At 43.6% G+C, this 57,671-nt stretch carries 53 protein-coding genes and 1 pseudogene (2 of these 54 cut by a window edge); 22 read left to right on the top strand and 32 right to left on the bottom strand.

The window, feature by feature from the left end; translation table 11 throughout:
* Positions 1–74: the beginning of a hypothetical protein gene (locus AC1DXF_RS15130; RefSeq protein WP_477449556.1), read on the bottom strand. It extends 346 nt beyond the left edge of the window; 74 of the gene's 420 nt are visible here — the first part of the coding sequence; the start codon lies at positions 72–74; its stop codon lies beyond the left edge, outside the window.
* A gap of 215 nt (positions 75–289) precedes the next feature.
* Here AC1DXF_RS15130 and AC1DXF_RS15125 point away from each other — a divergent pair, with 215 nt between their 5' ends.
* Positions 290–790, top strand: coding sequence for an endonuclease V (locus AC1DXF_RS15125; RefSeq protein WP_477449555.1), 501 nt, complete (start codon positions 290–292; stop codon positions 788–790).
* Between the two features lie 175 nt (positions 791–965).
* Here the strand turns inward: AC1DXF_RS15125 and AC1DXF_RS15120 are convergent, their stop codons facing one another.
* Positions 966–2,438 carry an esterase/lipase family protein gene (locus AC1DXF_RS15120; RefSeq protein WP_477449554.1) on the bottom strand — a complete coding sequence of 491 codons (1,473 nt, stop codon included), beginning with the start codon at positions 2,436–2,438 and terminating at the stop codon, positions 966–968.
* Between the two features lie 10 nt (positions 2,439–2,448).
* Positions 2,449–2,943 (bottom strand): hypothetical protein, encoded by a 495-nt coding sequence (locus tag AC1DXF_RS15115; protein WP_477449553.1) that lies wholly within the window; start codon positions 2,941–2,943, stop codon positions 2,449–2,451.
* Positions 2,944–3,218: 275 nt separating this feature from the next.
* Here AC1DXF_RS15115 and AC1DXF_RS15110 point away from each other — a divergent pair, with 275 nt between their 5' ends.
* Positions 3,219–3,992, top strand: coding sequence for a hypothetical protein (locus tag AC1DXF_RS15110; RefSeq protein WP_477449552.1), 774 nt, complete (start codon positions 3,219–3,221; stop codon positions 3,990–3,992).
* Between the two features lie 636 nt (positions 3,993–4,628).
* Here AC1DXF_RS15110 and odhB read toward each other — a convergent pair.
* Together odhB and AC1DXF_RS15100 are read right to left on the bottom strand one after the other, a co-directional pair.
* Positions 4,629–6,221: a 2-oxoglutarate dehydrogenase complex dihydrolipoyllysine-residue succinyltransferase gene (gene odhB / locus AC1DXF_RS15105; protein WP_477449551.1), complete on the bottom strand. Its 1,593-nt coding sequence runs from the start codon at positions 6,219–6,221 to the stop codon at positions 4,629–4,631.
* A gap of 173 nt (positions 6,222–6,394) precedes the next feature.
* Positions 6,395–9,223: a 2-oxoglutarate dehydrogenase E1 component gene (locus AC1DXF_RS15100; RefSeq protein ID WP_477449550.1), complete on the bottom strand. Its 2,829-nt coding sequence runs from the start codon at positions 9,221–9,223 to the stop codon at positions 6,395–6,397.
* A 297-nt stretch (positions 9,224–9,520) separates the two neighbouring features.
* Between AC1DXF_RS15100 and AC1DXF_RS15095 the strand changes: the two genes are divergently transcribed.
* Both AC1DXF_RS15095 and AC1DXF_RS15090 read left to right on the top strand, forming a co-directional pair.
* Entirely contained in the window at positions 9,521–9,736 is a 216-nt protein-coding gene (locus AC1DXF_RS15095; RefSeq protein ID WP_147053055.1) for a hypothetical protein, read from the top strand.
* Positions 9,730–10,167 carry a type II toxin-antitoxin system VapC family toxin gene (locus tag AC1DXF_RS15090; RefSeq protein ID WP_477449549.1) on the top strand — a complete coding sequence of 146 codons (438 nt, stop codon included), beginning with the start codon at positions 9,730–9,732 and terminating at the stop codon, positions 10,165–10,167. Before AC1DXF_RS15095 ends, AC1DXF_RS15090 begins: the two co-directional genes overlap by 7 nt.
* Before the next feature lie 15 nt (positions 10,168–10,182).
* Here AC1DXF_RS15090 and AC1DXF_RS15085 read toward each other — a convergent pair whose 3' ends face one another.
* The 4 genes and pseudogenes from AC1DXF_RS15085 to msrA form a co-directional block, all read right to left on the bottom strand.
* Complete coding sequence (locus tag AC1DXF_RS15085) at positions 10,183–11,478, bottom strand: DASH family cryptochrome (protein WP_477449569.1); 1,296 nt, start codon at positions 11,476–11,478, stop codon at positions 10,183–10,185.
* Positions 11,479–11,544: 66 nt separating this feature from the next.
* Positions 11,545–11,640: pseudogene (locus AC1DXF_RS15080) on the bottom strand (DUF2256 domain-containing protein); the annotation flags it as partial.
* 92 nt (positions 11,641–11,732) lie between these two features.
* The gene (locus AC1DXF_RS15075) at positions 11,733–12,536 is read right to left on the bottom strand and encodes a 5'-nucleotidase, lipoprotein e(P4) family (RefSeq protein WP_477449548.1); all 804 of its coding nucleotides are present in this window, start codon (positions 12,534–12,536) and stop codon (positions 11,733–11,735) included.
* A gap of 335 nt (positions 12,537–12,871) precedes the next feature.
* Complete coding sequence (msrA, locus tag AC1DXF_RS15070; RefSeq protein ID WP_477449547.1) at positions 12,872–13,417, bottom strand: peptide-methionine (S)-S-oxide reductase MsrA; 546 nt, start codon at positions 13,415–13,417, stop codon at positions 12,872–12,874.
* A 113-nt stretch (positions 13,418–13,530) separates the two neighbouring features.
* Between msrA and AC1DXF_RS15065 the strand changes: the two genes are divergently transcribed.
* The 7 genes from AC1DXF_RS15065 (at position 13,531) to AC1DXF_RS15035 (ending at position 21,198) form a co-directional block, all read left to right on the top strand.
* Positions 13,531–13,923 carry a DoxX family membrane protein gene (locus tag AC1DXF_RS15065; protein WP_477449546.1) on the top strand — a complete coding sequence of 131 codons (393 nt, stop codon included), beginning with the start codon at positions 13,531–13,533 and terminating at the stop codon, positions 13,921–13,923.
* 591 nt (positions 13,924–14,514) lie between these two features.
* Positions 14,515–16,707 carry a peptidase domain-containing ABC transporter gene (locus tag AC1DXF_RS15060; protein WP_477449545.1) on the top strand — a complete coding sequence of 731 codons (2,193 nt, stop codon included), beginning with the start codon at positions 14,515–14,517 and terminating at the stop codon, positions 16,705–16,707.
* A 3-nt stretch (positions 16,708–16,710) separates the two neighbouring features.
* A complete protein-coding gene (locus tag AC1DXF_RS15055; RefSeq protein WP_477449544.1) occupies positions 16,711–17,433 on the top strand; it encodes a hypothetical protein in 723 nt (240 codons plus the stop codon).
* Positions 17,434–17,543: 110 nt separating this feature from the next.
* The gene (locus AC1DXF_RS15050) at positions 17,544–19,139 is read left to right on the top strand and encodes a vitamin K epoxide reductase family protein (RefSeq protein WP_477449543.1); all 1,596 of its coding nucleotides are present in this window, start codon (positions 17,544–17,546) and stop codon (positions 19,137–19,139) included.
* A gap of 197 nt (positions 19,140–19,336) precedes the next feature.
* Positions 19,337–19,543, top strand: a complete 207-nt coding sequence (locus AC1DXF_RS15045; RefSeq protein WP_477449542.1) for a hypothetical protein — start codon at positions 19,337–19,339, stop codon at positions 19,541–19,543.
* 545 nt (positions 19,544–20,088) lie between these two features.
* Positions 20,089–20,628 (top strand): hypothetical protein, encoded by a 540-nt coding sequence (locus tag AC1DXF_RS15040; protein ID WP_477449541.1) that lies wholly within the window; start codon positions 20,089–20,091, stop codon positions 20,626–20,628.
* Positions 20,629–20,691: 63 nt separating this feature from the next.
* The gene (locus tag AC1DXF_RS15035) at positions 20,692–21,198 is read left to right on the top strand and encodes a hypothetical protein (protein WP_477449540.1); all 507 of its coding nucleotides are present in this window, start codon (positions 20,692–20,694) and stop codon (positions 21,196–21,198) included.
* A gap of 172 nt (positions 21,199–21,370) precedes the next feature.
* Here the strand turns inward: AC1DXF_RS15035 and AC1DXF_RS15030 are convergent, their stop codons facing one another.
* From AC1DXF_RS15030 to AC1DXF_RS15015, 4 genes are all read right to left on the bottom strand, one after another.
* Positions 21,371–21,856 (bottom strand): YybH family protein, encoded by a 486-nt coding sequence (locus tag AC1DXF_RS15030; RefSeq protein WP_477449539.1) that lies wholly within the window; start codon positions 21,854–21,856, stop codon positions 21,371–21,373.
* A 285-nt stretch (positions 21,857–22,141) separates the two neighbouring features.
* Entirely contained in the window at positions 22,142–22,636 is a 495-nt protein-coding gene (locus AC1DXF_RS15025) for a hypothetical protein (protein WP_477449538.1), read from the bottom strand.
* 2,012 nt (positions 22,637–24,648) lie between these two features.
* Positions 24,649–25,089 (bottom strand): nuclear transport factor 2 family protein, encoded by a 441-nt coding sequence (locus AC1DXF_RS15020; RefSeq protein ID WP_477449537.1) that lies wholly within the window; start codon positions 25,087–25,089, stop codon positions 24,649–24,651.
* Positions 25,090–25,192: 103 nt separating this feature from the next.
* On the bottom strand, positions 25,193–26,224 hold the full coding sequence (locus AC1DXF_RS15015) for an NADP-dependent oxidoreductase (RefSeq protein ID WP_477449536.1): 1,032 nt from the start codon (positions 26,222–26,224) through the stop codon (positions 25,193–25,195).
* 125 nt (positions 26,225–26,349) lie between these two features.
* On the opposite strand from AC1DXF_RS15015, the gene AC1DXF_RS15010 reads away from it, so the two are divergent.
* Positions 26,350–26,703 (top strand): winged helix-turn-helix transcriptional regulator, encoded by a 354-nt coding sequence (locus AC1DXF_RS15010; RefSeq protein ID WP_477449535.1) that lies wholly within the window; start codon positions 26,350–26,352, stop codon positions 26,701–26,703.
* Between the two features lie 653 nt (positions 26,704–27,356).
* On the opposite strand, the gene AC1DXF_RS15005 is transcribed toward AC1DXF_RS15010, so the two are convergent.
* Positions 27,357–28,142 (bottom strand): hypothetical protein, encoded by a 786-nt coding sequence (locus tag AC1DXF_RS15005; RefSeq protein WP_477449534.1) that lies wholly within the window; start codon positions 28,140–28,142, stop codon positions 27,357–27,359.
* Positions 28,143–28,391: 249 nt separating this feature from the next.
* On the opposite strand from AC1DXF_RS15005, the gene AC1DXF_RS15000 reads away from it, so the two are divergent.
* Together AC1DXF_RS15000 and AC1DXF_RS14995 are read left to right on the top strand one after the other, a co-directional pair.
* Positions 28,392–28,919, top strand: a complete 528-nt coding sequence (locus tag AC1DXF_RS15000; protein ID WP_477449533.1) for a hypothetical protein — start codon at positions 28,392–28,394, stop codon at positions 28,917–28,919.
* An 8-nt stretch (positions 28,920–28,927) separates the two neighbouring features.
* Positions 28,928–29,128 carry a helix-turn-helix transcriptional regulator gene (locus AC1DXF_RS14995; protein ID WP_477449532.1) on the top strand — a complete coding sequence of 67 codons (201 nt, stop codon included), beginning with the start codon at positions 28,928–28,930 and terminating at the stop codon, positions 29,126–29,128.
* A gap of 736 nt (positions 29,129–29,864) precedes the next feature.
* Here AC1DXF_RS14995 and ilvA read toward each other — a convergent pair.
* From ilvA to AC1DXF_RS14915, 16 genes are all read right to left on the bottom strand, one after another.
* Positions 29,865–31,115: a threonine ammonia-lyase IlvA gene (gene ilvA, locus AC1DXF_RS14990; protein ID WP_477449531.1), complete on the bottom strand. Its 1,251-nt coding sequence runs from the start codon at positions 31,113–31,115 to the stop codon at positions 29,865–29,867.
* A gap of 2 nt (positions 31,116–31,117) precedes the next feature.
* Positions 31,118–32,284 carry a 2-isopropylmalate synthase gene (locus AC1DXF_RS14985; RefSeq protein WP_274211852.1) on the bottom strand — a complete coding sequence of 389 codons (1,167 nt, stop codon included), beginning with the start codon at positions 32,282–32,284 and terminating at the stop codon, positions 31,118–31,120.
* Positions 32,285–32,451: 167 nt separating this feature from the next.
* The gene (locus AC1DXF_RS14980; RefSeq protein WP_477449530.1) at positions 32,452–33,207 is read right to left on the bottom strand and encodes a class I SAM-dependent methyltransferase; all 756 of its coding nucleotides are present in this window, start codon (positions 33,205–33,207) and stop codon (positions 32,452–32,454) included.
* Between the two features lie 247 nt (positions 33,208–33,454).
* Positions 33,455–34,528 (bottom strand): 3-isopropylmalate dehydrogenase, encoded by a 1,074-nt coding sequence (gene leuB / locus AC1DXF_RS14975; RefSeq protein WP_477449568.1) that lies wholly within the window; start codon positions 34,526–34,528, stop codon positions 33,455–33,457.
* A 51-nt stretch (positions 34,529–34,579) separates the two neighbouring features.
* Entirely contained in the window at positions 34,580–35,377 is a 798-nt protein-coding gene (locus AC1DXF_RS14970) for a class I SAM-dependent methyltransferase (RefSeq protein WP_477449529.1), read from the bottom strand.
* A gap of 110 nt (positions 35,378–35,487) precedes the next feature.
* Positions 35,488–36,078, bottom strand: coding sequence for a 3-isopropylmalate dehydratase small subunit (gene leuD / locus AC1DXF_RS14965; RefSeq protein WP_477449528.1), 591 nt, complete (start codon positions 36,076–36,078; stop codon positions 35,488–35,490).
* 103 nt (positions 36,079–36,181) lie between these two features.
* Complete coding sequence (locus AC1DXF_RS14960) at positions 36,182–36,475, bottom strand: antibiotic biosynthesis monooxygenase family protein (RefSeq protein ID WP_477449527.1); 294 nt, start codon at positions 36,473–36,475, stop codon at positions 36,182–36,184.
* A 99-nt stretch (positions 36,476–36,574) separates the two neighbouring features.
* Positions 36,575–37,993: a 3-isopropylmalate dehydratase large subunit gene (gene leuC / locus AC1DXF_RS14955; RefSeq protein WP_477449526.1), complete on the bottom strand. Its 1,419-nt coding sequence runs from the start codon at positions 37,991–37,993 to the stop codon at positions 36,575–36,577.
* A 163-nt stretch (positions 37,994–38,156) separates the two neighbouring features.
* Positions 38,157–39,215: a ketol-acid reductoisomerase gene (gene ilvC / locus AC1DXF_RS14950; RefSeq protein ID WP_477449525.1), complete on the bottom strand. Its 1,059-nt coding sequence runs from the start codon at positions 39,213–39,215 to the stop codon at positions 38,157–38,159.
* Positions 39,216–39,292: 77 nt separating this feature from the next.
* On the bottom strand, positions 39,293–40,093 hold the full coding sequence (locus tag AC1DXF_RS14945; RefSeq protein ID WP_477449524.1) for a DUF3592 domain-containing protein: 801 nt from the start codon (positions 40,091–40,093) through the stop codon (positions 39,293–39,295).
* Between the two features lie 133 nt (positions 40,094–40,226).
* Complete coding sequence (gene ilvN / locus AC1DXF_RS14940) at positions 40,227–40,829, bottom strand: acetolactate synthase small subunit (RefSeq protein WP_477449523.1); 603 nt, start codon at positions 40,827–40,829, stop codon at positions 40,227–40,229.
* A gap of 54 nt (positions 40,830–40,883) precedes the next feature.
* Positions 40,884–42,638 (bottom strand): biosynthetic-type acetolactate synthase large subunit, encoded by a 1,755-nt coding sequence (gene ilvB / locus AC1DXF_RS14935; protein WP_477449522.1) that lies wholly within the window; start codon positions 42,636–42,638, stop codon positions 40,884–40,886.
* Between the two features lie 81 nt (positions 42,639–42,719).
* Positions 42,720–44,432: a dihydroxy-acid dehydratase gene (gene ilvD, locus AC1DXF_RS14930; RefSeq protein WP_477449521.1), complete on the bottom strand. Its 1,713-nt coding sequence runs from the start codon at positions 44,430–44,432 to the stop codon at positions 42,720–42,722.
* Positions 44,433–44,947: 515 nt separating this feature from the next.
* A complete protein-coding gene (gene atpC / locus AC1DXF_RS14925) occupies positions 44,948–45,202 on the bottom strand; it encodes an ATP synthase F1 subunit epsilon (RefSeq protein ID WP_477359000.1) in 255 nt (84 codons plus the stop codon).
* Between the two features lie 94 nt (positions 45,203–45,296).
* Positions 45,297–46,802, bottom strand: a complete 1,506-nt coding sequence (gene atpD, locus AC1DXF_RS14920) for a F0F1 ATP synthase subunit beta (RefSeq protein WP_477358997.1) — start codon at positions 46,800–46,802, stop codon at positions 45,297–45,299.
* 157 nt (positions 46,803–46,959) lie between these two features.
* Positions 46,960–47,949 carry an NAD(P)H-quinone oxidoreductase gene (locus AC1DXF_RS14915; RefSeq protein ID WP_477449520.1) on the bottom strand — a complete coding sequence of 330 codons (990 nt, stop codon included), beginning with the start codon at positions 47,947–47,949 and terminating at the stop codon, positions 46,960–46,962.
* 442 nt (positions 47,950–48,391) lie between these two features.
* Here AC1DXF_RS14915 and hemC point away from each other — a divergent pair, with 442 nt between their 5' ends.
* The 8 genes from hemC (at position 48,392) to AC1DXF_RS14875 (ending at position 56,830) form a co-directional block, all read left to right on the top strand.
* Positions 48,392–49,966 carry a hydroxymethylbilane synthase gene (hemC, locus tag AC1DXF_RS14910; protein ID WP_477449567.1) on the top strand — a complete coding sequence of 525 codons (1,575 nt, stop codon included), beginning with the start codon at positions 48,392–48,394 and terminating at the stop codon, positions 49,964–49,966.
* Positions 49,967–50,162: 196 nt separating this feature from the next.
* A complete protein-coding gene (hemB, locus tag AC1DXF_RS14905) occupies positions 50,163–51,134 on the top strand; it encodes a porphobilinogen synthase (RefSeq protein WP_477449519.1) in 972 nt (323 codons plus the stop codon).
* A 123-nt stretch (positions 51,135–51,257) separates the two neighbouring features.
* Positions 51,258–52,628, top strand: a complete 1,371-nt coding sequence (gene hemL / locus AC1DXF_RS14900) for a glutamate-1-semialdehyde 2,1-aminomutase (protein ID WP_477449518.1) — start codon at positions 51,258–51,260, stop codon at positions 52,626–52,628.
* Positions 52,629–52,730: 102 nt separating this feature from the next.
* Entirely contained in the window at positions 52,731–53,600 is an 870-nt protein-coding gene (locus tag AC1DXF_RS14895) for a sensor histidine kinase (RefSeq protein ID WP_477449517.1), read from the top strand.
* A gap of 160 nt (positions 53,601–53,760) precedes the next feature.
* A complete protein-coding gene (locus tag AC1DXF_RS14890; RefSeq protein WP_477449516.1) occupies positions 53,761–54,468 on the top strand; it encodes a response regulator transcription factor in 708 nt (235 codons plus the stop codon).
* Between the two features lie 3 nt (positions 54,469–54,471).
* Complete coding sequence (locus AC1DXF_RS14885; RefSeq protein WP_477449515.1) at positions 54,472–54,996, top strand: tetratricopeptide repeat protein; 525 nt, start codon at positions 54,472–54,474, stop codon at positions 54,994–54,996.
* Between the two features lie 162 nt (positions 54,997–55,158).
* A complete protein-coding gene (gene hemE, locus AC1DXF_RS14880; RefSeq protein WP_477449514.1) occupies positions 55,159–56,184 on the top strand; it encodes a uroporphyrinogen decarboxylase in 1,026 nt (341 codons plus the stop codon).
* A 112-nt stretch (positions 56,185–56,296) separates the two neighbouring features.
* A complete protein-coding gene (locus AC1DXF_RS14875) occupies positions 56,297–56,830 on the top strand; it encodes a CopD family protein (RefSeq protein ID WP_477449513.1) in 534 nt (177 codons plus the stop codon).
* A gap of 10 nt (positions 56,831–56,840) precedes the next feature.
* Here AC1DXF_RS14875 and AC1DXF_RS14870 read toward each other — a convergent pair whose 3' ends face one another.
* On the bottom strand, positions 56,841–57,014 hold the full coding sequence (locus tag AC1DXF_RS14870; RefSeq protein ID WP_477449512.1) for a hypothetical protein: 174 nt from the start codon (positions 57,012–57,014) through the stop codon (positions 56,841–56,843).
* 39 nt (positions 57,015–57,053) lie between these two features.
* On the bottom strand, positions 57,054–57,671 hold the 3' portion of the coding sequence (locus tag AC1DXF_RS14865; protein WP_477449511.1) for a hypothetical protein. Its footprint extends 156 nt past the window's final position; 618 of the gene's 774 nt are visible here — the last part of the coding sequence; the start codon falls outside the window, past its right edge; its stop codon occupies positions 57,054–57,056.

Below are 57,671 nucleotides of genomic sequence, written 5' to 3'. Positions count from 1 at the left end.
TCCGAAGATCGTTCCTGCGCAAGCGCTGTTATGCAAAACAGCATGATTACAATTGTGGCTATCAGATATTCCATTTTTTTAGTTTTAGGTTAAAGGGTTTAAAAAGGGGTGTAGGGAGTGGTTGTGTGTGCAATTCACCTGCGCGGTTAAGGGCTAAATAAGTATATTTTTTTCATGATTGTTTTGGTTGTTTGTTGATACAATTTTACGGCGCGGCGGTAAGGTGCACAATACAAAGTAGTTTGTATTTTTGGGGGAGATTGGGGGCTGGAACCTAAGGGATGAAACAATGATTTTAGCGATAGATGTACATTATAAAGCAGCAGGGGCCAAAGCTGTTGGCATTTTGTTTAATTGGGAAGATGCTTTTCCTGAAGAGGTAATTATCGAGTATATAACCGAGGTAGCCGACTATGTACCCGGCGAGTTTTATAAAAGGGAACTTCCCTGCCTCCTGAAAATTATTGAACAAATAAGTTTAGACAATATAGATGCTATTATAATTGACGGCTACGTTTATATTGATAATGACATGAATTTTGGCCTGGGCGGCCGGCTTTGGGAAGCTTTAGAAAAACGCGTCCCGGTTATCGGTGTTGCAAAAACATCTTTCTTTAAAAATAAAGATACCGTGAGGGAATTGAAACGGGGAATTAGCAATAGTCCCTTGTACATATCATCAATTGGGATGGAATTAGATGCCAGCGTGAGTTTTATCAAAAATATGAAAGGCGATTATAGGATGCCCGATATTTTAACGTTGTTGGATAAGAGGACAAAGGAGGATTGATGTGTCCTTTTCCTCTTCACGAAAAAAAACAATATGGGCATGTCCCCCGCCGGTAGAAGCGGCGGCCGGGCTTTTCGTTCATACTGCGCAAGGCATTAGCCACAGGCCGGTATCCACTTCAATCCCTCATGCAAAAGCCGAAGAATCTTTCGGCTTTTGCAACTCAATTCGAATATTAACGGGTCTGCGGAACGGTGCCGACTATGACATAGCCGTTCACCCGGTCAACCTGTATTTCCATCAGCGTAGTGGTATTTGGAAAAAAGAACGATGGTGTATCGGAACTGGTATTCGTTGAGTCATAGATCAGAATGTTCTGCAGATTTTTGGTGTAGTATCCGATTTCTTTGTCAACTGCCGGGACATATACCTTCATAAAGATGCCAAAGCCTGCTTTCATCTCAGGATCTTGACTTATCTCTGCAGTCAGACTTTCCAACTCTGTGGTATTAACTAGTAACCGGCGATAACTGGAGTCTTTCGAAAAGGTGTGAGCTTCCCCATTTACAATTTCGTTGATCCGCCTGCTGTAATCGTATTCTGCCGCGCTCTGATCAATAGCTTGCTTGTTATCTGTCTGTGGGAGTTCATTAACGACAATGCCATCAGCCCTGCTTTTCAGGTAGACTGAAAAATCTAATGTAAAATCCATAGCTGAACGATCTTGATAATCTACCGCATGCACCAGAAACTGCTGGAATTTTGGATTAGCAGATTGGTTATAGGCATCTGCAGTAAAGGTTGTAAGGTCATTCTGCAAAGCTCTAAAATCAACCTCATTTTCCATTTGCAGTGCTCTTACCAGCAGGTTGTTGATGGCCGACGGATCGATCGACTCAACCGATGATTCGGTAATAATCGAACCGTGATCAAGTCCCGTGAGTACACCGAAGGCAATATCGCTGACAGGTTTTGTTGTTACCCACTGATGCCCCGGTGTACTGTCTGAAAGATTGTCTGGCTGGGTAAACTGTAGGCAAAGCTTCGCCGAGTTCAGATTAGTACCTGCTATAACAACAGTACCATCTGTTCCGGGCTTATTCAACCAGCCTCGGATGCCCTTATAATCTGTATCGCCAACCATCACAACTGTACGAATATGATCTGGCATAAAATACTTGCTCTCCCCGAGCAGGTCACTATGAGCAAGAGTCCATTGATAGGAACTGCCGAGTTCCAGGCCGTCCAGCATTATCTTCCCGGTTTCCAGCATATCACCCACCTTCCAGCGTCCCTTGACCAGTCCGCCTAAAAAAGACTTTCCCATCTGGGCCAGCGGCGAGCCGAAGTTTGCCGGAGCCAGCATGACCAGGTTAGTCACAGGGCAATCGGCAATTTTTCCGGTTTTACCATAGTATCGCCACAGCCAGTGGCGCACCACCAGCCCGCCGGTGGAATGCACTACGATTTTCAGATCATAATCCGATTTACCGTTATTATAGATCAAATTTTTCAGGATCAATTCATTATTAAACCCCTCAATTACATCTTCGTAAGTAATATTGTCTTCCCGGGATTCATAATCTGCATAATAGATGGTATCTACCTGTCCTATATCTCTGCTGATCAGAAAGGTTTTCATATCCTGAAACGAGGCCGAGCAGTCGCTCCAGCCGTGAATAATCAGTACTCTGGATGGTTTGTTCATTACGCAACTCTTATTTAAAGGGTGAACCGTATTTAATGATTAATAATATACTTAGGAATACTGCCACAGCAGCCCAGATTTTTGCTGCCAAGTCCTGGCAGTATTTGATGTCGTCCCGCTGCGCACTGTTCATGCGGTTCTTTCCATCAGCCCCGAAAATGTAGGTGTATTCAATTAAAAAAAAGCAGGGCGGACCAATAATCCATGTTCCATATATAAGCATATCCCACATGCTGTAAGTAGTTGGTATATTTTTCTTGGGAGGCGTTGAAAAGTCAACACCTTGATAAATGAAAATGACGGAGGCAATCAGCACACAGATGACAACCCAAAAAAATGTTTTTTGATAAAGTGAGGAACGCCAAAGCTTGGCTTCCGGCTGCGGGAAACCAAGAAGTTGCTGACAATCATCAATCGCTTTAAGAATCGCTGCGTCGCTGGTGAGGGGTCTGACACTTTCCAGCGTGTCATTCACCTTCTGAATATCAGGCAGTATTGTTTCCATAGTACGTGATAGGTTATTGATTGAACACCCAATTTACTATTAAAATTTCGACAAACCCCAATAAAAAATACTATTTAATATTTCATCCGCCCACTGGCGACCACTCAAAACTTGCTCTAACGGGGGCCTCATTTTACAAACAGGCTGCGGCTTTTACAAAAATGTATTTTCCCAATTCAAAAAAATATTATATTTGAAATGACCTGAATATTTTATGATACGTTTGCCCCCTTACGTCTGTCATTTATTTCTAAAACCTAACCAAAATAATTCGCATGAACGAAACAGAGCTTACCGTCGAAATCAATACCTTAAAAAAGGAAATTGCAAATTTGAAAAATGATGCTGAATCTGACAAAAAGAAAGATTTTTGGATCAAATTAGTTTCATCTATTCTGTTGCCCTTAGCAATAGCCGCCTCTGGTTATTGGTTTTCAATGGCAATAAAAACCCAGGAGTTGAAGTTTACGGCAAAGCAAACGCAGGAGCGCGATTCTGTGGCCAATGCGCAATATCAACAACAATTGCAACTTTCGCTGAAAACACAACGCCTGGAAAGCTATAAACTTATCACTCCCCTTTTGGATATCATGACTGGCCCGGATGATAAGAGAAAAGCACTTGCAACCAACCTGATCATGCATATTATACCTGACGAAGGCCCTCAAATCTTAAATATAGCTATTAGCGCAGATCCCGCTAATAAAAAAGTATATCAAGCCAAATTGGACGATCAACAAGCCAATCTCATAGCTGGCTTATTTGCATCTAACAGTACAGACAGGATCAGTGCGGCAAACGAGATTATGGTAGGTTGGTATAAAAATGCGGACATGATTCAGGGAATGGTTGATTATGCCAGCCAACACATGGATAATTCAAATGGCATTTACAATACGGTAATAGTTTTAGGAAATATGCATGGGCGGGTATTAACAATTAAAAAGAACGCCGTTCAATCTTTTTTAGAAAAAGTAATGGCGATGAAAGGCATGAGCAAAACTGTTTCGCTTGCATCTGACTTACATGCTGAAATGTCGAAGTTGTGATAATTAATATAGCAGGCTTTTGAGCCTCAGCCGCCACCCAGTGGTTAACGGGTTAGCACTCATCCTAAGTAATTAATATGTAGATCCCTGTTGTTAATCTATATCCGGGATTTTGTATTTTTAATGGAGGCCCAATTTACAAAACGGAGGCGTTTAGGTTGACGATAGATAATAATTAATCGCCCTAAACACACGGCGCATACTTAGCACGCGGCTGATATCTCACCCTTTCGGGGCTATTATAGAGGCACTTTTAATCGATGGGCGACGCCCATCGCAATCGTATGTCACCCTTTCAGGGCCGGGTAATCGGAATCCTGGCACAGCGTTTTTTACACATCCAAATTTTGAACTTTGACAGCCCTGAAAGGGCGCGATATGCCAACACAGGGCAGCGCCCTGTGCCGTGATGGATACAATATACACGCACGACAGCCCTGAAAGGGTGGCATATACCCGGCGAGGTACTGTGTATGTAGAATAGGTTCGTTCATACAAACTTTCCGCTGGCCGATTTGTATGGCTGATTTGCACGCGGGAGACGCATGTGATGCGCCTCTACGGTTGGGCAAGCAGCACATCAAATGCAAAAAGCCCAACTTTCGCCGGGCTTTTCAAATATTTAAATGGGATTTATTATACCCCTAACAATAACCTTGCAGGATCTTCCAGTAATTGTTTTACACGTACCAGGAAGCTTACCGATTCGCGGCCGTCGATGATGCGGTGATCATATGACAGGGCCAGGTACATCATTGGGCGGATAACCACCTGTCCGTTTACGGCAACAGGGCGCTCAATGATGTTGTGCATACCCAGGATAGCCGATTGCGGTGAGTTTAATATTGGTGTCGACATCATCGATCCAAACACACCACCGTTGGTGATGGTGAATGTACCGCCTGTCATCTCAGGGATAGTCAGTTTGTTTTCGCGGGCTTTACCGGCCAATACTACGATGGCTTTTTCAATTTCGGCAAGGCTAAGGCTATCCGCGTTACGAATAACCGGCACAACCAGGCCTTTAGGGGCCGATACAGCGATAGAAACATCGGCATAGTTACTGTATACAATCTCCTCGCCTTCTATACGGGCATTTACTGCAGGCCAATCTTTCAAAGCCTCGGTGACTGCTTTGGTGAAAAACGACATAAAGCCTAAGCCAACGCCATGTTTCTCTTTAAATTTATCTTTGTATTTGCTGCGTAACTCCATGATAGGCTGCATATCCACTTCGTTAAAAGTGGTAAGCATGGCTGTTTCGTTTTTAACGGCTACCAAACGCTTGGCAACAGTTTTACGTAAGGAAGTCATTTTCTCGCGTTTCTCGCTACGCTCACCAGCAACAACAGGGGCGGCGGCAGGAGTTGGAGCACTGGCAGGCTTAGCAGCGGCGGCAGGTTGTGCAACAGGTGCATTTTGCGCGCCTAAGGCGTCGCCCTTGGTAATACGGCCATCAACACCTGTACCGGACACGGCTTTAGGGTCAACGCCTTTTTCGGCTAATATTTTAGCAGCCGCAGGCGATGGGGTGCCAGATGCATAGGTAACACTTCCGGGCTGTACCGCTGCACCGCCACGGGGCGATTCGTCGGTCGCGCTTACAACTGCTGGGGTAACTGCAATAGGGGCAGCGCCTACACCTTCAATGGTACACACAACAGCACCAATTGGCAATACATCGCCTTCTTTGGCTATGGTTTTTAATACGCCTGCTTTTTCGGCAGTTAATTCAAATGTGGCTTTATCTGATTCCAGTTCGGCAATGGCTTCGTCCATTTCAACGGCATCACCATCTTTCTTCATCCAGCGCGATAAAGTTACCTCGGTGATTGATTCACCTACGGTTGGCACCTTAATTTCTAAAGAACCACCACCGGTAACAGGTGCAGGAGCAGCAACGGGCGCGGCAGCGGCAACGGGGGCCGGTGCAGGTGCGTTAGCTACAACTTCGGGCTGTGGTTGTGCAGCCGACGCAGGGGCAGCAGCGCCTTCGCCCTCTTCAATATTGGCAACCAATGCGCCAATGGCTAAAGTATCGCCCTCTTTGGCAACAATTTGTAAAGTACCTGCACGCTCGGCAGTAAGTTCAAAAGTGGCCTTGTCCGATTCTAACTCGGCAATAACCTCATCCATTTCCACGTGATCGCCGTCCTTTTTTTTCCAGCTTGCCAGGGTTACTTCTGTTATTGATTCACCTACGGTAGGTACTTTGATCGCTAAACTCATATTTTAGTAATTGTATATTTTTGAATGGTTGTACGTTATACGTTTTAAGTTGTACGTTTTGCATGCTCAGCTAACGTTGTATGTTATACGTTTTGCATGATCACATGTAACGCGGTAAGTTATACGTTTTGCATGGTTACGTATAACGTACCACGTAAAACGTATTACCTAACTCAATCCGCTCCGGCATCAGCCATTTTTTTGGTTGTCTTTTTAATTGCTTCTTTTACCACTTTACCCGCAGGCGCTTCAAATGCTTTTGAAACAATGTACAATTGCTGCGCGGCATGCTGTTTGGCAAAACCGGTAGCAGTGCTGCTGCCCTCGTTACGTGATATCACATTCAGGTTAATTACCGTATCGTTATGGAATTTGCGGCAAATGTATGGCCATGCGCCCATATTTTCGGGCTCTTCCTGTACCCAGATAAACTCGGTAGCTTTCTCGTATTTGGCTTTTACCTTTAGTATTTGTGTAACAGGGGTTGGGTATAGTTGTTCTACACGAACAATGGCAACGTCTTTGCGTTTATCGGCTTGTTGCTTATCCAGCAAATCGTAGTAAACTTTACCGGTGCAAAGCAAAACGCGTTTTACTTTTTTAGGATCGGCGTAGGTATCGTCAATCAGCTCGTGGAATTTACCGCTGGTAAAATCTTCTATCGGCGATACACATTTAGGGCTGCGTAATAAACTCTTAGGTGTAAATATGATAAGCGGCTTGCGGAAATCGCGGTGCATTTGCCTCCTTAATATATGGAAGAAGTTTGCAGGCGTAGTACAATTAGCTACCTGGATATTATCATCGGCACAAAGCTCCATAAAGCGCTCCACACGGGCCGATGAATGCTCGGGGCCCTGGCCTTCATAACCATGAGGCAACAACATAACCAAGCCGTTACCGCGCTGCCATTTAGTTTCGGCACTGGCAATGTATTGGTCAACTATGATCTGGGCACCATTAAAGAAATCGCCAAACTGCGCTTCCCAAATGGTTAAGGCGTTAGGGTTGGCCAAAGCGTAACCATACTCAAAACCAAGTACACCATATTCAGATAGCAACGAGTTATAAATGCTCAGTTTTGCTTCAGTTTCGATGGTTGCCAATGGCGTATATTCATCCTCCGAATCGGCCAGGGTTAATACCGCATGGCGGTGTGAGAAAGTACCACGCTTAACATCTTCACCACTTAACCTGATAGGATAGCCTTCTTTTAACAGGGTTCCGTAAGCTAAAAGTTCGCCCATGGCCCAGTCAAAAACTTTGGTTTGGTTAACCATCGTTTTGCGGTCTTCAAACAGTTTTTCAATTTTTTTGAAAAACTCCATGTCGGCCGGCAGTGTGGTTAACTTATTACCTATGGCTAATAATTCTTCTTCGGGTACCGATGTGTCAATTGCTTTAACAAACTCTTTATGGCTGGCCAGGTGCAAACCGCTCCAGGCGCCTTCAAACATGGCAATGGTATCGGTAAACCTGTCTTCGGCTTTTGATTCATCCAACTTTTGCTGCAATTCATCCTTGAACGCCTTCTCTACCCCTTTCAGGTAATTGGCATCAATGCTGCCTTCATCAATCAGTTTTTGATTGTAAATTTTCAGCGGGTTAGCATGCGCCTCGATAGCCTTGTACAACAGCGGCTGGGTGAATTTTGGTTCATCAGCCTCGTTGTGGCCGTAGCGGCGGTAACACAGGATATCAATAAATACATCCTCGTTAAATACCTGCCTGTACTCCATAGCCAGGTTAACAACATAGGCCAAAGCCTCCACATCGTCGCCATTTACATGGAACACCGGGGACAGGACAGTTTTTGCCACATCGGTACAATACGTACTTGAACGGGCATCTTTATAGTTGGTGGTAAAACCTATCTGGTTATTGATAACCAGGTGAATGGTGCCGCCGGTGCGGTAGCCATCCAGTTTTTCCATTTGTAAAACTTCGTAAACAATACCCTGGCCTGCAACAGATGCATCCCCATGGATCAATATAGGAGCGATTTTTGAATGATCGCCATTGTATTTAAAGTCGATTTTTGAACGGGTGATACCTTCTACAACCGGATCAACAGCCTCTAAGTGCGATGGGTTGGGGCAAAGGCTCAGGTGCACTTTTTTCCCGTTTGATGTAGTTACATCCGTTGAAAAACCCAGGTGGTATTTAACATCGCCACCAAAAGGCGATTCGGAATCAAAATTTTTGCCTTCAAATTCCAGGAACACCTCTTTATAGGTTTTCTCCATGATGTTGGTAAGCACGTTCAAACGGCCGCGATGCGCCATACCAATGATGAACTCTTCGATACCCAAATCGGCACCTTTTTTAATAACCGAATCCATGGATGGGATCAGCGCTTCGGCTCCTTCGAGCGAAAAACGTTTTTGCCCCAGGAATTTAGTACCCAAAAAGTTTTCGAAAGTAACGGCTTCGTTGAGTTTATTCAGCATCAATTTTTTCTCGTCGACGGTGAAAGATGGCGTGTTACGGTTTTTCTCCATCCTATCCTCAAACCATTTGATTTTGATAGGGTTGCGAATATACCTGTACTCGGCGCCAATAGCACGGCAATAGGTATCTTCCAGTAACTGGCGGATGTCTTTTAATTTGGCAGCACCCAGGCCAACTTCAACACCGGAGTTAAAAACGGTATCCAGGTCGGCCTCGCTTAAGCCAAATGTTTCCAGCTCTTTACCGGGGTAATAGTGGCGGCGCTCGCGTACCGGGTTGGTCTTTGCAAAAAGGTGCCCGCGTGAGCGGTATCCATCTATCATGTTTAATACCTTGATCTCTTTTAAAAAGTGATCATAAGTTTTATCATCAACGCCCGGTGCAGCTGTTGAAGCTACCGTGCCTGTTGCATTTGTATTTATGTTAAATTCAAACCCCTCGAAAAACTTTTGCCAGCCATAATCTACCGATTCGGGGTCTTGTTTGTATGCTTCGTATAAGGAATTGATGTAGTCTGCGTTGCCGCTATTGATATAATTTAGACGATCCATGTGAAAATGATCTTTAAAACAGTGCAAAAGTAAGCATATACGGTAATATACTTCACAATTAATTGTAAAGAAATTCAGTTAAAAATGATGCAGTTTTGATGGGAATGAGTGGTTTGGAGGGTAAAATATGGTTGGTTAGTATTGAAAAACAATAAAACTTAATCTGGCCATATCTTTCCTCCTGCTGTCAAATAGAACTGTTAGCGGTGCGGAACCTTGGCCCCCGCCATTCAGAATCTAAAGTTTTGACATTTTCTGGTGAGCAATTGTTGAACAAATATTGTTATTTTTGTTAATATGAATGCAGATTTAAACATCAATGAAATCCTGTTGCAGGTTGAACGACTGGACAAAGAAGATCAGCTAAGTCTTTTAGAAAAGCTTGCATTAATGATCCGTAAATCTGAACGAAAACAAAAACAGACAAAACTATCTTCACTATCCGGCATAGGCTCATCTTTATGGAGCAACTTAGACATTGATGAATATGTAGATCAGGAAAGACAGTGGTAGTTACCGAATTTAATCAAAAGCGAATTTTTCTGGATACAGCCCCATTAATTTATTTTATCGAAGGCCATTCTATTTATCAGGACAAGTTAACCAAATACTTTTCTTCCAATGACAACGGCGATTTTACTTTCATCACATCGTCAATTACTTTATTAGAGGTATTGGTTAAACCGTTAAAAGAAGGGAAGCATAAACTGGTAGCCCAATATAAAAACATACTTTTAAATGCAACGGGAGTCCAAATAATCGAAATCTCAAACGAAATAGCTGAAAAAGCGGCTCAGCTCAGGGCTAAATATGGGTTAAGAACTCCTGATGCCTTACAAATAGCTACAGCCTTAACAAATCATACTGATTATTTTTTGACCAACGATCATAGATTGGCAATTATAAGTGAAATAGAAACTGTCACCTTATTGGACTTACAATAAAAACAGGTCCCCCTATCACACCCCCACCAAATCCCCCGCCTCATCTACAGGTGATGACTCCCAGGTGGTTACAAAATCGCTTTTGGTATCCAGTTCTTTTTGCGGGATGGCTGCTATGGTATACTTGCTTACTTTGGCATCATTTACACCGGCGATGAATGCCCAGTTGCCCCAGTTACTTGCAGGCGAGTAATCTATCAGTTTTTCTTCAAAATAGACGGCGCCTTTAGTCCAGTCGGCTTTTAAATCGTTCACCAGGTAGGTGGCCACTATCTGGCGGCATTGGTTACAAATGTAACCTGTAGCGTTTAACTCATGCATACAGGCATCAACGAATGGCACGCCTGTTTTGCCCGCCGCCCATTTGTCAAAACTTTCGTTATTTGCTGTAGCCGCTTCTTCGGTACCCTTTGCCTGGATGAATCTCTGCCCGTGCTTTTTAAACATAAACCTGAAATAATCGCGCCACAACAGTTCCAGTTTCAGCATGCTGCTTTGGGCATCGTTGTGCTTAAATATTTCCCAGTAAACCTGCCTTGGCGATATACAGCCTACAGCCAGCCAAGGCGATAATTTTGAGGTATTGGTAATGATGCCTGCTTTTCCTTTGGCCTTAACGGCAAGATCGGTTTTCGAAAAATATTTATGCAGCTGTATCAGCGCCGCCGTTTCGCCACCCTGGAAATAATTGGTAGCCCGCACATCGTCAACAGGTTGGTTTAAGCCTAACTGCTGCAGGGTTGGTAACTCGCCCGCATCAGTAATATCGGGTGTATAAATATGTTCGGGCGTAGCTACACATGGCCGCACGTCGCTATCACGTTCAACTTTCTTTTTAAATACCGCAAAACTATCAGGGATATCTTTTATCGGAAAGGGCAAATCCTCCTTGTGGTACATGGTGTGCCCTATGAAGTGCTTCAGGTTAAGCCGCAGCTTCCAAAGGGCAGCTTCTACTTCTTCGGATTTTGCTGTTTCTTCATAGGCCACCTCCCGGTGATGGTATACTTCATTTACCTGGTATTGCGCAGCAAGCTGAGGTATAATTTCGGCGGGGTTACCTATGCGGATAATGAGCTCGGCGCCGTAACCCTGCAGATTTTTACGTAAATCGGCCACGGCCTCCAATAAAAACCGTGCCCTGAAACTTCCTGTTTTGCTGGCGCCGGATGCTGTTTGCTGAAAATAATATGGATCAAAACAATATACCGGCAGAACTTTATCAGCCTTGCGCACGGCTTCTAACAAAATTTCGTTATCATGTATCCGCAAGTCATTTCTAAACCAAACCAGTATCGTTCTATCGCTCATAGTTAAACAGGGAGTTAACTGTATTAATGCAGACCACAAATTTGCAATTAATTTATGTCTCCTGCACCGTTCGCTGCAATATTTGACATCTTCCCAACATTTTCCTCCATTTTTTACCATTTTAAACAGCTTTTGGAAAATGGGGCAATTTTTGTGACGCAACTTTCTTTGCGCGAATAATTGCTAAAGATAGACTATCTGTGTCAAAAAAACACATTGATCATTATCAAATGCAAAAAAAGCTGAATAAAAACTTACTTATCCGTCTTGATTTTAGCCCTGATGATCGAATCCTTCTGCGCGTTTGTAAGCTTATAATTAAACCCGAAAATGGCGCCCTCAAAATCGCCGTAAGATGGATTAGGAATGATAATGTACCTGCTGCCAAATTCTTTTTCCAGTTTTTGCGTGGTGGCCGTCCGGCTTTGCTCCGTTGGGTGATTATCATACAGCATATCAAAATCGGGCAGGTTATCGCCGCAAAGCAACAGGATGTTGTGGGTTTTCAGTACGTTTAACCTGCGTGTCTCCTTGCTCGATGTTGATATTTTTAATTGCAGGTGTGCGTCATCGGCGTTTGGCAAGCCATATAACTGCAGGTTTTTAAGGGTTGTTGCCCGCTCATTTTCGTTACGATTGGTGATGTAAAAAATAGTGATGCCTTTTGAGGCTGCGTATTTTAGAAATGCCGGGGCGCCGGGCACGGTATCGGCCACAGCCTTGTCAGTCCACTCCTTCCAGGTGGCATCGGTATAGTCTTTGTTTTGCAGCGCACGGGCTGCATCATAAGGGCTGTTATCCAACAGGGTTTCGTCAATATCGGTAACAATGGCCAAGGGTTTGCTGCCGGGACTTTTAACACCTTCATCAACCCGAAGCCTGGCAATATTATAGGCCTGGAAACATAAAGCCTTATACTCGGCCGCGCGTTGCTGCCAAATGGAAGCCCAGGCTTTGCCGCTGTTGGTTATGGAAGCAGCGCTGTTTGTTGCAATCGGTTTTGTTGCGGCACAGGCTGTAAACAATAGGATTATGGGTAGTAGGTGTATTTTCTTCATTGACGGTTATAGTATCTTGTTGATCCTGGGATGTGAATTTTCACGAAATTCTGAAGGGAGATTGACGTATATCGCATGGCGGAGACGACTCACCCGGCGAGGCTACGCCCGCCACCCTCTCTTCGGCTGCGCCGGAAAGAGGGGTTTGAAAATTGATTACCTGGTTTGCCCATTTTTTTATTATAAATATCCGGTTTCAAGCCCCTCTTTCCAACGAAGTTGAAGAGTGGGTGGCCCAGCGTAGCGTCGGCAGGGTGAGTCATAGCCAGCGTTCAAAGCCAACGTCTGTGTATCGAATTTCACGAAATTCTGCAACTCAACATTACAAAATAGCTTTACAACAGCTCCGGCTTAATTTTATCCGTAAACTCTTTGGCAAATTTATTCAGTTTTGGCTGGATAACAAACGCGCAGTACGACTGGCCAGGGTTATCGTTAAAATAATTCTGATGATAATCTTCGGCCGTATAAAACTGGCTGGCCGGCGTTACCTCGGTTACTATCGGGCTGTCGAAAACCTTTTCATTAGTTAGGGTATTAATCATGGCAATAGCCGCGTCCTTTTGCTCAGGGGTAGTATAAAATATAGCCGACCGGTATTGCGTACCTACATCATTACCCTGGCGGTTAAGTGTTGTGGGGTTATGGGTTTTAAAGAAAACCAGCAGCAACTCATCCAGCGATAATACATCAGCATCGTACTCCAGCTCAATTACCTCGGCATGGCCGGTTGTACCCGTGCAAACCTGTTTGTAGGTTGGGTTATCCACATGACCACCCATGTAGCCCGATGTTACCGAAATTACGCCCTTAAGCGATTGAAAAATGGCTTCGGTGCACCAAAAGCAACCATTGCCGAAAGTTATTTTGTGTGTGTTCATTGTATTTGTATCCTCAAAAGTAATGCCTGGCAAATGCCCTGGCACAAACAGTATTTGATTATGTCAATTAAATTACCAAACTTAGTGTTTAAACCTCCATTAACCTCAACATTATGAAAATTGCAGTATTAATTGCCCGCATATTGCTGGGCCTCATCTTCGTAGTATTTGGCTTTAATTTCTTTTTTCATTTTATCCCAATGGCGCAACCGGTCATGAGCGACAAAGCCCAGGCTTTTAGCGGCGGCTTGTTTGGCTCCGGTTACTTTTTCCAGTACATGAAAGTTATCGAGATTACCTGCGGCATCGGTTTGCTCATTAATCGTTACACAGCGTTGTTTGTGCTTGCCCTTTTTCCTATTTCGTTAAATATTTTCCTTTTTCATTCCATACTGGCCCCCGCGGGTGTACCAATGGGTTTAGGGGTAATTATTTTAAACCTGTTTTTAGGCATAGCTTACTTTAAATACTACAAAAGTATTTTTACAGCGGTGCCAACCGTGTAAAGTTCTTTTAAACAGAAACGCTCCGATCCTCTCATCTTACCATGTAGATACATCTCTTTTTCTTTAATAAAAGAAATTGTCATTTCCTTTGGAGCAAGCGGCGGGATTGCGGCGAGCGCGACAGAGAAACCCTATACGATTTGCACTACAATCCGCCTTTCGAAATGCAGGGCGCAAAAGTTTTTTTGCTGCGCTCAAGAGATGATTTGGCGTGGGGGCATATTTTTCGGGTATGTACTAAGATAAGGATACCGCCCGCGGTAAACCAAACAACGGAAAAAATCGGGGCGGGCTTTTAGCACCAAAGTGTACTGTACGGGTACGTCCTGGTACGGGGTGGTACACTGCCGGTAGTTAATATTTTTAAGTAAAACAAAATACTCTAAATTATTACCCGCAGGTTAGTAGCAAATCAGTCTTAACTCTTGACTGTTGGTTCTTTTCCAGAACGGATAACCACATCAACCGGGCGAGAGCTTTATGCTATCATTATGGGCAAAAATGGTTTTGGCTATTACCACATAATCACGATACACAAGCATCCAGGAATAATCTTCGCAATTAATTATATATTAGTATCAATAATATTTAGTGCTTTTACCTTTGAAAAAATTCCCTTTTTTTTTACAGCGTGATGCGATGGATTGCGGGCCCACTTGTTTGAAAATGGTTACGCAATATTTCGGGCGTAATTATACCATTCAATCTTTACGGCGCTTATGCGCTATAAATAGTGAAGGAGTATCTATGCTTGATATTAGTGAAGCGGCAGAGCAGTTAGGATTACGGACATTAGGTGTAAAGTTAAAAGCTGCACAACTAAAAACTGCCGATCTGCCCTGTATAGTTCACTGGCGTCAAAATCATTTTACGGTGTTGTATAAACTAAAGGGCGGTAAGTATTATATAGCCGACCCGGCAGCAGGCTTATTAAAAATTGAAGAAAACACGTTTAATAATAGCTGGCTTGTTGATGGCAACGCCGATGAGGGTAATGTTCTTTTTATACAACCAACCCCATTATTTTATCAGCAAAACGGCGAAAATGAAATAAAATTAAATTGGAGCTTCATTACCGGGTATTTAACTACTTACCGGCAGTTGTTGTTTCAGTTGGTGCTTGCTCTTGCCACCGGCACGCTTATACAACTTGCGGCCCCATTTTTAACGCAATCGATAGTTGATGTAGGTATCAGTAATCATAACCTGAATTTTATCAATGTAATCCTGATAGCACAGCTGATGCTTTTTGCCGGTAGCACAAGTGTGGAGTTTTTGCGGTCGTGGATATTGTTGCACATTAGTACCAGGGTAAACATTTCTATCCTTACAGACTTTTTGATAAAGCTGATGAAGCTTCCGATGAGTTTTTTTGACACTAAAACCGCCGGCGACATTATGCAGCGGATAAGTGATGAAAAACGGATAGAAAGCTTTTTAACAGGCTCCACGTTAAGTACGGTGTTTTCTGTTTTTAACTTTATTGTGTTCTCGGTCATTATCGCTTTTTATAACACGCTGGTATTTGCCGTATTTGCCGCGGCCACAATTCTTTACGTCACCTGGATAGCTGTTTTTTTGAAACGCCGAAAAGAGCTGGATTATAAGCAGTTCTCAAACAATTTAAAAAATCAGGACAACATATTGGAAATTGTTAACGGCATGAAAGAGATAAAGTTAAACAACGCAGAAACGGGAAGGCGTTGGAAATGGGAGCATACCCAGGCGGCTTTATTTAATTTCAATATAAAATCGTTGGCCTTAAGCCAATACCAGCAAGCAGGGGCCGTTTTTATAAACCAGGGAAAAAATATCCTGATTACATGGTTGAGTGCTAAAGCTGTTATTAACGGCGACTTTTCATTAGGGGCCATGATGGCCATACAGTATATTGTTGGGCAGTTAAACGGCCCTGTTGAACAATTGATAGGCTTTACCAAAGCATACCAGGATGCCAGGATAAGCGTTGAGCGTTTAAATGAAATTTATGCCATTGAAGATGAAGAACCTGCCGGCAGGGAATACGTTGATCAGTTGGGTGCAAACATGGGGATTAACATTGATAAAATTACGTTCAGATACCCTGGTGCCGGTAACGAGCCTGTATTGCATGACATAACTTTACATATTCCACCCGGAAAAACAACTGCTGTTGTTGGTACCAGCGGAAGCGGAAAAACCACCTTGTTAAAACTTTTGTTAAGATATTATGAACCGGAGGCCGGCGAAATTTATGTAGGTGATGACCAACTTAAGAATTTGAAATTTAGCACCTGGCGCAGCAAATGCAGCGCCGTGATGCAGGATGGATATATTTTTGCAGATACCATAGCCGGTAACATAGCAATGGATGAAAATGTGTACGATGCCGAAAAGTTAAACGCGGCGGTACGCATTGCCAATGCCGGGGATATTATAGACAATATGCCCTACGGAATTAACTCGAAGATAGGTATTGGCGGCCAAGGCCTTAGCCAGGGGCAAACCCAGCGTATATTAATAGCCCGTGCCGTTTACAAAGACCCCGAATTTGTTTTTTTTGATGAAGCAACCAATGCGTTAGATGCCAACAATGAAAAAGCCATAATTGAAAACCTGCAAGACTTTTTAGCAGGTAAAACGGTAATTGTTGTTGCCCACCGCTTAAGCACAGTAAAAAATGCAAACAATATTGTTGTGCTTGAAAAAGGCCATATAGTTGAACAAGGCACTCATGCCAGCCTGGTAAATGCGCGCGGTACGTATTATAACCTCATAAAAAATCAACTTGAATTAGGAACCTGATTTATGGAAGAACCCGTTCAAAAAAATCAAAAACATTCGGATGCAATTAATGAAATAATAGCGTCGCCACCCAAATGGCTGTTAAGATGGGGTGTAACATTGTTTGTGGGGTTATTTTGTATAATCGGCATAGTGTCGGCTTGGGTTCGATATCCTGAATCACTTACCGCAAGGGCTACCATATTGAATGGTAATTATACCCAGGTTACCGCCGCCCCTGCACCGGGTTTGCTCATTAAGGTATTTGTAAAAAATGAATCGCAGGTTCATAAAAACCAGCTTATTATGTTAATTGAAGATGTAACCGGGCATTATTTGAAGGTTGCAGCCCCATCAGCGGGAAAACTAAATTTTATTGGATTGCCGGTAGAAAATACCCGCGTAAAACCGGAAGATGTTTTATTTGTTATCAATACCAGGCGCGATAGTATATTTTATGGCATTATTCCCTTTCCGCAAAAATTATCAGGTAAAATACTTAAAGGCCAGCATGTTTTTATAACAGCCGACATTTACCCGGCAGAACAATACGGTGTAATAACCGGCAACATTGACAGCATCAGTGATTCTCCTGGAAAAGACGGTCGGTTCTTGGCCCGCATAGCCATAAAAAACAACTTTAATAAAGGCATAAAGCTTAGGGCGGGATTAAGCGCAGATGTGAAAATTATAACCGGCGACAGGCCATTATTATACAAGCTGATAGGCAAAATGTATAAATATTAATTGCTTATACAAGTGTATAAAAAAATTAATATCTGTCTTTGATTTTTTTGGGATATTAAGTTTATTATATATCTTGCTATAACAATACCTATTATCCTTAATATACTCCTATGCTATCGTTTTCAGATTATAAAAATGCAGAGGCAGCTATCATCCTGCTGCTGAAGGAAATGAAAATCGATATTCCATCCGAAAAAATAGTGACGGAATTAGAAAAGCACCCTGATTATCCCAGCATGCTGTCGTTGAGTGATGTATTAGACAACTTCAATATCGAAAATTCGGCATTCAGAATAGATTCGGACAGCATTGGGGAAGTGAGCACGCCGTTTATAGGGCATTTTAAATTGGATGGAGGAAGTTTTTTAGTAGTTCACGATATAAATAAGGACTACGTACGCGTATCAGGCAACCAGTGGCGAAACAAACGTTTTTCTGTAGAGCGATTTAATTCGCTGTTCAATGGTGTAGGTTTGATCATAGAAGCGCCAGAAACTAAAATAAGTAACGAAAGCATATTCTCATTTTTTAAAAGCATAAAATCGCCGGCGATGATAGTGGGGGCTTGCCTTATCATAGCAGCATTCCTTATTTTTCATACAGGTTATATTGACAGTCCTCGCTGGCCTGTTATAATACTTACGGTTTTTAAAGTGATGGGGGTGATTGTTTCTGTGCTATTGCTCAGTCAGTATATAAACAAAAACAACCCCTTAGTAAAAAAGCTTTGCCAGGGAGAAGGCAGGGGTAAATTGAATTGCAATGCTATTTTGTCATCCAAAGCTGCAGTAGTGTTTGAAGGTCTTTCGTGGAGCGAAGTAGGTTTTTTTTACTTTACCGGGACCTTATTTACGCTGATAATTGGCGGACAGAATAATTCTTTGTTGTATATGCTTGCCATTATAAACTTTATAAGTTTGCCATATACTTTCTATTCCATTTATTTTCAGGCATTTGTTGCGCGCCAGTGGTGTGTGTTTTGTTGTATGGTGCAGGCCCTGCTATGGCTTGAATTTGCGGTATTTGCAACAATATTTAAAACGCCGCTTGTTTGGCCTGAATATGCGGATTGGGGTAATTTGATTATTGGCATGCTTACCCCGGTTTTGGCATGGCTGCTGTTAAAACCATTGTTGTTAAATATGCAACAACTCAAATCGTTAAAAGATCAGTTGCGCCTGGTTAAATATAACAGTCGTTTTTTTAAAATCGCACTCCACGACCAGCCCAGATACACATTGCCTGATGAAGCCTGGAGTATAGTACTGGGAAACCCGGATGCTACTAATGTCATTGTAATGGTATCTAACCCATACTGCGGCCCTTGCGCAGCCACGCATGTAATGCTTGATGAATTGTTGGAAAACAATGCCGAATTACAGGCCAGGATAATTTTCAGTACAGATAATGCCGAATTTGACAAACGAACATCCGTTGGCCGCCACCTGATGGCCTTGAACGCGTTGGATGATAAATCACTTGTTAAAAATGCCCTTGATAGCTGGTATAAACAAAGTTTGAAGAACTATGAAAAATGGGCTAAACTATATCCTGTTGACATACATACAGAGGAAATTGATAAGCTTGATATGCAAAGAGCATGGTGCCGTATAGCCGATATAGCCGGTACTCCGGCGGTTTTATTAAACGGATACCACTTGCCCGATTTTTATAGGTTATCTGATATAAAATATATGATAACATAAGTTGGGCACTAATTCTTGTATTGAAAATTACAATATTTTTAGTCGTTAGTAATAACTGTTGGAGCTGATAATCAAAGGTAATTTATTAAAAAAAGTATTATAATAATAGGAAATTAAAAAGATAGTTTATAAATTTAAGCATGGTGAACGCGCCTTATACCTAATACCAAAATAAGGCCAAAACTTATATCTTATTCATGAAAAAATTATCTAAACAAGAAATGAAAAACGTTAGGGGCGGTACAAACGGACAGTTATGGACCTGTGACTACGTGGAGCAACCAGGACATTTTCTCACCTTTTGCCACCTTGGCGATCCTACTTTACATACCGACCCATCATGTTCGGATGTAAACACCTGTACAGCAGGCGCAAATTGTAGCAACCCGTTTGATTGTCCATAATTAAATTGAAAGTAGTCTATATCTAAAGAGCCTAAATTTTTATTAAATTATACACTAATCAGTTATTAAATTATGATAAAGTTATCAAAAAAAGACATGAAAAATGTCAGGGGAGGTGATCCAAGTTGTCATTTATGGCTATGTAACGATCATTCAGGCGGTCCATTAATTTACTATGTATATTCCGTTAATAATCCGGAGTTTCATGGAGATCCGACGTGCGACTACATATATCATTGCGAACAACAAACGACAACATGTACCCATACATCAACATGTCCGTAAATCCCGGCATCAATCGATAAAACGAGTCGAAATATCGCCGAAGAATCCCGGATGTAATACATTTGGGATTTTTTATTTTACGCAACAGCTGGCAAATGAGTGCCGTAGGCACGGCCCATCTATTATATGCCTTGTTAAAGCGGCGCTAAAGGCTAAGCGTCACTTATCGCTTCCCTTTTTCGTTACTTTGTTTCCTTTTCAACCTTACCCCACAGCCCTAAGTAAATAACAATTCCTATATTGGTTTAAATTTAAACCTCATGAGCGATAACAGTACCTCCATAGTTCCTAAATTAACCCAATATCCCGATAGATTACCAAAAGCCAAAACCATTGTCGACTGGCTTATTAGTATCGGGGCTGTGGAACCGGTAAAAACCGATTGTATTTTGGGCAAGGGCCTTGGCTATCCTATTGGCAAAAACGCCGAAGCTTTGGTTGACGAGCCCGAATACCTCCCCTACGGTTTAACTACTTGCGGGTTTAAAGTAATTACCGAAAATACCGTTTTTGATGCCGGGGCAAATGGCCTCGACAGCTTTGTTTGCCCCAATTGCGGCGACGATATTTTAGAAGCTGGCTGGGACCTTAATGATTTTCACGAACAGGGTAACCCCAGCCTAACCTGCCCGCTATGTAACCAGGTTGCCGACCTTAACGACTACGACATTGAACCAACCTGGGGCTTCAGCAACCTGGGCTTTACCTTCTGGAACTGGCCCGAGTTAAAGGATGGCGTTATAGCCGAATTTGAAGAACGTCTTGGCTGCGAAGTGAAGATTGTGAATTGTCATATTTAAGAGGTTGTTCCAACGGCGGCAGCCGTCCTGGTTGCAATGCCGGGAAACTAACATATAAAGCCAATGAGAGCTATAATTTTAATTTTGGCGTTAACCGTCTTTTTTTCGTGTCATTCAACTGGCAACAAGGCCGGTAAGGCATCAGTATTTGTTGAGGGCTATTGGATTCCCGAACATGTTAAATGGTTAAGCCCGAAATCTGGTATGCCCGAAATAGACACAATAGTTAGGTATGCTAATTTCCAAACGCTTTGTTTTGATAACAAAAATCGCTTTTATGTCCTTCAGTCTACACAAAGTTTTCCCAAAGGGCACGACTCGCTGATTTTTGAATCAGAACCGGGTATACGTGTACACAAAGGAAAATGGCGGGTTGCCGATTCCGGAAAAATTATGCTTGAATATAAAGTAAAGAAGGGATCACTTAACACCATAACTGTACAACTCCCCGACACTGCCAAAAGCCTGTTCTTTAACGGCATTACCTACCGGAAAACCACATTGTACGACAGGCTGAGCAAGCGAAAACTGGATGCTTGCAAAGATGACCCGCTTCTTGATTTAGAATAGCTGATTCAGGATGTCCAATATAATAGGTTTTGGTTGTATCCTATTGCCTCCAATTTTAGCGCAACTCTTATACAAGGGGGTGGGCTGCAAACTTATGTTCGATTCCGTTGTCGTAATGATGCCTGCCGGTTAACATGCGCCGTGCCCACGGCACTCCATTGCTATTGTTTATTCATCGGTCGGCGGGAGCAGCCTGGGTCATCTCCCGTAAAGAGACCCATCCGTACGGGCTGTCTTTATACTTCGCGAAAACAGTCATCGACCTGCCGCGGGCAATTGATGATTTTCCGCCATTAACCGGGGTTACTCTGAAAGCAAAAATACAGGTTTCAATCGCTGTATTACCATTAAATTCCGTGCTTTCAATTTGGTTTTTAATAAGCTCTATTTTTGATGCATGAAACATTGCCGTTAATTGTTTAGCCAATGCCGCCCGGCCGGTAACTACATTGTCGCCGCCAAAGTACTTAACAACATCCGGATGGTGCAGCGCCACTATCGCTGCCACATCGCCGCGGGCAAAAGCGGCGCTCATGGCCATTTTGGTTTTTTGCAGCGCAGCTTTATCAGCGGTTACATTATTGCTTTGGGGCGATGAACAGCCATAAAGTATCAGGAAGATAAAAATAAGGGAACGCGGTGCTTTAATATCCATCATTGGTTTAGCCTTAATAAAAATAAGAAATGTTATCCATTTATCCGCCGGTTAAAGCGTCTGCGCCGGCTTTTATCCACATGGCAAAACTATTCCCCCCTTTCGGCAAATAATTGTTTATCAGCGAGCTGATGAATAATTATTTGCGCTACTCTCTGTTTTACTCCTATATTTTTCAACGGCGATTGATATAAATTTAACGCTCTATTTTAAGTTATGCAACAATAATTTAAATTAATCTGCCACTTCAAATAAACAATATAAAGTTAAGTGCCCTCGCTTTATTCTTCACTCCCGGTTCTTTTCCAGAACGGATAACCTGTCAAAGCAAATCCCTCCCCTGGTTTCCAGCTCAAGTTTTTGCCCGCGAATGAGGACTGGCGCCTGCCTTACATATTGCTTAAAGCCTGCCGACTTGAAGGTTATTTCTCCGTTAATCATCACCATATCCCAATCATATTCAAATTCCTTGCCCAGGTATTCCGCGGCTACTGTTGCCTGTGGGTTTTCCCTTTGGATAAAATCTATGATAGGTTGTTGGCCTTCTAATTCAAACTCAACCTGCCGAACGTTTTCGAATAGTAAGGTGCAGGGAGCAATCCAAAACTTATAATATTTGCTTCCCTTTTTGGGTTTTACCCATTCAAACATATAGTCGATATCCAGCAATAATTCGTAGTCGTCGTTGAAACAGAAGGAATGGATATGGCAGTCGTGCCAGTTCATGGTATCAAAGTCGGCATCTGTGAACAGGTATTTTTCTAATTGATAGGGGCTGGCCATGGTTGAATAAGGTTGGTGCAAAATGATGATTGATATTTGCCAAGATAAGCAATAAGTTGGTTATAGATTAAAGAGACTGCCGTTGGGTGAGCCAGGCACCTTTTATTAGTATTTATGATAGTATCTATGAAAAACTGCCTCGTAGAGGCTACCTGTTTGTAGCAAAATCTATCCGAAATTCTTTTATGCCCCGCAGGGGCTACCCACCTCAGTATTAAAAAGCTATTACATGAGGTAAAAGACTAAAACGGGATTTCCCTGGCCGTTATATTAGTTCGAAGTAGAATGGGCCAGCGTTATGAAAGAGAACCTTAGGTTGGGCCGATATGTTAGCCGCGTTTTTTTTACATTATTTAGTTGTAATCGACAACATCGGCCCGCTCAATTGCCGCGGGAGGGCTGTTACTTTTGTCTTGATACAAAAGTAACCAAAAAATCAAGTCAGCAGAAAGGCTTCTTTGCCGCACGGGCCTTTGCCCTGCAAAACGGCCAAAACCTGGGCTGGAATTATTTTGCCCCGGAGCTCACCCCCCCCCGCTGCAAAAACTTCCTATGCCCTGCAACCGCACTGGCCACCATCGTTTTGGCCGTTTTCGCCCGAAGCTGCTCTGCTGACACTTCACGGAAAACGAGAGGCTATTTTTTATCATAGACATATGAGTTAAATCAGGTGCAATTCAACTCTGTTCTTAAATAAAACCGCCAATAAAAAAGAACCATAGGTTCGGCCAGTGTTGTAGCCATGGGTTTTAACCCGTGGTAAAATAAACAGCAGGCAAAAGAGTGCCGTAGGTACGGCACATATATATTACGTATCCATCAGCAGCTCGCCCAGCCGTTACACCAAAAGTCTTAACTCTTGATTCTAATCTCTTGACTCTTTTCCCCAGGCGTTTCCCCAACCGGTAGAAGTTGGGGCCGGGTCATCCGCTCATACTACACAGGCCTTAGGCGTGGGCCGGTATCCGCTACTACCCCTAACGCAGACTGTGGGTATACAAAAACACTCGGATGAAATTAAGCATCCGGGCATTGCATATTCATTACTTAGCATGGCGTTTACCTATCAGCGGGCCACAAGGCTGGAGCCTTGCGGCAGCGAAAAGACCTTGCGGTAGCAGGGGATTATTTTGCCCTCGCCCACATTGCCCCTACCGCAAAAACTCCCTATGCCCTGCAGCCGCACAGCCCCGCATCGTTTTGGCCGTTTTCGCCCGAAGCTGCTCTGCTGACAGATTTAGGGAAGCGACGACATTTCGTTTATCGTGCGGAAAGAAGCATGTTAATTCGAAGTTGTGAGGGCATATTGCATGCGATAAACCAAACAACAGGAGGAACTCCAATAAAATGCGGGCGGGCGGATGACTGCTCAAGACTTGCGCTAAAGTGTGCACATATATTGTGCGCCATTCTGTCCCCGTGGGGTCTCTCAACGAGGACCCTGCGGTGTACAAAGCCAGTTGCAATCCCCAAGCTGCGTTTTCTGTCCCCGCGGGGTCTCTCAACGAGGACCCTGCGGTGTACAAAGCCAGTTGCAATCCCAAGCTGCGTTTATGCGATATGATCGGGACACCTCAGGGTCCTCTACGAGAGACCCCAAGGAGACAGCTGATGATTTACGTGTAGCTTACCTGTCCCGTGGGGTGCCGAAACAAGTTCGGCATGACTTTGGGGTAAACAAAAAACCTCCCGGAGTTTTGGGCCTCGGGAGGCTTTGGTATTTTGGGTTACCGATGTGCTACGTTCTGCTTCCCGCTGCCGCAGGCCTCCAGGCCTGTGCGCCCGTATGCAAATCACGACGCTATTCGAAAACACTATGCTCACATTTACTCGCAATTTCGCGTTAGGGGGTGTAGCGGATACCTGCCTCGCGCCTAAGGCCTGTGCAGTATGAGCGGAAAACCCGGCCCGCAGGGAACGCTCTGAAAAGAGTCAAGAGATGAGAATCAAGAATTAAGACAGCTGCGATTAGTAGCAAGTAGCAAGACTGATTAATGCCACAGCAGCCTTGTTTATAGATTGATTTCGCTTTTTTCCTGCCACTCGAAATTTCCTGTTCGGTTAGCGATTAGCCAACGCTTGTTTTCACGCACATAATGGTCGTGGTAAATAGCACTTATACTGGTCTTCATTTTTTTACCGTGCTCGGTACCGATTAATGTAATCAAACAATAACACGTTCCGGTGGCGCTATTGCCGTCGATATTCACCACCTGCTGACCGTTAAAATGGTGGATTATTTCAACATCTTTAAGAAAACTACCAAACGCTTCCGCCATTTCTTTCCGGCCTTTCAGTTTTAAAATAGCTGTATCCCCGGCAAAAGTTTCCGACACTGCATTTTCAGAAAACTGCTGCACCTGTGCTTTAAAATCTTTTCTATCGCCAAGAATAGAAACGTTATCAACAAGCTCTCTGAGCAAAATCCTGTCTTCCAATTCCTTAATATTCATAATTGTTGTTTTTTTTTAAAGAAGTCGTCTCCTATTGAGGCAGCCTCCTGGTATATAAATGACTATGAACTTTAAAATGCTTGTTGCGTTCCGGCTTTAGTGCTTAAACTACAGTAAGCACTATCTTGCCTTGAATGCTTCCGTGGGCAGCTCTTTCGTGCGCCTTTTGAGCATCCGCGAGCGGAAACGTGCTGTCAATGGCGACACGAACAGTCCCATCATCGAGTAATCGGGCAAGTTCAGCTAACTGTGCGCCGCTCGAGCGTACCTGGGTGGCCGACACCGTTATGCCCAGCTTCGCGGCTTCCTCTGTACCCGAAAAGCCTAAAGGGAACACCGGGAATAAAGCTCCGCCGCGTTTCAATGTGCGCAAAAAACGGCCGGTGGTTGGCCCGCCAACACTATCGATGACCAGGTCAACGTCATGCACAACATCCTCGGGAGTGGTGCTGGTATAATCGATGAATTCGTCGGCGCCGAGACCTCGCAGGAACGCTTCATGCTTACCCGATGCTACAGCGATTACGTGCGCACCCTTCCATTTTGCCAGTTGCACTGCAAAGTGCCCAACACCACCCGCGGCACCGTTAATGAGCACCGTTTTGCCTTCGAGCGGCACCGGCTCATGCTTGTTCGGTTGAAGCGGATTCTGTACGTTGTGGCCTACGTCAATCATGAACTGCCATGCGGTGAGCAATGACATTGGCGCCGCCGCGGCATGTATGTGATTGATGCCGGCCGGCTTAAGCGCAACTTCTGATGCAGGCGCGGTAACGTATTCGGCATAAGCCTGGCTGGGCCCATAGCTGGGAAAGCGAACCATCGAATACACCTCATCACCGATGGCGAAGTCCTTAATATCGTCGGCGACCGCCTCGATGACGCCCGAAATGTCTGTCCCCAGAATTATGGGAAAGGGAACTTTTGGCTGCCACTCAGGCGGCAGCATTTTATATCCGTCGCGCAGATACCAGTCGGGCGGATTGAGACCGACTGCATGAACCCGAACGCGTACTTCTCCCGGCTTAAGTTCGGGAATCGGCGCATCCTCATAATGCAGCACTTCAGGGCCCCCGAACTCATGCTGCCTGATCGCCTTCATTACTGCCATTTTATCTTTTGAATTTAAGTCCATTTTTTACTTATTAATGAGCTGCAAACTTAAACGCAATGTTTACATTTGGCAAGTATGTACTTATTTGTATCTTACATACTAAAAAGTTTGTAATGTTGAATATCAGTTATTTATGAATAAATAAAATGAAAAATAAAGCAGAAATCCCTGAATGTATACAGAATTGCGGCGTTGAATATGCTTTCAAGCGCATTGGCGGAAAATATAAAGGACGGATCTTGTGGCATTTGAGCTTGAAAACAGTACTGCGTTATGGCGAATTGAGCCGGACCTTGCCCGACATTACTACTAAAATGCTTACCCAAACTTTAAGGGAGTTGGAAGAGGATAAATTAATAGTGCGAAAAATGTACCACGAAGTGCCGCCCAAGGTAGAATATTCATTGAGTGATACAGGGCAGGAATTAATTCCGTTTATTGAACATCTTCACATTTGGGGCAAGAAACAATTGGATAACGAATCGGCGATTAACCAATAGATGCTAATAACAGTTTAAAATAAGGAATTGACAGGTTGCTCCATCCGAGCAAAACATTTGTAGCACAGGGCTATTAAACAAAAAAATCTGTCCCCGTGGGGTCTCTCAACGAGGACCCTGCGGTGTACAAAGCCAGTTGCAATCCCCAAGCTGCGTTTATGCGATATGATCGGGACACCTCAGGGTCCTCTACGAGAGACCCCAAGGAGACAGCTGATGATTTACGTGTAGCTTACCTGTCCTGTGGGGTGCCGAAACAAGTTCGGCATGACTTTGGGGCAAACAAAAAACCTCCCGGAGTTTTTGGCTTCGGGAGGCTTTGATATTTTGGGTTACCGATGTGCTACGTTCTGCATAGTTCGCGATTGCTTCGTGCCTTATAATGACACATTTACAAGTCCCCAATTTAGCGCAAGTCTTGCGTAAAGGGCAGCGGGCAGATGACTTGTGATCGATTATGTGTCAGTGACTTTTTTATAAACAAGTCACAAGTCATCCGCGCACCGGGCGACCGCTCAACACTTGCGCTAAAAGGGTTAAAATAAGGAATTGACAGGTTGCTCCATCCGAGCAAAACATTTGTAGCACAGGGCTATTAAACAAAAAAAACGACCAAAATTGATCTTTTTTTTGTTAGAAATATAATGAATTGATTAGCTCGCTTCGCACGGGGGATTGATAGAGGCAAGAAACGAGAACGCAGCCGCTTCCAATACAGACGAAATAGGGCCGGTTATCATTCCATATAATGCGCCTGCCGCGTCTGCCACAATGATAACCTGGTTGCAACCGCTCGGGGCGGCTACATTATTTACCTTTAAACTATTGGTTGTTTGCGATGGGCTATTCCAATAGCTGTATGATGAGTTGTAAACAACAGCAAAAGCATCTGCAAATTTTCTGTCTTTTTCGGTGAAACTGGTGGTTTTTAACTGATTTACGGCAGCCAATATTTTTTCACCGTCGACGCCCGATTTTGTTTGCCTATGAATATCCTCCAGCGCAGATGCTAATTTTTCACTTATATCATTCCTTCCCTTCAGTGTTTCGATAATAGAAGTTAGTTTATCTAAACCGTCCATTTTATTCCAGGAATGGATAGTGTTAGCGTTTTTTGAAGCGTCAAGCGTTTTTAAAGATCGCCTGATCTCAATTTCGTTAAATATTCCCGGATTTTCTTTAACTAACGAAGTGATCAGTTTTTCTCTTACTTCATTAAAAGTTGGTTTAACTGCCAAACCAGCAGCATTAATTTTAAGGGTTGATTGTTGTTGCGAAAGAAGATCAAGGGCTTTGTTGTGCCACGCGCCAATGTCTTCAATTTTTAAACCCTGCGTTGCCTGCGAGCCTGCAGATGGATCTGCCGCGTTCTTTTTACAGGATATCCAGATTGTCGCTGAAAGTAATAGTAATGCCAAAGAAAGGATAATTTTTTTCATTTTTTTTCAGGTTTAGAATGTATTAATAATATATAACCAACGCCAGTATAACATTGGCCTCTGCTCAAATATACTTAAATTATTGATTAATAATATTAAGTAATAATTTAAGTATATTAATTATCCTATTAAACATACTTTATATGTCAATATATATAACTATGTTTTAAATGATGTTTTTTAAATATAATCATAAGTTTACTTGTCATTTTGTAAAGTTTACTTATATTGCGTAATAATTAAAAACTTATGAATAATTTTACATTATTTCCTCAACAGTCTTACAAGGCTAAAATTGCGGGTATTATACTATCAGCAACCGCGCTGATACTGATGATCCTGGAGAACATTAGCCCGTTTATTATTATAAAAAGCCTGAATGTTGCACAGCATTTGCAATTATCTCTCTTATTGACACTATTCGGTTTGTTCATAATTGCTTTTAGCAAAGAAAAAATTGATGATGACCGTGTTAAAGTGATAAGAGGCAAGGTGTTTCAATTTGGGTTTGGGATTGTGATATCCCTGCTCATCGCCTTAAGTTTTGTAGGCATAGTTAATTCAAACGTGATTTTAAGCTTATCAACCGATTTGCCCCTGATCATTTTGATAGGTCTTTCACTTTATTTATTATTATTCAATATCGGCCTATACTTTGACCCATTGTGGATTAGAAGTAATCAAACTGTTGTTGTTAATATAAGACGTAACAAAATATTTTTTATCGTCTATATAATCATCTTGTTGCTTGTAGTAGGGTATTTGCTTTTTAACTGATACACGCAATGAAAAATACGATTAAGGTTGAACGGGCTAAGGTTAATATAACACAAGATGAACTGGCTAAGATATTGAACGTTTCCCGCCAGACAGTGTATTCAATAGAAAAAAACGTTTACATCCCATCTACGGTTATTGCTTTAAAAATCGCGCATTTTTTTAATGTAAAAGTGGAGGATATTTTTACGTTGGAAACGTCTGATTAAGCTATTTTGATTCCGCTGCCGGTGCACACGTGCCGGGCGTCCCACATGCAAATCACGATGCTATTGTAAAACGCAAAAACTGACATTTACCCAAATTTCGCGTTAGGGGGTGCAGCGGATACCCGCCCCGCGCCTAAGGCCGTGTGCGCGTATGAGCGAAAAACCCGGCCCGCAGGAAACGCCCTGAAAAGAGTCAAGAGATGAGAATCAAGAATTAAGACAGCTGCGATTAGTAGCAAGTAGTTAGTATCAAGTAGTAAGACAGAAAGCCGCTTTTAAGAAAAAAATGCCATCTTTTAGATTTGTTTAAATAATTGATAATGAGATACAAAGGTGTTCCACTGCCTATTTTAGCAAAACCTTAACTAATTGACAATGAACGATGAAGGTGTTCCACCCGTTCCATGCGTTTCACCCGTTCCGGTGGAACGGTGTGGCGGGGATGGTGGGGCCGGAAACAAAAAGCCTCCCGGAGTTTTGGGCTTCGGGAGGCTTTGATATTTTGGGTTACCGATGTGCTACGTTCTGCATAGTTCGCGATTGCTTCGTGCCTCGCAATGACATGGTGAGATTGGCATGGCGGCCAGGCCTTTGCCCGCGCGCTTCGACAGGCTCAGCATGACACCGGCCCTTTTCACCTTTCACCTTTCACCTTTCACCTTTCACCTTTCACCTTTCACCTTTCACCTTTCACCTTTCACCTTTCACCTTTCACCTTTCACCTTTCACCTTTCACCTACACCAAATACTCAAACAACGTTTGGTCCTTATTCAGCTCGATAACGTCGAAACGGTGGGCGGCCATGCGGTTGAGCAGGGCGGGGTAGTCGCTGGCGGTTTTTAGTTCGATGCCTACCAGGGCGGGGCCGTTTTCCTTTTCGGTTTTTTTGATGAACTCGAAACGGGTAATATCATCATGAGGGCCTAAAACGTTGTTCACAAACAGCTTCAAGGCTCCCGGGCGTTGCGGGAAACGAACAATGAAGTAGTGCTTCAAACCTTCGTACAGGAGGGATTTTTCTTTGATCTCCTGCATACGGGCAATATCGTTGTTGCCGCCGCTGATAACGCAAACTACTTTTTTGCCTTTTATTTTATCCTTGCAGGCGTCCAGCACGGCTACAGATAGGGCACCGGCTGGTTCCACCACAATGGCGTCTTCATTGTATAGCTTGAGTATGGTGGTGCACACTTTGCCTTCGGGTACCAGCAACATATCGTCTAACACTTGCTGGCAAAGGTTGTAGGTGAGCTTGCCTACGCATTTTACAGCGGCGCCATCAACAAAGCGGTTAATCTCTTTTAAGGTAGTCGGGCCTCCGTGTTCAAAGGCTTCCAGCATAGATGGGGCGCCTTCGGGCTCCACCCCTGCCAGGTAAATGCCCGGCACATGTTGCTTAAGGTAGGTGCCTGTGCCGGCCGCTAAGCCGCCACCGCCTATGGGCATAATGATGGCTTCGATACCGGGCAGATCCTGCAGTATCTCTACCCCTACTGTTCCCTGGCCTTCAATGATGCGGTAATTATCAAAAGGCGGGATAAAAGTCATCTGGTGGGCTTCGGTGTATATCAAAGCCTCGCGCAGGCAATCGTCAAAGGTATCGCCGGTTAAAATGATCTCGATATTGCCCTTGCCATGCATTTCGGTTTGGGTAACTTTTTGCTTGGGGGTAATTTCGGGCATAAAAATTACGCCTTTGGTGCCCAGGCGGCTGCAGCTAAAGGCTACGCCCTGCGCATGGTTGCCCGCGCTGGCGCAAACTACGCCGCGGTCAAGCTCGTCCTGCGTTAGCTGGCTTATCATGTTGTAAGCGCCGCGCAGTTTGTAGGAGCGTACTATTTGAAGGTCTTCGCGTTTTAAATATAGTTCGCACTCGTATTTGGCCGATAAGCCGGCGTTATACTCCAGTGGAGTGCGTTTAACAACCCCTTTCAATCGTTCGTAAGCCGAATCGAAATCGAGCAGGTTTTTGGTTTCGGTTTCCATTATTAATTTTTTACCAGCCTGTGGGCCATTAAGCCCTGCAGGTCTTCGTCATTTATATCAAGCTTGACATCGGCAAGCGTTAAAAACTTGTTGTATACCTGGGCAAGTTCCTCTTTATCCAAACTAAAGCCAAGGCGTTCCAGGTGGAACTTCAGAGCATGCCTGCCGCTACGCGCGGTTAGCACTATTGTGGCGCTCGGAAAGCCTACATCTTCAGGGCGAATGATCTCGTAATTTTCGCGCATTTTCAGGAATCCATCCTGGTGAATGCCCGAGCTGTGCGCAAACGCATTGCTGCCTACAATAGCCTTATTGGGCTGTACCGGCATGCGCATTTGCGTACGGATCATCTGGCTTAGTTCATAAAACCGTTTAGAATCGATATTGGTTTTCAAGCCCAAAACCTGGTGCACTTTCAATATCATGACCACTTCTTCGATAGAAGTATTGCCCGCGCGTTCGCCAATGCCGTTGATGGTGCCTTCTATCTGGCGGGCACCGTTTTGCAGGCCGGCTATGGAGTTGGCGGTAGCCAAACCAAGGTCGTTATGGCAATGTACCGAGATAATGGCTTTATCGATATTTTTAACGTTTTCCTTCAAAAATTTGATCTTGGCGCCATACTGATCGGGCAGGCAATAGCCATTGGTATCGGGGATGTTTACCACGGTAGCACCGGCAGCAATAACAGCCTCAACCATTTGGGCCAGGTACACCACATCGGCACGGCCGGCATCCTCGGCGTAAAACTCAATATCTTCTACCGCGCGTTTGGCATATTTTACGGCTTCAACGGCACGCTCCAATATCTCCTCGCGGGTGCTGTTGAATTTATGCTTGATGTGCATATCCGACGAGCCGATACCGGTATGGATACGCGGATGTTTGGCATATTTTAACGATTCGATAGCGGCATCAATATCGCCCTTGTTGGCACGGGTAAGCGCGCAAACCGTAGGGTTGGTTACTGCCTTCGAAATCTCGACAACACTCTGAAAATCTCCCGGACTTGAAACCGGGAAACCGGCCTCAATAATATCCACGCCCAGTAGTTCCAGTTCTTTAGCTATCTCAATCTTTTCGGGAGTGGTTAACTGGCAGCCTGGTACCTGCTCGCCATCGCGAAGCGTGGTATCAAAAACATAAACGCGGTTGGGATCGTGTAACATATCTTTCTTTTTAGTAGTAAGTAGTTATTGTTAGTACATAGTAGCAAGTATCAAGATTTTTTGCTCCGTGTGCCTATATAACTACCTCTTCGTGTGTTTAATTAATCTATAAATATCGTTAATTCAAGGATCAATTAAAAGTCTTGATACTTGATACTAACTACTTGCTACTCTTTGATAGCGACAAAACGAAGCCGTTTATAATCGGCGTACCATTGGCCGCCTTCGTTATAGTATGGTTCCAGTTTTTTGGTGATCTCAGCCAGGATCTCTTCTTTTTCTTCTTCTGCTATGCCTTCTAAAAACTGAGCACCAAACATGGTTACCCATTTGGCTACGCCCTGGTCGCCGTCTTGTAATGGCGTTTTACGGTCGTAATGGGCGGTGAAGGTTACACGGAAACCGTGGTTTTCGAGCAACCTGGCGTATTCGGCAGTCGACGGGAAAAACCAAACTTTGGTTTCGGCCTGGTCATGATAGTCATGATTTTGCAGTACCAACCGGATAGCTTCCAACAATTTGGCAACGTTGCCTTTGCCGCCCATTTCGGCCACAAAGCGGCCGCCGGGCTTTAGGGCCTCGTAAATGCTTTTTATGGCACCATTGGCATCCAATACCCAGTGCAGGGCAGCGTTGCTGAATACGGCATCATACTTTTGTTCAGTATAAAAATCGGCGGCATTCTCTACCGCGAAATCTACATCCGGGAACAGGTTTTTAGCCTGCGCTATCATATCAGGCGAATTGTCGGTACCTTTTACTATCGCGCCTTTATCCTGTATCTGTTTGGTTAGGTGGCCGGTGCCACAACCAATATCCAGGATATGTTCGCCGGGTTTAACATCCAGCAAAGCCAAAACATCCTCCCCGTATTGAAATACAAAGGCATGTTTCTGGTCGTATAAATCAGCGTTCCACTTCATATTATTAGTCATTATGCTTCGCGTCATTAGTCATTTCGCTTCGCTGTCATTGGGTCATTTCGCTTCACCGTCATTGGGTCATTTGCTTCGCCGTCATCGGGTCATTTGCTTCGCCGTCATCGGGTCATTTGCTTCGCCGTCATCGGGTCATTTGCTTCGCCGTCATCGGGTCATTTGCTTCGCCGTCATTGGGTCATTAAGTCATTGACTGATTAGTTTTTTACCTTTCGCCTTTAACCTTTTGCGTTTAACCTAAATACTCCAGCACTTTTTGCCCCATTGCTTTGGTGCCTAAAATTTTGCTCTTATCGGTTTTTGCATCGGCAATATCGCCGGTGCGGTAGCCTTCTTTCAGCGTTTTATCGATGGCCGATGTGATTAGTTTAGCTTCGTCTTTAAGGCCGAAGCTGATTTCTAACATCAAAGCTACGGATAATATAGATGCCAGTGGGTTAGCCTTATCCATCCCCGCAATATCATGTGCCGAGCCGTGGATAGGCTCAAAAAAGCCGGTACCATCACCAATTGATGCCGATGCCAGCATGCCCATTGAGCCTGCAATTTGCGATGCTTCATCAGTTAAAATATCACCAAAAAGGTTGGCGGTTAATACCACATCAAACTTTTTAGGGTTTTTAACCAGTTGCATGGCGGCGTTATCAATAAACATGTGTTCGGTTTCCACCTCCGGATAGTTTTTGGCCATGTCCTGCACCACCTCGCGCCACAGGCGTGATGCCTCCAGTACGTTGGCTTTATCAACAGAGCATAATCTTTTACCGCGTACCATGGCAGCTTCGTATGCTTTTATGGCAATGCGCTCAACCTCGTAACGCGAATAGATCATCAGGTCGGAAGCTGTATTGCGGTCCTCGCTGCGTTTTTTCTCGCCGAAGTAAACGTCCCCAGTAAGTTCCCGGAAGAAAAGAATGTCGGTTCCTTTCAAAATTTCCGGTTTCAGGCTTGAAGCATCCAGCAGCTCATCAAATAACATGATGGGGCGCAGGTTGGCATACAAGCCGAGTTCTTTACGGATCTTTAATAATCCCTGCTCGGGGCGTACCTTGGCCGATGGATCATTATCATATTTTATGTGACCAATGGCGCCAAATAAAATGGCATCACTGGCTTTTGCTTTTGCTAAAGTTTCGTCGGGCAGTGGATTGCCTGTAGCCTCGATACCCGCGTGACCCATCAGGGCCTCGTCGAACGTAAACTCATGACCAAAATCCTGACCGATTTTCTCTAAAACTGCTTTACCCCAGGTGGTAACCTCGGGACCTATCCCGTCGCCGGGTATTACTAAAATGTGTTTCTGAATTCCCATAAAGCCCCCTAACCTCCGTTAGCTAACGGAGGAATATTTTTTATTTTATATAGTTTGCGGTTTCATTCCGCGTATTTCTTTCAGTTTCATTACCATCCGTTCGGCATCGGCGGCTACCCATTCGGTATACTCATCTATCGCTAACAAGCGCAGCTCGTCATCAATGTAGCCTTCCTCTACCATTTGTTTCGACATGGCTACTTTAGCCCAGATGCCTGCTTTGTTGGTAAAGTTTTCCTCGCCTTTCTGGTAAACCTCGTCGGCGTTAAACTCCGCGATGTTGGTAAAACCGGCTTCTTCAAAATATCCGGGCAGGTCTTCGGCTATGTGGTTGTTCATGCCGGCATCGCCGCGCCATCTTAAAAAGGTAGCATAAAACCGCAGCATGCTTGGCGGCGGTTGCGGCTGCCATTCCAATGCTTCGTGGTTGTAATCCAATATCGACACCATGCCACCCGGTTTTAAAAGCGAGTACATTTTCTTTAATGCCTCCACCGGGTTGTTTAGCCACTGTAACACCCTTGCCGCCACAATCAGGTCGAATTGCTCTTCCGGTTCGTAAGCAAACAGATCGGTATAAATCAGATCGAGGTTTTTAACATCCGCATAAGTTTCCTTTCCGCTTTGAATAAAGAACTCCGTATTATCAATGCCCGTAACATGACCGGTATCGCCAACTATGGCAGCTATATCTTTAGATATCGCCCCTGTACCACAACCCACGTCCAAAACCCGCAAACCAGGGGTAAGCGCAGACGCGAGCGTTGCATAGTCATTAGCCAAACTACGTTCGTCAAATAACTTCGCGGTGCCTTTGCCTTCTCTTTGGATTACTTTGTTCATTGGTTCACTGGTTCATTAGTCTTTTGCAGCTGGTAATGGTCATTTCGCTTTGCTGTCATTAGGTCATTAAGTCATTTTTTTCTGACCTTTCGCCCTTTACCTTTCAGCTTTTACCTCTCGCTCTCAAATTCGGCTATCAATTCCTTTTTGCTCAGGATGTAGTCGATATCATCGTAGCCGTTGGTCATGCAGGCTTTTTTGTAGGGGTTAACCTCAAAGGTTTCCTGCTCGCCGGTGGCTACAATTTTAATGAACTGGTCAACAAGGTCAATCTCAACCACGGCATGCTCATCAGCATAAACCGCATCAAAGATCTTCTTTAAAAACTCATCGCTCACCTGTACCGGCAGCAAGCCGTTATTAAGGGCGTTGCCTTTAAAAATATCGGCAAAAAAGCTGCTTACCACGGCATCAAAACCATAATCGGCAATGGCCCAGGCAGCATGCTCTCTGCTACTGCCGCAACCAAAGTTTTTGCCTGCAACCAGTATTTTACCGCTGTAGTTTGGGTTGTTGAGTACGAAATCCTGTTTAGGGTTATCGTCTCCGTCAAAACGCCAGTCGCGGAATAAGTTATTGCCAAAACCATCGCGGGTGGTGGCTTTCAAAAACCTTGCGGGGATGATCTGGTCTGTATCGATATTCTCGATAGGCAGAGGCACTACGCTGGTTTGTATATGTTTGAATATTTTGGTTGCCATGCTATTTTTTTTATGTCATTGCGAGGTACGAAGCAATCGCGAACTATGCATGGTCGCTTTGTATAGTTCGCGATTGCCACGCTACGCTCGCAATGACATTTATTTAAATTTCAATATTCGTATAATGTTCTACAGTAGGGAAAGGGTTATAAAAATGATGCAATAAACCTTTCCATTCCTGGTATTCTTTTGATTCTCTGAAGCCCACTGTATGATCGGTAAGTTTTTCCCATTCTACCAATAAAATGAACTGGCTTGTGTGCTCAATGCATCTTTTCAATTGATGGGAATGGTAACCGGTCATTTTTGATATGATGCCCTGTGCTTGTGAAAACGCTTTTAAAAAGTCATCCTCCTGCCCGGGTATCACATTTAGAATGGCAACTTCAAGTATCATTTAGTTTTATTTCGTCATTGCGAGGGACGAAGCAATCCCTGATTTGCAAATCCGCTCTGTATATTGGGGATTGCTTCGTTCCTCGCAATGACGTGTTAATTAACTTACCAATTCCTTTTCTTTCAGGAATGTTCTTATATCCGTAACCTTCCCCGTAATCGCACTTGCAGCCGCTGTTAAGGGGCTTGCCAGGAAAGTGCGGCTGTTTGGTCCCTGCCTGCCTTCAAAGTTGCGGTTGGAGGTAGATACGCAATATTTACCTGCGGGAATCTTATCCTCATTCATACCAAGGCATGCACTGCAGCCTGGTTCGCGAAGCGGGAAGCCTGCGGCATCAAAGATCTTGTCCAGTCCTTCGCGGATGGCTTGTTGCTGTACTTGTTTGGAGCCAGGGACTACCCATACCACTACGTTATCTGCCTTGTGTTTGCCTTTTACAAATTCGGCTACCTGGCGCAGGTCTTCTATGCGGGAGTTGGTGCAGCTGCCGATGAAAACATAATCAATAGGTTTACCTAATAATTGCTGATCATCATGCAGGCCCATGTAATCAAGGGCTTTTTTATATGATCCCTGTTCTTTTGCTTCGAACGAAGCGGTTTCGGGAACGTGTTGTGTAACGCCAATACCCATACCCGGATTTGTTCCGTACGTGATCATTGGCTCAATATCTTCGGCTTTAAAGGATAATACTTCATCAAAGGCTGCATCAGCATCTGAGTATAAAGTTTTCCAGTAAGCTACTGCTTTGTCCCACTCTTCGCCTTTAGGGGCAAATTCGCGGCCTTTTACATATTCAATGGTTGTATCATCAGGGGCTATCAATCCGCAGCGGGCACCCATTTCGATGCTCATGTTACATATGGTCATGCGGCCCTCCATACTTAATGCACGGATGGTGTCACCAGCATATTCCACGGCATAGCCTGTACCGCCGGCGGCAGAGATTTTGGAGATGATGTACAGGATAATATCCTTTGCGCCAACACCGTTTTGCAGCTTGCCGTTAACCTCAATCTTCATACGTTTTGGACGCGATTGCAGCAAACATTGGGTTGCCATCACCTGCTCAACCTGTGAGGTGCCTATACCAAACGCTATGGCACCAAAGGCGCCGTGTGTTGAAGTATGGCTATCGCCGCAAACATAAGTACCACCCGGGCGGGTGATCCCCAGCTCAGGCCCTATTACGTGTACGATACCCTGGAAAGGGTGACCTAAACCATAAAGCTCGATACCAAACTCTGCACAGTTTTTGGTGAGCATATCAACCTGGTAGCGCGAAAGTTCTTCTTTTATGGGGAGGTGCTGATTAATTGTAGGAACGTTATGATCAGCAGTGGCCACGGTTTGTTTTGGCCTGAAAACAGGTAAACCCCTTGCACGCAACCCATCAAATGCCTGCGGACTGGTTACCTCGTGAATGAAGTGTGTGTCGATATATAAGATATCAGGAAAACCCTCGTTGCTACTGACGACGTGTGCATCCCAAATCTTATCAAATAATGTTTGTCCCATTTTAGTATAGTATCAAGTAGTTAGTATCAAGTATCAAGTACTTAGCAGCAGTTAAGCGGCCAACTTGATTTTTGATACCGCATTGGTATTTATAACAAGTAGTTAGTACCAGCAGCAAGTCAAAAAAATCTTGATACTTGATACTAACTACTTGATACTTATCTTAAGCTTCTACAACCTGGTTTTCAGGGCGTAAGCTACGTACAGTTTTGCCGGCTTGCCATAATTCGCTTTCGCGTAATTCTTTCAATTCGGCATCAAGTTTTTCGCGGTAATCTTCTTTGCTGTTTGAATCGATAGATTTTTGTGACTCAACACCTGTTGCAACGCTTTTGTATAGGTCTTCAAATACTGGTTTAGTAGCATCACGGAATTTTTTCCACCAATCTAACGCACCACGTTGTGCTGTAGTTGAGCAATTGGCATACATCCAATCCATACCATTTTCTGCAACAAGAGGCATTAATGATTGAGTTAATTCTTCAACAGTTTCGTTGAAAGACTCAGATGGTGAGTGACCATTTGCACGTAATACTTCGTATTGTGCAGCAAAAATACCCTGGATACAACCCATTAGCGTACCACGCTCGCCGGTTAAATCACTGAATACTTCTTTTTTGAAGTTAGTTTCGAATAAGTAACCGCTACCAACAGCAATACCTAAAGCGATAACGCGCTCAAATGCCTTACCTGTTGCATCCTGGAAAATAGCGTAGCTTGAGTTTAAGCCACGGCCCTGCAGGAACATACGGCGTAATGAAGTACCGGAGCCTTTAGGGGCAACCAAAAATACGTCAACATCAGCAGGAGGAACAATACCAGTCTGCTCGTTAAAAGTAATACCAAACCCGTGCGAGAAGTATAACGCTTTACCCGGAGTAAGGTGTTTTTTAACAGTTGGCCATAAAGCTATTTGTGCAGCATCGCTCAATAAGTAGCAAATTACTGTTCCTCTTTGCAAAGCTTCTTCAATTTCAAAAAGGGTTTCGCCCGGTACAAAGCCATCGCTTACAGCTTTATCCCATGTTTTGGTGCCTTTACGCTGACCAACAATTACGTTGATACCATTGTCTTTTTGGTTTAACGCCTGACCCGGACCTTGAACGCCATAGCCAATTACTGCTACAACTTCGTCTTTAAGAACATCCTGAGCTTTTGATAAAGGGAACTCATCGCGGGTAACTACATTTTCTTCGGTACCGCCGAAATTTAATTTTGCCATTGTTTTATTGTTTGTTTTTTGGGATCACACCTGTTTTTGATGATCTCGCCGATTTTTATTTTATAATTAATTTAAGGTTATATACTCCAATTATACTTCATTGCTTCGAGGCCTGGCACTAGGCATGATTTGTTGTTATCACTTTCGGAAACAAATATTTTAACCGGGTCTCCGGCTTTCGTTTGGTTCAAAATTAAATAATCTGTTGTTGGAGACGCACCAAAAACTTTACCGCCAAACTCGTCCGGGAAATAATAGTTCACTAAAAAGTTTGGTTGCTGCCCTCTAAATGCAACTAATCCGCCATTTGATTCTATGGAAACAACATTCGCCTCTTTAATAATTCCTGTTTTATACAAATTGAATGTTTTTAATGCAGGTATCAGGCCAATTAATAAAAATGGGATACCTATCAGTAAAAATATAGCGGGCAAAATATAAAACAGGTGAAACGGAAAGCTAAAGGGTTCTAAACCTTTAATTGCAGATTGATTGTTATAGCTTAACACGTTTACGCTATCGCCAACCCGAAAGCTCTTTGTAATTTCTCTATCCAGCGTTTCAAATTTATCTGTGATCATTTGACCATTATCGTTATATTCATAACTAACAAGGTCAGGGTGCAGCCCATTTATAGTAACGTTTTCCAGTGGTACGATATCAATAATCTTGGCATCTTTCAGTATGCCTTTTTTTTGAATTGCGTCGAAATCATACTTTTCGTACGGCTCATTTAAACTTGAACTAAGAATTAGGATCGTAGGAAGCATCACAAATATCGACAAGGAAGTAAAAATGAGGCCTATTATCGCAAAAGGCCTTTTCGCCTTTAGCAAGTTATATAGAACACCCCAGCCAACTTGTCTTTTACTATCCATTAGTATTTTTGTGATTTAACCGATTTTTTTTGTGATTTCTAATTGATTTCTATTTTGCCTGAATCACAATTTCAGAATTTTCAAAATGCATCATGTAAATTTAATAATTCTGTGAATGCTAATTCAGACGGCTCTACATCGTAAATACTTTTTGTCCCTGGTTTAAATATTCGTTCTCAATAACGTCTTCGCCCGGTTCAAGGCGTTCAAACTCGCGCAATTTACGGTTAAATCCATCACTATCTTTAATAATTGCAACGCGTGCACTGCGTACAAATTCTATCAGGCCGTAAGGTTGCAAAATACTGATCAGATTATCCGTTTCCTCGCGGTGGCCTGTGGTTTCAAACACGGTATAATCCTTACGCAATACCACCACACGGGCACCGTTCTCGCGCAATAAACGCTCAACGCTCACCTTCTCGGCAATAACATCGGTTGATACTTTATATAACGCCATTTCCTGCCAAATAACATCTTCGTTGGTGTGATAATAGCATTTTAATACCTCAACCTGTTTTTCTATCTGGCGGGTAAGCTTGCGCACCACATCTTCCGATTCGTTGATCACGATATTAAAGCGGTGAATGCTCTCTATCTCCGATGGAGAGGTATTCAAACTATCAATATTGATTTTACGGCGGGTAAATATAATAGCTATCCGGTTTAACAAACCAATCTGGTTCTCGGTATAAACCGTGATGTTAAATTCCTGTTTTTCTGTATCCTGGGTCATGACTTTAATTTTTTAAAGTCCTCTCCTTTGGAGAGGATTTAGGTGAGGCTTCGTTTATTTTAACCTGATCTCGCTTACACTGCATCCTTGCGGTACCATCGGGAACACGTTGTTCTCTTTGGTAACCATTACTTCTAAAAGGAATGACCCTTTGTTGCTCAGCATTTCATTTAATGCCGATGGCAGATCTTTACGGTCATCAATACACTTGCCGGGGATGCGGTATGCTGCTGCCAGCGCCACAAAATCGGGGCTTTGGATATCAACGAATGAGTAACGGCGGGAGTTAAACAGTTCCTGCCATTGCCTTACCATGCCCAGGAAACGATTGTTCAGGATGATGATTTTTACATCGATACCGCTTTGCATTATAGTACCTAATTCCTGGCAGGTCATCTGGAAACCGCCATCGCCAATAATGGCAACAACTGTGCGGTGCTGCGCGCCAAATTTAGCACCGATTGCAGCCGGCAGGGCAAAGCCCATGGTACCTAAACCACCGCTGGTAACATTGCTGCGGGTTTTATTAAGTTTGGCATAACGGCAGGCCACCATCTGGTGTTGGCCTACATCGGTAACTATTACAGCTTCGCCTTTGGTTATTTCGTTAAGTTGCTTAATCACCTCGCCCATGGTCATTTCTGCCGATGTTGGGTTTAGTTCAGGTTCAATTACCTGCTCTACTTCCTGGCGGGTGTATTCATTGAATTTAGCAAGCCATTCGGTATGCTGTTTGGCCTCAACCAATGCAGTAAGCAAGGGCAGGGTTTCTTTACAATCGCCCCAAACAGGTACGGTTGATTTTACGTTTTTGTCTATCTCGGCCGGGTCGATATCCAAATGGATTACCTTAGCCTGTTTTGCATATTTATCAAGGCGGCCGGTTACACGGTCGTCAAACCGCATCCCGATAGCTATCAATACATCGCATTCATTGGTCAACACATTTGGACCATAGTTACCGTGCATCCCCAGCATACCCACATTTAGCGGATGATCTGTTGGGATAGCGCCTGCACCTAAAACAGTCCATGCTGCCGGAATCCCGCTTTTTTCAACAAAAGCTTTAAACTCCTGCTCGGCGCTGCCCAAAATTACGCCTTGTCCAAAAAGGATAAATGGTTTTTTCGCTTCGTTAATTAAAGCGGCAGCTTCCTGGATATACTGCGGGCGAACTATAGGTTTTGGCCTGTAGCTGCGGATATGGTCGCAGGGTGTATAACCTTTAAAGTTAAACAGCTGAATCTGCGCATTCTTTGTAATGTCGATCAATACTGGTCCGGGGCGGCCGCTTTTGGCAATATAAAAAGCCTTGGCAATCACTTCAGGGATCTCGTTGGCATCGGTTACCTGGTAGTTCCATTTGGTTACCGGGGTAGTAATATTGATCACATCGGTTTCCTGGAAAGCATCGGTACCTAAAAGATGCGCGAAAACCTGGCCGGTGATACATACCAACGGAGTGCTATCAATTTGCGCATCTGCCAAGCCTGTTACCAGGTTAGTTGCACCGGGACCGCTGGTAGCAAACACAACACCCACTTTGCCGGATGTGCGTGCGTAACCCTGCCCGGCGTGGATGCCGCCCTGCTCATGGCGGACCAGGATATGGTTCAGCTTATCATTGTAATCAAATAAAGCATCATAGATGGGCATAATTGCGCCACCCGGATAACCGAAGATGGTTTCAACACCTTCAACAATCAATGCCTCCAATAATGCTACCGATCCTGAAACTTCAACTACTGGTGCTTTCTCAGATTCTCCTGTGATTTCACCAATTTCCTGAATTATTGTTTGCGTCTCCATTTTTATCTTGATTTCACCGATGGTTTTGATTTCACCGGTTGTTTCTAATCTTTTGTCTTTAATCCTTGTTCCTTAATCCTCTTAAGGCATTTCATCTGTTACACAACCTTCTGCAGCTGTGCTTACCGTTTTGGCATATTTGTACAGTAACCCTCTTTTCGCTTTTAGCTCGGGCTGTACCCAGTTGACTCGGCGTGCGGCAATTTCTTCTTCGGATACCTTCAGCGTCATGGTGTTTGTTGTGGCATCAATCTCAATGGTGTCATTATCCTTAACAAAGGCAATCAAACCACCATCATAAGCCTCGGGTGTAATGTGGCCAACCACAAAACCATGCGTACCACCGCTAAAGCGGCCATCGGTAATTAACGCTACCGAAGCGCCTAAGCCTGCACCGAAAATGGCGCCTGTTGGTTTCAGCATTTCGGGCATTCCCGGTGCACCTTTAGGACCAATGTTGCGGATAACCACCACATCGCCGGCACGTACATGGCCGCTTGTTATTCCGTGGATCAGTTCAAACTCGCCGTCAAATACGCGGGCAGGGCCTTCAAAACGTTCGCCTTCTTTACCGCTGATCTTGGCAACGCTGCCACCTTCGGCAAGGTTTCCGTATAAGATCTGCAGGTGACCGGTGGCTTTTATAGGATTTTCTGCCGGGAATATGATCTTTTGGTTTTCAAACTCCATTTCAGGAACGTCTTCCAGGTTCTCGGCTATGGTTTTGCCTGTTACTGTTAAACAGCTGCCATCTATCCAGCCTAATTTTAACAGGTATTTCATTACCGCAGGTACACCGCCTACTTTGTGCAGGTCTTCCATCATGTATTTACCGCTTGGCTTCATATCGGCCAGTACCGGGATGCGGTTACTTACCGCCTGGAAATCATCCTGGGTAACTTTAACGCCAATGGCTTTTGCCATGGCTATCAGGTGCAGTACGGCGTTGGTTGAGCCGCCAAGAACCATGATGGTTACTATGGCGTTTTCAAATGCCGCACGGGTCATGATATCCGATGGTTTAATATCCTTCTCCAACAATACCCTTATCGCTTTACCGGCTGCAAGACATTCCGCTTTTTTCTCGGGGCTTAATGCCGGGTTCGAAGAGGAGTAAGGCAAGCTCATACCCAAAGCCTCAATTGCCGATGCCATGGTATTAGCAGTATAGATACCGCCGCATGCACCTGCGCTTGGGCAGGCATTTTTTACCACGCCCATAAAATCCTCGGGCGTGATGTTGCCGGCTATTTTTTGGCCTAAAGCTTCAAACGCCGATACAATGTTAAGGTCCTCACCTTTATAGTGACCAGGTTTTATAGTGCCGCCGTAAACCATAATCGACGGGCGGTTAAGCCTGCCCATGGCTATAACAGAGCCTGGCATGTTTTTATCACAGCCCGGAAGGGTAATCAATCCATCATAATATTGCGCTCCGCAAACCGCCTCAATTGAATCGGCAATTACATCGCGGCTTACCAGTGAGTAGCGCATGCCTTCGGTACCCATGCTCATGCCATCGCTTACACCAATGGTATGAAAAATAAGGCCTACCAAATCTTCGTCCCAGATGCCTTGTTTAACTATTTTGGCAAGGTCGTTTAAGTGCATGTTGCAGGTGTTACCATCGTAACCCATGCTGGCCACACCAACCTGTGCTTTTTTCATATCATCATCGGTTAAGCCAATGCCGTAAAGCATGGCCTGCGCAGCCGGTTGAGTAGGATCTTGCGTTAAATTCTTGCTATACTTATTCAATTCTATAGTCGCCGTGGTATCTGATGATGAACTCATTTTATTTTTTTAGTAGACTAACTTTATAAATTATTCTTGTTGTTGACCAGGTTTATTTGATTGCTTGAATCAATATACGTAAGGTAGATATAGCAGCAAGGAATAACAATAGTTAAGATTTATTTTTTAAAAAAGTATATTATATTGTCATTTTATTATTTAACAATATAAAATTACGTATTTATTTGTTTATTCGATACATAAATTTTAATAAAATAGACCAAAGTTCAAAACGGTATTCGGTATATAATTTATGCATGCATAGTAAGTTGCCGATTTTCTTCCTGAAATGCGGTTGGTGGCCGGAAAAGTTTGTTAAATGTGCAAATTTCAGATGTGTAGATATGCAGATGATAAATACTGCATTATTTTTTGAATTTGCCATTTGACATAAATATTCCTGCCTTTTTTACTCCCTATAATTCACTCTAAAAACAACCCTATTAAAAAAACGATCACAAAAAAACGTCCGGGTGCTATACCCGGACGTTTTTTCTGAAAAATAAGGGTATAGTTTATTTATGCAGAATTCCTTCGGCTAAAATAATGACCTTATTGTTTAATGCTTCAACTACGCCGCCTTTGATAAAAAACACTTCTTCTTTACCGGCGTTGCCCCCACGTACAATCAGCTTACCATCCTGTAAGGTTGATATGATAGGCGCGTGGTGGTTTAATATTTCAAATAATCCCAAGGTACCAGGTACGGTAACCGATGTGGCTTCGCCCTCGTAGATCTTTTTATCGGGAGTAAGAATTTCTAAAGTCATTTCTTTATAGTATCAAGTAGTTAGTATCAAGTATCAAGTATTTTGCAATTAGTATCAAATAGCAGTCTTGCTACTTGATACTAACTACTTGATACTAGTTATTGGCTTCAGCCAATAATTTCTTGCCTTTTTCAATGGCATCTTCAATGCTTCCAACTAAATTGAATGCACCTTCTGGGTACTCATCAACTTCGCCATCCATGATCATGTTGAAACCTTTGATGGTATCTTTAATGTCAACCAATACACCTTTTAAACCGGTGAACTGCTCGGCAACGTGGAATGGCTGAGAAAGGAAACGCTGAACACGACGGGCACGTGATACAACCAGTTTATCTTCTTCAGATAACTCGTCCATACCTAAGATGGCGATGATATCCTGAAGCTCTTTGTAACGTTGTAGGGTTTCTTTAACGCGTTGAGCGGTATTGTAATGTTCGTCGCCCAAAATAGCCGGGCTAAGGATACGTGATGTAGAATCCAAAGGATCCACAGCAGGGTAAATACCAAGCTCTGCAATTTTACGTGAAAGTACTGTAGTAGCATCTAAGTGGGCAAATGTTGTTGCCGGTGCAGGGTCGGTCAAGTCATCCGCAGGTACGTAAACGGCCTGTACAGATGTAATTGAACCACGTTTGGTTGAAGTAATACGCTCTTGCATGGTACCCATCTCAGTTGCCAGTGTTGGCTGGTAACCTACCGCAGATGGCATACGGCCCAATAACGCCGATACTTCAGAACCTGCTTGTGTAAAGCGGAAAATGTTGTCGATAAAGAAAAGGATATCTCGGCCTTTGCCATCCTCATCACCATCGCGGAAATACTCGGCAATAGTTAAGCCCGATAAAGCTACACGCGCACGTGCACCAGGAGGCTCGTTCATTTGACCGAACACGAAGGTTGCTTTTGAATCTTTCATCATTTCGGTATCTACTTTCGACAGATCCCATCCACCTTCTTCCATTGAATGCATAAATGCATCGCCATATTTTATAATGCCTGCTTCAAGCATCTCGCGCAAAAGGTCATTACCTTCACGTGTACGCTCGCCAACACCCGCAAATACAGATAAACCTGCATAAGCTTTCGCGATGTTGTTGATAAGCTCCTGGATTAATACTGTTTTACCTACACCGGCACCACCAAACAAACCAATTTTACCACCTTTTACATAAGGCTCCAGCAAATCGATTACTTTGATACCAGTAAACAACACTTCAGTTTCGGTAGATAGATCTTCGAAACGCGGAGGAGTATTGTGAATAGGGCGGCCATTGGTTTTGTCAAGATTTGGTATACCATCGATAGCATCGCCTACTACGTTAAATACACGGCCTTTAATGTTTTCGCCAATTGGCATTTTGATAGCCGATTCCAAATCCAAAACTTTCATGCCACGTAGCAATCCGTCTGTTGAATCCATCGCAATCGCGCGTACGCGATCTTCACCTAAATGCTGCTGAACTTCTAAAATGATTTTTTGGCCATTATCTTTCGTGATCTCTAACGCGTCATAAATTTTAGGGAGATGAGCGTCATCAGCGAAACTTACGTCAACTACCGGACCGATGATCCGTGATATTTTTCCAATGTTTGGCATATATAACCTGGTGTTTAAGAATTTTCCTTTTTAATAGTATCCTGCATGTAAAATATAAGATGCTATTTCAGAGGCGCAAAGTTATGATTTCTATCCAAATATTTAAATAGCAAAGGCAACATTTTTGCACGATAATTTATGTCGGCTTTAATTATAGTTACTGATCGCCAAAATCAAGCATTATTTTGCCAATATGCCCACTGCTTTCCATCAACTGGTGGGCTTTGGCTGCTTCGGAAGCAGGGAAAACCGAATTTATAACCGGCCTGATATCTCCCGATACCAACAGCGGCCAAATAACAGCTTTTAATTTGTGGGCGATAGCTCCTTTAAAATCCACATCCCGCGAGCGAAGCGCCGAGCCTGTGATGGTCAATCGCTTTCGCATCACCTGTGCCAAATCGATTTGAACGTTGTTGCCATTCATCGTATTAATAAGCACCAGCCGGCCCTCAACAGCCAGCGATTTAATATTGCCGGCTGTATAATCGCCCCCTATCATATCCAGTATCACATCAACGCCTTTGCCGGCAGTTATACCATTAATAACATCGGCAAAGTTTTCTATTTTATAGTTAATGGCTTTTGCGGCCCCCAAAGCTTCGCAAAAACGGCATTTATCTTCCGATCCGGCTGTTACATAAACAATATGCCCCAGGGCTTTGGCCATTTGAATAGCGGCCACCCCAATACCACTTGAGCCGCCATGAACCAGCAATGTTTCGCTGCCCTTTAAGCGGGCACGGTCAAACACGTTGCTCCAAACGGTAAAAAATGTTTCGGGCAACGAGGCTGCTTCTATAAATGAAAGATTTTCGGGTATCGGCAGGCATTGTTCTTCAGGGGCATTACAATATTCGGCATAACCGCCGCCTGTAACCAGGGCGCAAACTTTATCGCCAACCATCAGGTGAGTTACCGTTGCCCCAATGGCCACAACAATACCTGCAATTTCTAAGCCGGGTATATCCTGCGGCGCGCCGGCTGGCGGCGGGTAATTCCCTTTACGCTGAAAAACATCCGGCCGGTTAACGCCCGCGGCCGAAACCTTGATTAATACTTCGTTATCGGCATAAGCGGGTTGCGGCCTCTCGGCTATCTGCAAAACGGAAGGATCGCCGGGCCGGCTTATTATTACTGCTTTCATTTTATTGAAATGATGTATCCAAAGATAACTTTAATCAATGCAGGAATGTTTAATAAATAAATGGTGCAGGGAATCGCCTTTAAAAGTTTGTCTATTGGATCATGGGTAGCCTCTACGAGGCAAAATAGCTTTTTGTTTCTTGCTACTACTACAAACAGGTAGCCTCTACGAGGCAAAATACCATACTAATTAAAGGCGCTTGCCTCGTAGAGGCTACCTGTTTGTAGCAATATTTATCGGAAATCTCTTTTTTTGCCTCGTAGAGGCTACCTTATCAAATAGCGGTTGCATTCTAAAAAGCTTTAAACGAGATTTCCCCGATAAAGGGCCTTTAAACCCACACATAACCGTCATATTGTTGCAATTAGAAATAATTCGTGCGGTTGTTGTACCTTTTCATGCCGATAAAAAATTAAATTTGCACCCGCAAACAATCATTCTTTTGGACAGAAAACTGATAATAGGAACACGTGGCAGCGAATTGGCGCTGTGGCAGGCTAATTTTGTAAAAGACAGCCTTGCTGCCATCAATATTACCGCCGAACTAAAGATCATTAAAACACAGGGCGACCGTATCCTGAACCTTAGCTTTGATAAGCTGGAAGGTAAAGGTTTTTTCACCAAAGAATTAGAAGAAGAATTATTAGCTGGCACTATTGATCTTGCGGTACACTCGCACAAAGACCTGCCGACCGAAAACCCTCCGGGACTCATCATCGCAGCAGTTTCAGAACGGGAGGACCCATCTGAACTGTTGCTGATATTGAAGGATTGTGTGGATGTACGCCAGAAATTATCCGTTAAATACGGAGCCATTGTTGGCACATCATCCAACAGGCGCAAGGCCCAGTTACTGGCCTACCGCCCCGACCTGGAGATAGAAGACCTACGTGGCAACGTACCTACCCGCATTGGTAAACTACGCGATGAAAAGTATGATGCCATTATGCTGGCCAAGGCCGGTGTAAGCCGCTTAAACATCGATTTGAGCGAATTTCACGTGGAGGAACTAACCCCTGCCGAGCTGATCCCTGCACCTGCACAGGGCGCTTTGGCCATACAGATACGTGAAGCTGACCAGGAACTTTTTGAGGCCCTGCAAGCACTGCACCACCCGGATGTTGCCGAGGAACTGGCTGTTGAACGCACTGTACTTAAATTATTTGGCGGTGGTTGTCATCTCCCGTTAGGTTGCTATTGCCGCCGGGATGAAGGCATGTTCCAGGTGTTTACATCAAAAGCCAATGAGGGCGATGAATTTCCGGATCGTTTGTTTATAGAAGCGCCAACTACCGAGGGCCTTGCGCAAAAAATTGTTGCCAAATTTGCAAAAGACAGAAAATTCCCGCTGAAGGTTTTTATATCGAGGGAACTATCTGAACAAAGCTATTTCAAAAAATCGATGGAAAACCGGGGCATCCAGATAGAAGCCCGATCGCTTATCCGTACCGTACCGGTAATGACCAAGCTTGATCCATATATATTAAGGAACATCGACTGGGTATTTTTCAGCAGCAAAAACGCTGTGGAATATTTTTTCCAGCTAAACCCGCAATTCCCTAAAAAGGTAAAATTTGGGGTGATGGGGAGCGGCAGCGAAGAAATGTTGCGCCGCAAAGGCTACTTTACCAACTATGTTGGCGAAGGTACCGATACTGCCGAGGTAGCCGAAGAGTTTGCCAAACTGGCCAACGGCACCATTGTTTTGTTTCCCGGCGCCGAAAGCCCGATGAGAAGCATACAGCAAGGGCTATCTGCCGATACAAAAATCATCGACCTGCCGGTTTACGAAACCGTGCTGGAAGAAGAGGTGGAACCAAGCGGCGCAGATGTAATGGTGTTTACCAGCCCATCAAATGTGGAGGCTTATTTTGCCGATAATTTGCTCGATCCGTACCAGAAAGTGGTAGCGATAGGCAAATCAACCGGCAAAAAATTTGACGAAATGGGTGTAAAATACACACTCCCCTACTCGCCCGACGAAGTTGGCCTGGCAGAGGCAGTGTTTGGATTATAGTAGTTCATTGGTTCACTGGTTCATTAGTTCATTGGTATCGCTTTTATAAGCTTTGCAAATGGAAACGAATCAATAAACCAAGGGGCATAAAAATCTTGTAATTAATAAGCGGTAAGTTAGTTTATTCAGCTGCCATGGCGTTAAATCCGCCAGGAAACACCAATGAACTAATGAACCAGTGAACTAATGAACCAACATGTTACAAAGACCACGCAGAAACCGGAAAAGTGAAGTGATACGCCAGATGGTGCAGGAAACGCATGTTAGCGCGGCTAACCTGATTTTCCCGTTGTTTATTGTTGATGGTACATTTCAGAAAACTGAAGTATCATCTATGCCGGGTATTTACCGGTATTCTGTAGATAATTTATTGCGCGAAATTGAAAGCTGCCTTAAATTGGGTTTAAAATCTTTTGATCTTTTTCCTAATATCGATGAGGCTTTAAAAGATCCGATGGCCACTGAAAGTCATCGTGAAGAAAGTTTGTATCTAAGGGCAATCCGCGAGGTGAAGAAAAATTTTCCCGAAGCCTGTGTTATTACCGATGTAGCTATGGACCCCTACAGTAGTGACGGCCATGACGGCATTGTTAAAAACGGTGAGATATTGAACGACGAAACGCTGGACGTATTGGGCAAAATGGCCCTTGCCCATGCGCAATGTGGTGCCGATATTATTGCCCCATCAGATATGATGGACGGCCGCGTTGGATATATCAGGAATGTATTGGACCAAAATGGCTTTACCAACGTTTCTATTATGTCGTACTCGGCCAAGTATGCAAGTGCCTTTTATGGTCCGTTCAGGGATGCTTTAAATTCGGCACCCAAGTTTGGTGATAAAAAAACATACCAGATGAACCCGGCCAACCAGCGCGAGGCATTGATAGAGGCCAACTTAGACGAACTGGAAGGAGCCGACTTTTTAATGGTAAAACCGGCACTATCCTATTTAGATGTAATAAAACTGGTAAAAGACAATACCGAACTACCTGTTGCCGCCTACAATGTAAGCGGCGAATATGCCATGATAAAAGCCGCCGTACAACGCGGCTGGCTCAACGAGCAGCGCGCCATAACCGAGGTGCTTACCAGCATCCGCCGGGCAGGCGCCACCGCGATATTGACGTATCATGCTAAGGAGGTTTTGGAGAATAAATGGTTGTAGGAAAGCTAAAAGCATAAGGCCGAAAGCCTAAAGCTTTACAACAAGAATACAAAATAAGCCTTTAGTTTTCTGCTTTAAGCCTTGTGCTTTTTGCTTTAAGCTTTTCGCTTTAAGCTTATAAAAATGTTAGATTCAATAAAAAAGATGTTTTCGGGCGAGGCTAATGAGCCGGTTAATACTACGGGTAAACCAGACATTAGCAGGGAGAAAAGCGCCGAGTTGTATGCCAAGGCTAAAACTTACTTTCCGGGTGGGGTTAACTCGCCGGTAAGAGCTTTTAAATCGGTATATGGTACGCCCTTGTTTATTCAAAAAGGTGACGGCAGCCACATTTGGGATGCTGATGGCAACGAATTTATTGATTACTGCTGTTCATGGGGGCCGCTCATCCTTGGCCATAACAATACCAAAGTACGGGAAAAGGTTATCGAAGTAATGCAAAACGGCATGTCATTTGGCGCACCAACCGCTTTGGAAAACGAACTGGCTGAACTGATCCTGAAGAACAATAAATTTATTGAAAAACTGCGCTTTGTAAGCTCGGGTACCGAAGCGGTTATGTCGGCCATCAGATTGGCGCGTGGTTATACCAAACGCGATAAGATCCTGAAATTTGAAGGCTGCTACCATGGCCATACCGATGCCTTGCTGGTAAAAGCAGGTTCGGGCCTGGTTACCTTTGGCGAAACCTCCTCCGCAGGCGTACCAAAGGCCTTTGTTGATGAAACCATCGTGGTATCCCTGAACGATAGGGAAGCCCTTACCTTGGCTTTTAATGAATTTAAAGATCAGATTGCAGCCGTCATCATCGAACCTATACCGGCCAATAACGGTTTGCTGTTACAGGAAAAAGAATACCTGCAGTTTTTGCGCGACATATGTACCCAAAACGGCACATTGTTAATTTTTGACGAGGTGATCTCGGGTTTCCGGGTTGGTTTCGAAGGCGCGGCCGGTTACTACCAGGTTAAGCCGGATATTATTACTTATGGCAAAATCATTGGTGGCGGTTTGCCTGTTGGCTGTTACGGCGCATCTGCCGAAATTATGGGCAATGTATCGCCCGATGGCGGTGTTTACCAGGCCGGTACCCTCTCAGGCAACCCGGTGGCTATGGCCGCAGGTATTGCTCAGCTGACCGAACTATTGCGTATGGGCTTTTACCGCGACCTGAACAATAAAAGAGAAGAATTTACCGAGGCCATACAGCGTTTTGCTACAGCCCGTAACTATAAATTTAAGGTGTTTGGTATCGGATCGATATTCTGGTTTGCTTTTACAGATAAAGAGTATATTCGTAAAGCCGAAGATATTGATGCTGCAAGCATGGAAAAATTCAAAAAATTCCACCGCGAACTGATAAACCGGGGCATTTACCTGGGTCCATCAGGTTACGAAGTTGGCTTTATATCATCGGCCCATACCAAAATTGATTTAGAAAAAACCAAACGCGCTATTTTTGATAGTTTAGATTTGGTATTTAACGGCAAGTAAGTTGGCAGTTTTTAGTTGGCAGTTGGCATAAAAAAGAATAACTGATAACTGCCCACTGCAAACTGCAAATTGCCCACTGCAAACTGATAACTGCAAACTGAAATGAAAAGGACATTTGTAATTTTTTACGCGCTCATCATCTATGCCGTTGCTCAACTGGTATGGTGGGGGTATATGTTGGTAACGCCTCATGCAAGGCCTATCAGTATGGTATTATGCGAGGGATCGATGTTTATATTGGTATTTACGTTGGGCGCCGTTAGCCTGCATAAAACCATCAATAAGGAGCGTAAGCTGCAGGAGCAAAAAAAGAACTTTTTACTTTCGGTAACGCATGAATTGAAATCGCCGCTGGCATCTATAAAAATCCTGCTGCAAACCATTCAAAAGCGCAACCTGACCAGGGAACAGGTGTTGGATTTTATCGATAAATCGCTGAACGATGTAGAGCGTCTGGATGATATGGTCGAGAATATGTTGTTGGCCTCTAAAATCGAAAACCAATCTTACACGTTCCCTAAAGCCAGCTTTAACCTTTCGGTTTTGGTGGATAGTATTGTAAACCGTTTGCAAATCAGCAAATGCGATTGCAACCAAATGATCATCGATGCCGAGATTGAGCCCAAAATAGAGATCACCGGCGATAAGTTCGCGCTTACATCCGTAGTAACCAATTTAATCGAGAACGCCGTAAAATATTCCAGCCCATGCTCGGCAGTGGTGGTTAAGTTGTTTTCAAAAGATGATAAGGTATACCTGGAAGTAGCCGACCAGGGCATCGGCATAGCCGACAATGAAAAAGCCCGCATTTTCGACCGTTTTTACCGTGTAGGCAGCGAGGAAACCCGCAACACCAAAGGAACCGGCCTGGGCCTGTATATAGTAAAAGAGGTGCTGGATAAGCACCATGCCAGTATTAAGGTGAAAGACAACCGCCCTGCTGGTAGTATTTTTGAAGTTGTTTTTGGATAACACGAATGGCACCAATTATATCGAATTTCACAAATCTGCTTCGATAATTTCAATGGCAATTCGTGTAATTAGATATAATTTGTGTGAATTGGTGCTTAATTATAATTCGTGTAATTCGATAAAGTTGGTGACAATTCGTGTTTATTAAATTAAAAGTTATATGCTTATCAAGAAAAGAATTCTATTAGCCGAAGACGAAGAGCATTTGTTGGAAGCCATTAAACTTAACCTGGAGCTGGAAGGTTATAAAGTTTCGACAGCTAAAAATGGTAAAAAGGCTTTGCAATTATTTAAAGAAGAGCGTTTTAACCTGGTGATATTGGACGTAATGATGCCCGAAATTGACGGCTTTGTGGTTGCAGAAACCATTCGACTGGAAAATACCGAGGTACCTATCATGTTCCTTACAGCCAAAAACACCAATGAAGACAAAATTTCGGGCCTTAAAAAAGGTGCCGACGATTATTTAACCAAGCCGTTTAACCTGGAAGAGCTTATTTTAAGGGTGAACAACCTGGTAAAACGCAGCCTGAAAGGCGATGACTTGAAAGAGTTTAACAGCTACAAAATTGGCGAAAAAACCATCCACTTTAACTCGTTTGAGCTGGTGAATGAAGATGGTTCTATCACCCCGCTTACCAAAAAAGAAACCATGTTGCTGAAGCTTTTAATTGAGCGCCGTAACGATGCCGTATCGCGCGAGCAGATACTGGAAACTGTTTGGAACTATGATGTGTACCCATCCACCCGTACTATCGATAACTTTATCCTAACCTTCCGTAAGTATTTTGAACCAGATCCTAAAAACCCGGTTTATTTTCACTCTATCCGTGGTGTAGGCTATAAATTTACCGATAATCAGCACTAATTAATGTTCAGTAACCGGGTGCGCATATTTATTGCATTTGTTTTCCTGCTATCGTTAGGCCTACTGCTGTACCTGCGCATTTATGAGCTTGCGGCTGTTGCTGCTATGATGATTTTGTTGCTAATATGGGATTACTTTAAACAGGGAACCCTGGTTGTTGCGGCCAAATATTTTCACCATAAGGAATTTGATAAGGCAGAGGCATCGTTGAAAGAAATCAGCAAACCCGAATGGCTGAGCAAAAAGCGCCGGGGTTATTATGAATTTATTTACGGCGGAATTTGTATACAAAAGCAGGATTTTAAAGCAGCCGAAAAGCATTATGAGATTGCAGCCCAATACCCGCTGCGATCAGTAAATGACCATGTAGCCGCGTTGGTTACCGTGGCCAATATCAGTATAAGGCATAATGATTATGATAAAGCCAAAGCCTACCTGCAATTGGCCGAGCAGCATGCCGATAAAATTACCGCCAAAATGAAGGATGTTATTAACAAACTTCATAAAGAGATTAAAACAAAAATATAGAGTTGAGAATCAAGAGTCAAGAATCAAGAATCAAGACATGAAAATGCAAAGCGTAAAAGTTGATCCAACTATGTCACTCTGCAAATTGTCGGTATGGTTACCGGCAATCAAAAGTCTTAACTCTTGATTCTTGATTCTTGACTCTTGACTCTCTTCAAAGATATGAGAGATTCGTTATTAATAAAGGCAGCTTTTTCCGAAAAAACAGAACGACCACCGGTATGGATGATGCGCCAGGCCGGCCGTTTCATGAAAGAATATTGGGACATCAAAAACAAGTATTCCTTTTTGGAAATGTGTAAAACACCTGAGCTTGCCGCCGATGTTACCATGCTGCCGGTTAATTTATTAGGCATAGATGGCGCCATCCTGTTTTCGGACATTTTGGTTACCGGTGAAGCTATGGGTGGCGATTTGAGTTTCAACGCCGGCACAGGTCCTAAGTTTGCCAACCCGGTGCGTACCCAAAAAGATATTGATAACCTGCAAACCGATGTAGGTGATAAATTACAATATGTTGCCGATGCTATCAAGGTGATTCAACAGCGTTTAAATGGCAGCATCCCGCTGATTGGTTTTGCGGGCGCGCCGTTCACGGTTATGAGCTACCTGGTTGAAGGCGGATCGTCAAAAGATTTTAAGCTCACCAAACTGATGCTGCACAATGAGCCGGCAATAGCCCATCAGCTGTTATCAAAAATTGCTACAGTTACGGCCGATTACCTGAACCTGCAAATTGAAGCCGGGGTAAACGCAGTACAAATTTTCGATAGCTGGGCACAGGCTTTGGCATGGGATGATTATAAGGAGTTTAGCCACTACTACATCCAACAGATCATCAGCAAGCTTAACCGTAAGGATATCCCTGTGATATCGTTCTGTAAAGGCAGTTCGGTTTTTGCACCGTTAATGGCCGAGGCTAAGCCGGATGTAGTATCGATTGACTGGAATGTTGATTTGCTGGATATCAAAAAACGTTTACCCGCCGGTGTAGCCGTACAGGGCAACCTTGATCCGCATATATTGTACGCCGATAAAAAAGTTATTAAAGACCGCATATACCGCCTGTTCGACCGGATGAAGGACGAGCCCGGCTTCATTTTCAACCTGGGCCACGGCATTATGCCCGATATCCCGTTTGATAATGTGAAATACGCGGTAGAGATTGTTAAGGAATACAGAAACTAAAAACAAATATGTCATTGCGAGCGATGGCGTGGCAATCTCGTAGCCATGCAATATCCGCCTTGCAAAGTTCGCGATTGCTTCGTTCCTCGCAATGACATACAAAAACGCCATCATGTACGAATACGTTCTCGCCATACATATCATTTTTGTAGTCTGCTGGATGGCGGGGTTGTTTTATAGCGTTCGCCTTTTTATATACCACACAGAGGCACAGGACAAGCCGGAACCAAACCGTACAATCCTTTCCGAGCAATTTGAGATTATTGAGCGGAAGCTATGGAACATCATCGCTATTCCATCGATGTACATCACTATAATAGCAGGCATCACAATGCTTACATTGAAGCCCGTATGGCTTCAGTTTGGATGGATTTATATTAAACTTAGCTTTGTAGTTATTCTGGTGATATACCATTTTATCTGCCAAAACAAAATAAAACAAATGCGCAGCGGTGTATTCAAATGGACATCTATACAACTCCGCCTTTGGAATGAGTTAGCCACTATCATCCTCTTTGCTATAGTGTTCCTTGTGGTACTTAAAAGCACGTTAAACTGGATTTTTGGCGTTGTTGGCCTGGTCGCCCTTTCGGTAATATTAATGATTGCAGTGAAAATTTATAAGCGGTTCAGGGAGAAGAATTAACAAAGAACTTCTATTCATGTGAATCGTCATTGAATTTGACCTTACCCCACAAATTCATTAATCCTTTTTGGTTTTCAAGGGTGATAAACAATTGTAAAGCATTTTCAACCATCACCTTATCAGATTTTATCCCGGTAACTTTTCGTGCTTTTTTCAGCAATTCTGTATCTACTTTAACTTTCATAGTTAATCAAAAATACGGCGAATAATTTAATATTTTTACTTAAGCTTCAACGCTTTCTTCCGCATCTTCTCCAGCATCATCTCCTAAAACAAACGGACCAGTCATAGCGCAATGATAGCCTATAACGAACGATGCCATCAATCCGGCACCTAAAATACTTTCTGCAATAAAATGTGATGTTTTTGAATTAAACAGGCATAGTAACAGTTCAAAAACACAAGTCCTCATTAACGATATCACTAAAAAAGTCATCTCGTTAAAAAAATACAATGTGATAAACAGGAAAACAATGTTCCTGGCCTTAAACTTTGCCCCGGAAGTACAGATTTGGATGGTTAATGCAAATAACACTAAAGGCATGTAAAGCCTTAAAATATAAATGACCGCACTGGCCCATTTTTCCAAATACCGGTTGTCTATGCCGTGGTGCAGTTGTCCTTTTAACTGGAAAAATGACAGGTCTAACAAACAACATATAAACAATATCGCTGCTAAGCAGGCTATATTCTTAATCGTTACCTTACCAACCTGGCTAATTGAAAAAATGGACACGAAAAAAATAAAAATGGACTTGGCATTGTCAACTACGCTATAAGTTTCATTGAAACTAAAACGGAGACTAAAAAAGCTTAATACACTTACGGGGATGCTTTTTAC

The sequence above is a fragment of the Mucilaginibacter sp. P2_A5 genome (genome assembly GCF_056404995.1).
Note: the sequence above shows the minus strand (reverse complement) of the source record. Positions and strands in the feature narration are given on the sequence as shown.

Excerpts from the sequence above, each read along its gene's own strand:
- AC1DXF_RS15005 (WP_477449534.1), bottom strand. The coding sequence starts at position 28,142 with ATGAAAAAAATTATCCTTTCTTTGGCATTACTATTACTTTCAGCGACA.
- hemL (WP_477449518.1), top strand. The coding sequence starts at position 51,258 with ATGTTAGATTCAATAAAAAAGATGTTTTCGGGCGAGGCTAATGAGCCG.
- AC1DXF_RS15010 (WP_477449535.1), top strand. The coding sequence starts at position 26,350 with ATGAAAAATAAAGCAGAAATCCCTGAATGTATACAGAATTGCGGCGTT.
- AC1DXF_RS15120 (WP_477449554.1), bottom strand. The coding sequence starts at position 2,438 with ATGAACAAACCATCCAGAGTACTGATTATTCACGGCTGGAGCGACTGC.
- AC1DXF_RS15110 (WP_477449552.1), top strand. The coding sequence starts at position 3,219 with ATGAACGAAACAGAGCTTACCGTCGAAATCAATACCTTAAAAAAGGAA.
- AC1DXF_RS15000 (WP_477449533.1), top strand. The coding sequence starts at position 28,392 with ATGAATAATTTTACATTATTTCCTCAACAGTCTTACAAGGCTAAAATT.
- AC1DXF_RS14915 (WP_477449520.1), bottom strand. The coding sequence starts at position 47,949 with ATGAAAGCAGTAATAATAAGCCGGCCCGGCGATCCTTCCGTTTTGCAG.
- AC1DXF_RS15035 (WP_477449540.1), top strand. The coding sequence starts at position 20,692 with ATGAGAGCTATAATTTTAATTTTGGCGTTAACCGTCTTTTTTTCGTGT.
- AC1DXF_RS15125 (WP_477449555.1), top strand. The coding sequence starts at position 290 with ATGATTTTAGCGATAGATGTACATTATAAAGCAGCAGGGGCCAAAGCT.
- odhB (WP_477449551.1), bottom strand. The coding sequence starts at position 6,221 with ATGAGTTTAGCGATCAAAGTACCTACCGTAGGTGAATCAATAACAGAA.
- AC1DXF_RS15030 (WP_477449539.1), bottom strand. The coding sequence starts at position 21,856 with ATGATGGATATTAAAGCACCGCGTTCCCTTATTTTTATCTTCCTGATA.
- leuD (WP_477449528.1), bottom strand. The coding sequence starts at position 36,078 with ATGGCAACCAAAATATTCAAACATATACAAACCAGCGTAGTGCCTCTG.
- AC1DXF_RS14890 (WP_477449516.1), top strand. The coding sequence starts at position 53,761 with ATGCTTATCAAGAAAAGAATTCTATTAGCCGAAGACGAAGAGCATTTG.
- AC1DXF_RS14870 (WP_477449512.1), bottom strand. The coding sequence starts at position 57,014 with ATGAAAGTTAAAGTAGATACAGAATTGCTGAAAAAAGCACGAAAAGTT.
- ilvD (WP_477449521.1), bottom strand. The coding sequence starts at position 44,432 with ATGAGTTCATCATCAGATACCACGGCGACTATAGAATTGAATAAGTAT.
- AC1DXF_RS14995 (WP_477449532.1), top strand. The coding sequence starts at position 28,928 with ATGAAAAATACGATTAAGGTTGAACGGGCTAAGGTTAATATAACACAA.
- ilvN (WP_477449523.1), bottom strand. The coding sequence starts at position 40,829 with ATGACCCAGGATACAGAAAAACAGGAATTTAACATCACGGTTTATACC.
- AC1DXF_RS14885 (WP_477449515.1), top strand. The coding sequence starts at position 54,472 with ATGTTCAGTAACCGGGTGCGCATATTTATTGCATTTGTTTTCCTGCTA.
- AC1DXF_RS14945 (WP_477449524.1), bottom strand. The coding sequence starts at position 40,093 with ATGGATAGTAAAAGACAAGTTGGCTGGGGTGTTCTATATAACTTGCTA.
- ilvA (WP_477449531.1), bottom strand. The coding sequence starts at position 31,115 with ATGGAAACCGAAACCAAAAACCTGCTCGATTTCGATTCGGCTTACGAA.
- msrA (WP_477449547.1), bottom strand. The coding sequence starts at position 13,417 with ATGAACACACACAAAATAACTTTCGGCAATGGTTGCTTTTGGTGCACC.
- hemB (WP_477449519.1), top strand. The coding sequence starts at position 50,163 with ATGTTACAAAGACCACGCAGAAACCGGAAAAGTGAAGTGATACGCCAG.
- AC1DXF_RS15020 (WP_477449537.1), bottom strand. The coding sequence starts at position 25,089 with ATGAATATTAAGGAATTGGAAGACAGGATTTTGCTCAGAGAGCTTGTT.
- AC1DXF_RS14970 (WP_477449529.1), bottom strand. The coding sequence starts at position 35,377 with ATGAACAAAGTAATCCAAAGAGAAGGCAAAGGCACCGCGAAGTTATTT.
- AC1DXF_RS15055 (WP_477449544.1), top strand. The coding sequence starts at position 16,711 with ATGGAAGAACCCGTTCAAAAAAATCAAAAACATTCGGATGCAATTAAT.
- AC1DXF_RS15065 (WP_477449546.1), top strand. The coding sequence starts at position 13,531 with ATGAAAATTGCAGTATTAATTGCCCGCATATTGCTGGGCCTCATCTTC.
- AC1DXF_RS15095 (WP_147053055.1), top strand. The coding sequence starts at position 9,521 with ATGAATGCAGATTTAAACATCAATGAAATCCTGTTGCAGGTTGAACGA.
- AC1DXF_RS15040 (WP_477449541.1), top strand. The coding sequence starts at position 20,089 with ATGAGCGATAACAGTACCTCCATAGTTCCTAAATTAACCCAATATCCC.
- hemE (WP_477449514.1), top strand. The coding sequence starts at position 55,159 with ATGAGAGATTCGTTATTAATAAAGGCAGCTTTTTCCGAAAAAACAGAA.
- AC1DXF_RS14985 (WP_274211852.1), bottom strand. The coding sequence starts at position 32,284 with ATGTTACACGATCCCAACCGCGTTTATGTTTTTGATACCACGCTTCGC.
- AC1DXF_RS15085 (WP_477449569.1), bottom strand. The coding sequence starts at position 11,478 with ATGAGCGATAGAACGATACTGGTTTGGTTTAGAAATGACTTGCGGATA.
- AC1DXF_RS15025 (WP_477449538.1), bottom strand. The coding sequence starts at position 22,636 with ATGGCCAGCCCCTATCAATTAGAAAAATACCTGTTCACAGATGCCGAC.
- ilvC (WP_477449525.1), bottom strand. The coding sequence starts at position 39,215 with ATGGCAAAATTAAATTTCGGCGGTACCGAAGAAAATGTAGTTACCCGC.
- AC1DXF_RS14875 (WP_477449513.1), top strand. The coding sequence starts at position 56,297 with ATGTACGAATACGTTCTCGCCATACATATCATTTTTGTAGTCTGCTGG.
- AC1DXF_RS15050 (WP_477449543.1), top strand. The coding sequence starts at position 17,544 with ATGCTATCGTTTTCAGATTATAAAAATGCAGAGGCAGCTATCATCCTG.
- leuC (WP_477449526.1), bottom strand. The coding sequence starts at position 37,993 with ATGGGACAAACATTATTTGATAAGATTTGGGATGCACACGTCGTCAGT.
- AC1DXF_RS14895 (WP_477449517.1), top strand. The coding sequence starts at position 52,731 with ATGAAAAGGACATTTGTAATTTTTTACGCGCTCATCATCTATGCCGTT.
- AC1DXF_RS15015 (WP_477449536.1), bottom strand. The coding sequence starts at position 26,224 with ATGGACTTAAATTCAAAAGATAAAATGGCAGTAATGAAGGCGATCAGG.
- AC1DXF_RS14980 (WP_477449530.1), bottom strand. The coding sequence starts at position 33,207 with ATGAAGTGGAACGCTGATTTATACGACCAGAAACATGCCTTTGTATTT.
- AC1DXF_RS14960 (WP_477449527.1), bottom strand. The coding sequence starts at position 36,475 with ATGATACTTGAAGTTGCCATTCTAAATGTGATACCCGGGCAGGAGGAT.
- AC1DXF_RS15115 (WP_477449553.1), bottom strand. The coding sequence starts at position 2,943 with ATGGAAACAATACTGCCTGATATTCAGAAGGTGAATGACACGCTGGAA.
- AC1DXF_RS15100 (WP_477449550.1), bottom strand. The coding sequence starts at position 9,223 with ATGGATCGTCTAAATTATATCAATAGCGGCAACGCAGACTACATCAAT.
- AC1DXF_RS15075 (WP_477449548.1), bottom strand. The coding sequence starts at position 12,536 with ATGAAGAAAATACACCTACTACCCATAATCCTATTGTTTACAGCCTGT.
- AC1DXF_RS15045 (WP_477449542.1), top strand. The coding sequence starts at position 19,337 with ATGAAAAAATTATCTAAACAAGAAATGAAAAACGTTAGGGGCGGTACA.
- atpD (WP_477358997.1), bottom strand. The coding sequence starts at position 46,802 with ATGCCAAACATTGGAAAAATATCACGGATCATCGGTCCGGTAGTTGAC.
- atpC (WP_477359000.1), bottom strand. The coding sequence starts at position 45,202 with ATGACTTTAGAAATTCTTACTCCCGATAAAAAGATCTACGAGGGCGAA.
- ilvB (WP_477449522.1), bottom strand. The coding sequence starts at position 42,638 with ATGGAGACGCAAACAATAATTCAGGAAATTGGTGAAATCACAGGAGAA.